Below are 55,732 nucleotides of genomic sequence, written 5' to 3'. Positions count from 1 at the left end.
AGTACACCGGCGTGCCCAGCGCCTTGTAGGCCGCCGCGTAGACCTCGGCCGTGGGCAGGCCGCCGAGGTAGGCGAAGCGGTCGCCCATGCGCAGGTAGATCGAGCTCATCAGCTCGATGTCGCCGATGCCGTCCTTGAAGCCCACCAGGTTGGGGCAGCGCTCGGCCAGTTTCGCCAGCGTGTCGGGGTAGAGCCGGCTCTGGCCGCGGTTGTAGACGATGACGCCGAACTTCACGCTCTTGCACACCGCCTCCACGTGCGCGGCCAGGCCTTCCTGGCCGGCCTCGGTCAGGTAGTGCGGCAGCAGCAGGATGCCGTGCGCGCCGGCCTTCTCGGCCGCCTGGGCGCACTGGATCGCGAAGCGCGTCGGGCCGCCTGCGCCGGCGATGATCGGCACCTTGCCGCGGCAGGTCTGCACCGCGGTCTCGATGATCTCCGGGTACTCGTCGGCGGTCAGCGAGAAGAACTCGCCGGTGCCGCCGGCCGCGAACAGCGCGCTCGCGCCGTAGGGTGCCAGCCATTCGAGGCGCCGGATATAGCCTTTCTTGTCGAAGTTGCCCTGCGCGTCGAAGTCGGTCAGCGGAAAGGACAACAGGCCGGCGCCCATGATGGATTTGAGTTCCTGGGGATTCATCGAGAAAAGATCCTGAAGAGAAGGGAAAAAGACGCAAGCGGGCTGCAGGCGGGCAGGCCGCGTTCAGTCCAGCTTGATTTGTGCCGCATCGACCACCTTGGCCCAGCGCGCGCGTTCCTTGTTGAAGAACTGCTCCTGCTCGGCCGGCGTCATGGTCACGACCTCGGCGCCCTGCCCGGCCAGGCGCGAACGGATGTCGGTCGAGCGGATGATGGAGACCAGCTCCTTGTTGAGGCGCTGGATCACCGCCTCGGGCGTGCCGCGCGGCGCCAGCATGCCCTGCCAGGTGCCGGATTCGAAGCCGGCCACGCCCTGCTCGGCGATGGTGGGCACGTCGCCGATCAGCGGCATGCGGGTGGACTTGGAGACGCCCAGCACCTTGAGCTTGCCGCTCTGCACATGCGGCAGCGTCGCGAGCATGCCGTTCATCAGGACCTGGGTCTGGCCGCCCACCGTGTCCTGGATGGCCTGCACGCCGCCCTTGTAGGGCACGTACTGCCAGCGCGCGCCGCTGGCACGCTCCAGTGCCACGCCGGCCAGGTGCGGCGCGCTGCCGGTGGCGGTGACGGCGAAGTTCAGGTCGGACTTCTTCGACAGCGCGATCAGTTCCTTCAGGTTGGCCGCCTGGACCGAGGGATGCACCACCAGCAGGTGCGGAGAGTAGGCCAGCATGGTCACGCCGCGCAGGTCCTTCGACGGATCGAAGGCGAGCTTGGTATAGACGGACGGGCTGATCGCCAGCGCGCCGACGTCGCACAAGAGCAGCGTGTAGCCGTCGCCCGACGCCTTGGCCACGAGGTCCGCGCCGAGATTGCCGTTGGCGCCCGCACGGTTCTCCACGATCACCGATTGCTTGAGCGCCTCGGACAGCGGCTGGCTGATGGCACGGGCAATGATGTCGGACGAGCCGCCCGGCGGGTAGGGCACCACGATGCGCAAGGGCTTCGAAGGCCAGGCGTCAGCGGCCGAGGCGTGGCCGGCCAGCAGGCTCGCGCCGACGGCGCCGAGCATGAGATCGCGTCGATTCAGGGTCATGTCATGGGTCTCCTGGAGATGAAGGAAAGGAGTGAGCCGTTGGGCCACTCGAAGATCGGGTCGAAATTCTCAGTTATCAGTCATCGTACAACTAGGACGACACGTTGTCCAGCCTTGCGCACCGAAGCGCTCAGGTCGGGGTGCCGCCGCCGGGCGCGGGTGCCTGCGCCTCGCGCTGGGCCGCTTCCTGCGCCAGGCGCAGGCGCTCGCGGCTGTTGGTCAGGTGGATGCGCATGGCCGCGCGGGCCGATTCCGGATCCTGCCGCGCGATGGCGGCGTAGATCTCCTCGTGCTCGCGGTTGACGCGGCTCAGGTACTCGCCGCGCCGGTCGTGGGTGCGGATGGCGCTGATGCGCGTGCGCGGGATGATGGTGGTGCCCAGGTGGCTCATGATGTCCGCGAAGTACGGATTGCCGGTGGCCTGGGCGATCTGCAGATGGAAGCGGAAATCGGGCGCCACCGTGTCCCCCGCCTCTTGCACGTTGCGCTGGAAATCGTCGAGCGCCTCGCGCATCGCGAGCAGCTGCTCCTCGTTGCGCCGGGTGGCGGCCAGGCCGGCGGACTCGGTCTCCAGGCTGATGCGAAGCTCGAGCACGGCCAGCACGTCGACCGTGGTCGCGATGTCGGAGCCCTCCAGCCGGAACATGCCCGCCGCGCGGGGCTGCAGCACGAAGGTGCCGATGCCGTGGTGCGTCTCCACCAGCCCGCCGGCCTGCAGCTTCGACAGCGCCTCGCGCACCACGGTGCGGCTGACGCCGTAGGCCTGCATGATGGCCGACTCGGTGGGCAGCTTGTCGCCCGGCCGCAGCTGCTGGCTGCGGATCTTCTCCCCCAGGTCGTCGACCAGGCCGTGCGCCAGGCCGCGGCCGCGACGCCGCGCGCCGCCGCCCAAGGCGGCGGGCTCGGCGGCTGAGGTTGACCCCGTTGACAGGTTCGACATGCGGTGATGATAATCACCCGAGCGTTGTACGACAACCGATAACTTACGACTTCCAGAGACAAGAGACGATGAGCGCCCCCTCCTCCACCCCGCCCCGCCTGAACCGCCTGCTGCTCACCGGAGCCGCCGGGGGCCTGGGCAAGGTGCTGCGCGAGCGGCTTCGCCCCTTTGCCGAGACGCTGCGCGTGTCCGACATCGCCGCGCTGCCGCCCGCCACGGGCCCGCACGAGGAAGTGATGCCCTGCGACCTGGCCGACAAGGCCGCGGTCGATGCGCTGGTCGCCGGCTGCGACGCGATCGTGCACTTGGGCGGCGTGTCGGTGGAGCGCCCGTTCGAGGAAATCCTCGAAGCCAACATCAAGGGCATCTTCCATCTGTACGAAGCTGCGCGCCGCCACGGCGTGAAGCGCGTGGTCTTCGCGAGCTCCAACCATGTGATCGGCTTCTACAAGCAGAGCGAGACGATCGACGCCCGCGCAGCGCGCCGGCCCGACGGCTACTACGGCCTTTCGAAGTCCTTCGGCGAGGACATGGCCCAGTTCTACTTCGACCGCTGGGGCATCGAGACGGTGAGCATCCGCATCGGCTCCTCCTTTCCCGAGCCGGCCAACCGCCGGATGATGAGCACCTGGCTGAGCTACCGCGACCTCACCTCGCTGGTCGAGAAGTCGCTCTTCACCGCCGACGTCAAGCACACGGTTGTCTACGGCGTGTCGGCCAATCGCGATGTCTGGTGGGACAACCACGCGGCCGCGCACTTGGGCTACCAGCCGCAGGACAGCTCGGAGATCTTCCGCGCCAAGGTGGAGGCCCAGCCGCCCGTGGCCGCCGACGATCCCAACGCCATCTACCAGGGCGGCGCCTTCACCGCCCAAGGCCCCTTCGGCGACTGAGATGTCCACGCAGGCCGAGCTCGTGGTCGATGCCCGCTGCGGCACCGGCGAAAGCCCTGTCTGGTCGGCGGCCGAGCAGGCGCTCTACTGGGTCGACATCCCGGGGCGCGCCCTGCACCGCTGGGACCAGGACGGGCACCGCCATTGGACCGGCGAGGAGATGCTCGCCTGCATCGCGCCGCGCGCCGATGCGCCGGGCCGGTGGATCGCCGGCATGGAAAGCGGCCTGTTCTCGATCGCGCCGCAGGACGACGGCACGCTCGCCGCCACGCCCCTTGCGCAGGTGACGCACGCCCGCCCCGGCATGCGCTTCAACGATGGCCGCTGCGACCGCCAGGGCCGCTTCTGGGCCGGCACCATGCTGATGGACATGGGGGCCGGCGCACGCGTGGGCCGGCTCTACCGGCATGACGGCAACGGTCGATCGCCCTCGCTGCAGCTCGAGGACCTGATCGTCCCCAATGGCCTGGCCTTCAGCCCCGACGGGCGCACGATGTACCTCTCGGATTCGCACCCGAGCGTGCAGGCGATCTGGGCCTTCGACTACGACACCGCCACCGGCACCCCGACGAATCGCCGCCTGTTCGCCGACATGAATCCCCTGCCCGGCCGCCCCGACGGCGCCGCGGTCGACGCCGACGGCTGCTACTGGATCTGCGGCAACGACGCCGGCCTGGTGCACCGCTTCACGCCCCAAGGCAAGCTCGACCGCTCGCTCGCAGTGCCGGTGAAGAAGCCCGCCATGTGCACCTTCGGCGGCCCGAAGCTCGACACCCTCTTCGTGACCTCGATCCGGCCCGGGGGCGATCTCTCCGACCAGCCGCTGGCCGGCGGCGTGTTCGCCCTGCGCCCGGGCACCCAGGGCATCGCGGAGCCCGCCTTCGGCAGCTGACGACGCCCGAGTTTTCATTTCTACAAACCACCACCGACAGAGGAAGACAAATGAAGTTCAACCGCACCCTGATCGCCCTGGCCGCCGGCGCCCTGGGGCTCGCCGCGCAGGCCGTCGAGTTCCGCTCGGCCGACGTGCACAACAGCGACGACTACCCGACCGTGGCCGCGGTCAAGCACATGAGCGAGCTGCTCGAAAAGCGCAGCAACGGCAAGTACAAGATCAAGGTCTTCAACAAGGGCGCCTTGGGCACCGAGAAGGAAACCATCGACCAGGTGAAGATCGGCGCGCTCGAGATGACCCGCGTCAACATCAGCCCGCTGAACTCGCTGTGCGCCAAGACGCTGGTGCCCACCATGCCCTTCCTGTTCGACTCGATCGCGCACATGCGCAAGTCGCTCGACGGCCCGGCCGGCGAGGAGATTCTCAAGAGCTGCGAGCCCGAGGGCCTGGTCGGCCTCGCCTTCTACGACAGCGGCGCGCGCTCTATCTACGCCAAGAAGCCGGTGAAGACCCTGGCCGACGCCAAGGGCATGAAGATCCGCGTGCAGCAGTCGGACCTGTGGGTGTCGCTGATCAACGCCATGGGCGCCAACGCCACGCCGGTGCCGATCGGCGAGGTCTACACCGGCTTGAAGACCGGGCTGATCGACGCCGCGGAAAACAACATCCCCTCCTATGACGGCTTCAAGCACTACGAGGCCGTGAAGTTCTACTCGCGCACCGAGCATTCGATGGCGCCCGAGATGCTGGTGATGTCCAAGGCCGTCTACGACAAGCTGCCCAAGGCCGACCAGGACATGTTCCGCGCCGCGGCCAAGGAGTCGGTCACCTTCCAGCGCAAGAAGTGGGACGAGCAGGAAGCCAAGTCGCTCGAGGTCGTCACCAAGGGCGGGGCCACCATCGTGAGCGACGTCGACAAGGCCTCGTTCCGCGCCGCGATGGCGCCGGTGTACGCCAAGTTCATCTCCACGCCGGACCTGCAGCGGCTGGTCAAGGCCATTCAGGACAACAAGTGAGCGCTGGGGTCATCGAAGCCGGGGCGCAGCGTCCGCCCTCCCGCCACCTGTACTCGCGGGTGTGCGCGGTGCTGTCCAAGGTCAGCCTGATGCTGGCGGTGGTGCTGCTGATCGCGATCATCGCCTGCGTGCAGTACCAGGTGGTCGGGCGCTATCTGCTCAACGACACGCCGGTCTGGGCCGAGGGGCTGGCGCTGCAGCTGGTGCTGTACGTCACCGCGCTGGGCGTGGCGGTGGGCGTGCGCGATGCGGGCCACATCGGCCTGGATTCTCTGGTCGCCCTGCTGCCGGAGTCGCTGCGCCTGAAGATCGAGATCCTCATCCATGCGCTGGTGGCGCTGTTCGGCGCCATCATGGTGTCCAGCGGCTGGCTCTGGACCCGGCTCAAGTGGAGCGACATGAAGCCCATGCTGGGCATCCCGGTGGGCGCGGACTACCTGGCGCTGGTGATCGCGGGCGCCTTGATCGTGCTGTTTTCGGTTGAGCACATCGTGGCATTGCTGCGTGACGAAGAGGTGGTGCCGGCATGGAATTGACGCAGAGTCGCCTCAAGGCAATTCGCGCCTCCTCGGGGGGCAGCGAGCAAAGCGAGCGTGGGGGCCTATGGAGCTGACTGTTCTGACGCTGAGTTTTCTCGCGTTGCTGGTGATCGGCGTGCCGGTCGCGTTCTCGATCGGCCTCGCCTCGGTCGCCACCGTGATGTACGCCGGCCTGCCGGTCGCGGTGGTGTTCCAGAAGATGGTCGGCGGAATGCAGATCTTCTCCTTCCTGGCCATCCCCTTCTTCGTCTTCGCCGGCGAGCTGATGCTGTACGGCGGCATCGCCCAGCGCATCGTGCGCTTCGCCAACAGCCTGATCGGCCATGTGCGCGGCGGTCTCGGCATGAGCAACGTGGTCGGCTGCACGCTGTTCGGCGGCGTGGCGGGCTCGCCGGTGGCCGACGTCTCGGCCATGGGCTCGGTGATGATCCCGCTGATGAAGCGCGAGGGCTACGACGCGGACTACGCGGTCAACGTCACCACCCACGCGGCGCTGGTCGGCGCGCTGATGCCGACCTCGCACAACCTCATCATCTTCACGCTGGCCACCACCGGCATCGCCTCGGTCAGCGTGCTGAGCCTGATCCTGGCGGGCCTGGTGCCGGCGCTGCTCCTGACGCTGTGCAACCTGGCGGCGGCCTATTACGTGGCCATCAAGCGCGGCTACCCGATCCGCGGCGCCTTCCCCGGCTGGGGCGAGGTGCTCGCGGCCTTCGTCGGGGCGCTGCCGGGGCTGCTGATCGTGGCGATCATCCTGGTCGGCATCCTGTCGGGGGTGTTCACCGCCACCGAGTCCGCGGCCACCGCCGTGCTGTGGGCGCTCGGCGTCACGGTGCTGGTGTACCGCTCGCTGAGCTGGAAGGACTTCCTGAAGGCCTGCGCCAAGGCCTGCAAGACCACCGGCGTGGTGCTGCTGCTGATCGGCATCTCCTCGGCCTTCGGCTACTTCATGGCGCTGTACGAGGTGCCGCAGAAGACCGGCGAGCTGATGACCTCGTTCTCGAGCAGCCCCTGGGTCATCTTCCTGATGATCAACGTGCTGCTGTTCGTGCTGGGCACCTTCCTGGACATGGCCGCCACGATCCTGATCTGCACGCCGATCTTCCTGCCCATCGCGATGCAGTTCGGCATGAGCCCGGTGCAGTTCGGCATCGTGATGCTGATCAACTGCGCGCTGGGCCTGAACACGCCGCCGGTGGGCACCACGCAGTTCATCGGCTGCGCGATCGGAGGGGTTTCGGTCGGGCAGGTGATGCGATCGATCTGGCCTTTCTACGGGGCGCTGCTGGTGTGCCTGATGCTCGTGACCTACGTGCCGGGCTTCTCGCTGTGGCTGCCCGACCTCTTCTCCGCACCCAAATGAGCGCACCCCTCTTCATCACCATGCACGCGCGCGACAACGTCGCGATCGTGGCCAACGAGGGCGGCCTGCCCGCGGGCACCGTCTTCCCCTCCGGCCTGGTCCTGGTCGAAAAGGTGCCGCAGGCGCACAAGGTCGCGCTGGCCGACATCCCGCAGGGCGGCGAAGTGCTGCGCTACGGGGTGGTGATCGGCCGGGCCGCGAAGCCCATCGCGGCCGGCAGCTGGGTGCACGAGCGGCTGCTGGAAATGCCCGCCGCGCGCTCGCTCGAAGGGCTGCCCATCGCCACCGCGAAGCCCGCGGCGCCGCAGCCGCTGGAGGGCTACACCTTCGAGGGCTACCGCAATGCCGACGGCTCGGTGGGCACGCGCAACATCCTGGCCATCACCCAGACGGTGCAGTGCGTGGCCGGCGTCACCGATTTCGCGGTCCAGCGCATCAAGGCGGAGCTGCTGCCCAAGTACCCGAACGTGGACGACGTGGTGGCGCTGGAGCACGGCTACGGCTGTGGGGTGGCCATCGATGCACCCGATGCGATCATCCCCATCCGCACCCTGCGCAACATCAGCCTCAATCCCAACTTCGGCGGCGAAGTGATGGTGGTGAGCCTGGGCTGCGAGAAGCTGCAGCCCGAGCGGCTGATGCCGCCCGGCACCATCCCGCTGGTCGACGAGCGCAACGTGGCCGACATCGGCGAGAGCGCCGATGCCAGGCTCGACGTGGTCTGCCTGCAGGACGAGGCCCACGTCGGCTTCATGTCGATGGTCGATTCGATCCTGCGCCAGGCCGAGGAGCACCTGGAGCGCCTGAACGCCCGCCGGCGCGAGACCGTGCCCGCCAGCGAGCTGGTGGTCGGCGTGCAGTGCGGCGGCAGCGATGCGTTTTCCGGCGTCACCGCCAACCCCGCCGTGGGCTTTTGCACCGACCTGCTGGTGCGCGCCGGCGCCACCGTGATGTTCTCCGAGGTGACCGAGGTGCGCGACGGCATCGACCAGCTCACCGCACGCGCCGCCACGCCCGAGGTGGCCGAGGCCATGATCCGCGAGATGGCCTGGTACGACGCCTACCTGGACAAGGGCCGCGTCGACCGCAGCGCCAACACCACGCCCGGCAACAAGAAGGGCGGGCTGTCCAACATCGTCGAGAAGGCGATGGGCTCGATCGTGAAGTCGGGCTCGGCGCCGATCTCCGGCGTGGTCCCGCCCGGCGAGAAGGCGCGGCAGCGCGGCCTGCTCTACGCGGCGACGCCCGCTTCCGACTTCATCTGCGGCACCCTGCAGCTGGCCGCCGGCATCAACCTGCATGTCTTCACCACCGGCCGCGGCACGCCCTACGGCCTGGCCGAGGTGCCGGTGATCAAGGTGGCCACGCGCAGCGAGCTGGCGCGCCGCTGGCACGACCTGATGGACATCAACGCCGGGCGCATCGCCGACGGCGAGGCCAGCATCGAGGACATCGGCTGGGAGATGTTCCGGCTGATGCTCGACGTGGCCAGCGGCCGCAAGAAGACCTGGTCCGAGCACTGGAAGCTGCACAACGCGCTGGTGCTCTTCAACCCCGCACCCGTTACCTGACAAGGAGATCGCATGGAAGACCTCAAAGGCAAGACCGCCCTCGTCACCGGCGCCAGCACCGGAATCGGTGCCGCCGTCGCGCGGGCCTACGCAGCGCGCGGCGTGCGCGTGGCCGTTCACTACAACCGCTCGGCGGGGCCGGCGAACGAGGTGGTCGCAGCCATCGCCGCCGCCGGCGGCGAGGCCTTTGCGCTGCAGGGCGATGTGCGCGACGCCGAAGCCATCCGGCGCGTGGTGCGCGAGACCATCGCACGCTGGGGCGCCATCGACATCCTCGTCAACAACGCAGGCAGCCTGGTCAAGCGCGTGCCGATCGCCGAATTCGACGATGCGCTGTTCGACGACGTGCTGCACATCAATGCGCGCTCGGTGCTCGCCTTCTGCCGCGAAGTGGTGCCGCTCATGCGCACGCAGGGGCGCGGCGGCAGCATCATCAACGTCTCGTCGGTCGCGGCGCGCCACGGCGGCGGGCCCGGTGCCTATCTCTATGCCGGCGCCAAAGGCTTCGTCAGCACCGCGACGCGCGGCCTCGCCAAGGAGCTCGCGCCCGACCGCATCCGCGTCAACGCGGTGGCGCCGGGCGTGATCCAGACGCCCTTTCACGACCAGTTCTCGACGCCGCAGATGCTCGAGTCGTTCCGGGCCACGATCCCCATGGCCCGCATCGGCGAGCCCGACGACTGCGTGGGCGCCTTCCTCTATCTCGCATCGGAACAGCTGTCGAGCTACGTGACGGGCCAGATCCTCGAGGTGAACGGCGGCCAGTACATGCCTTGACGCCACCGACCCCCAAGAAAGAAAAGAACATGCATCCGACCTCCGCCTTGCGCGTGCTGCGCCGCCTCGCGCTCCTTGCCGTTCCGGGATTCGCCATGATGGGCGGCAGCGTCTCGGCCGCCACCTGGGTGTACGTGTCCAACGCGGACAGCCAGGAGATCTCCGTGCTCGAGCTGGACCGCAGCCAGGGCACGCTGAAGCCCGTGGAATCGGTGAACGTCGGCGGCCAGGTGATGCCGATGGCGGTGAGCCCCGACAAGCGCTTCCTGTACGCCGCGCTTCGCTCGCAGCCCTTCCGCGTCGCGAGCTTCGCGATCGACGGCGCCAGCGGCAGGCTGAAGAAGCTGGGGGAGGCGCCGCTGGCCGACAGCATGGCCAACATCGATACCGACGCCACCGGGCGCTGGCTGTTCGCGGCTTCCTACCCGGGGCACAAGATCACGGTCAACAGCATCGACCCGAAGACCGGCAGCGTCGGCCCGATCCAGCAGTTGCTCCCCACCGCACCCAACGCGCACGCGATCCATGCCGATGCCGCCAATCGCTTCGTGCTGGCGACCAGCCTGGGCGGCGACAACGTCTCGAGCTGGCGCTTCGATGCCCAGACCGGGCTCTTGTCGCCCAACGACCCGGCGCTGACCACCGGCGCCGCAAAGTCGGGCCCGCGCCACTTCGTCTGGGACAAGGCGCAGCGCAACGTGTACCTGCTGGACGAGCTCGACGCCGCGCTGCACGTGTATGCCTGGGACGCCGCCCGCGGCACGCTGCAGCTTCAGCAGAGCACCACCGTCCTGCCCGCGGGCTTTGCCGGCAAGCCCTGGGCCGCCGATCTTCACCTCACGCCCGATGGGCGCTACCTCTATGCCTCGGAGCGCACGTCCAGCACCCTGTCGGGCTTCAAGGTGGATGCCGCCACCGGCCGCCTGCAGCCGCTGGGCCAGACGCCGACCGAGAAGACGCCGCGCGGTTTCGCCATCGACCCGAGCGGCCGCTTCCTGGTTGCCGTCGGCCAGGAGTCCCACAGCGCCTCGGTGCACCCGATCGACGCCGCAACCGGTGCGCTGGGCGCTCCCCAGCGGACGCCGCTCGGCAAGAACCCGAACTGGGTCGAGATCGTCGACCTGCCGTGAACGCGCAGGCACCCCGCTGCAGCTCGCTCTTCGCTCTTATTAATTAGATGACCTCAAGGAGACCCTCATGCAACGCCGCACCCTGATCCGCACCGCGCTCGCCTCGCTTGCCGCCGGCCTGCCCACCCTGCCCGCCTTCGCCCAAGGCAACTGGCCGACCGGCAAGGCCATCACCTACCTCGTGCCCTTTCCGGCCGGCGGCACCACCGACGTGCTGGCCCGCCTGATCGGCCAGAAGCTCGGGCCGGCGCTGGGCACCAGCGTGATCATCGACAACAAGGGCGGCGCCGGCGGCAGCGTGGGCTCGGAGATCGCGTCCCGCGCCGCGCCGGACGGCTACACGATGCTGGGCGGCACCATCAGCTCGCACGCCATCAACGTCAGCCTCTACCCGAAGATCGGCTACGACCCGCAGAAGTCCTTCGCCCCGGTGACGCTGATCGGCACCAACCCGGTGGTGCTGGTGGTGAACCAGGCCAGCCCCTACAAGACGCTGAAGGACGTGCTGGAGGCGAGCAAGGCCAAGGCGGGCGGGCTCTCCTCCGCCTCGGCCGGCACCGGCACCTCGCAGCACCTGACGCTGGAACTGCTGGCCTACAAGTCGGGCGTGAAATTCACCCACGTGCCCTACAAGGGCAGCGGCCCGGCGATCCAGGACGTGATCGGCGGCCAGGTCGACATGATGTTCGACACCACCGTGGTCGCCGGCCCGCATATCCAGAGCGGCAAGCTGCGCGCCATCGCCGTGAGCTCGGCCAAGCGCCTGCCCTCCATGCCCGACGTGCCGACGGTGGCCGAATCGGGCCTGCCGGCCCTGAAGGACTTCGAAGTCCTGTCCTGGCAGGCGATCTTCGTGCCGGCCGGCACCCCGGCGCCGATCATCGACCGGCTGCACACCGAGATCGGCAAGATCCTGGCCCAGCCGGAGATGCAGGAAAAGCTCAAGGGCTTCGGCATGCAGCCGGCCGACATGACCACCGCACAGGTCGCGGCCTTCCAGAAGGCCGAGGTCGAGAAATGGGCGCAGGTGATCAAGGCGGCGAACATCAAGCCGGAGTAGGCGTCGTCCCGCAGGCGACAGGCGGGGCGGTCGATAGAATCGCCTTCCTTTTCCGGGAGCTCCCTCCTTGTCCGACCGTTTCGCCGTCCTGCCGCAGTACCTGTTTCCCAAGCAGGCGCTGACCAATTTCGCCGGCTGGGTCGCGGGCAAGGAGCGCGGCGCGCTCACCACCTGGATCATCCGGCGCTTCGTCGCCAAGTACGGCGTCGACATGGGCGAGGCGCTGGACAGCGACATCGCGAGCTACCCCAGCTTCAACGAGTTCTTCACCCGCGCGCTGAAGCCCGGCGCGCGGCCGATCGCACAGGCCGACCTGGTCTGCCCGGTGGACGGCGCGATCAGCCAGTTCGGTGCCATCGAGGGCGACCAGCTCATCCAGGCCAAGGGCCACCGCTACAGCACCGCCGCGCTGGTGGGCGGCGACGCGGCGCTGGCCGCGCAGTTCCAGCACGGCAGCTTCGCCACGCTGTACCTGAGCCCCAAGGACTACCACCGCATCCACATGCCCTGCGACGGCCGCCTGCTGCGCATGATCCATGTGCCGGGCGAGCTGTTCTCGGTGAACCCGGTCACGGCGCGCGGCGTGCCCGGCCTGTTCGCCCGCAACGAGCGCGTGGTCTGCGTCTTCGAATCGGCGCGCGGGCCCTTCGTGCTGGCGCTGGTCGGCGCCACGATCGTGGGCAGCATGGCCACGGTGTGGCACGGCGTGGTCAACCCGCCGCGCAGCGGGGAGCTGCGCGAATGGCACTACGCCGACCAGCAGGTCGTGCTCCGCCAAGGCGAGGAAATGGGCCGCTTCCTGCTGGGCTCCACGGTGGTGATGCTGTTTCCCAAGCCGCCGCTGGAATTCAACCCGGCCTGGACGCCCGGTGGTGCGGTCCGGCTCGGCGAAGCGATGGCGCGCTACCCGGGCGCCTGAAGGTCCCGCTTTCGCAGCCCGCAGCCGGCCTGATCGGCCAGCTATGAAACTTGTAGCACCTCGTCATCTGGGCTATAGTCCCCGGCCCGGTCCGGTGGACGGGGTTTCAACAAGAACATGCAGCGGCGCCTCGCCGCAGCCGCCGTCGTCCAGAGGAGATGTCCCTCATGAGCCACCGGGCCCTTCCCAAGGCGAATACCGCAGCGCGCAGCGCGCAGCGCGGAGGTTACTGAATGAGCAGCAAGGAAAACGCGGCCGTCAGCCAACTGCTCGCGTTGCTCGAAGCCCGCTATGCGCTGCGCGTTCTCTGGGCGCTGCGCGACGGCCACGCCCAGACCTTCCGCCTCCTGCAGGACAGCGTCGGCAACATCACGCCCAACACCCTCAACACCCGCATCAAGGAACTGCGCGAGGCCGGCATCGTGAGCCACGGCAGCGAAGGCTACAGCCTGACGCCCAGCGGCCAAGACCTGCTCAAGCGCCTCTCCGACCTGCAGGCTTTCGCGGTCAAGTGGCAGCTGAACCAGGTCAGGAAGAACACGCCGGTGCCGGTCAAGCCCGTCGCGCCGCCGCCGCCGGAGCCACCCCTGGCGCCTCGTTAAACTGCAAGGCTTTCCTTCCACTTCCCCAAGGACCGCCATGCCCACCACTCCCTCCGGCCTCCAGTTCGAAGACAGCGTCGTCGGCGACGGCGCCGAAGCCAAAGCAGGCCAGCACGTGCACGTGCACTACACCGGCTGGCTCTACAACGACGGCGTGCAAGGCGCCAAGTTCGATTCCAGCCGCGACCGCAACGACCCGTTCGCCTTCTCGCTGGGCGCCGGCCAGGTGATCAAGGGCTGGGACGAAGGCGTCGCCGGCATGAAGATCGGCGGCAAGCGCACCCTGATCATTCCGCCCGCCCTGGGCTACGGCGCGCGCGGCGCCGGCGGGGTGATCCCGCCGAACGCCACCCTGAAGTTCGACGTCGAGCTGCTCGACGCCCACTGAGCGGTCCGCGCGGCCCGTGCCGCCCCCCAAAATGCGCCTCCCGAGGCGCATTTTTTTCTTGAAATCTGCGCCGCTGGCCCCAGTTGGCCCCCGTTCGTTCCTTTTTCTTGAGTTCCCGGCGAGGCCGCCGGCTTTTTGAGCATGACAGACCCGCAAAACCATCAACCGAATCCCGAAACCCTGCAAGGCGAAGCGAGCCCGGAGGAGTTGGAGGCCGCGCAAGCCGCCAACGAGGCGGACGCGCTGGCGGCCACCGGCGCCGAGATCGCCGAGCTCAAGGCCAGGAACGCCGAATTGGCCGACCAGTTCCTGCGGGCGCAGGCCGACGTGCAGAACGCGCGCCGCCGCGCCGACGAGGAAATCACCAAGGGCCGCAAGTTCGCCATCGAATCCTTTGCCGAGAGCCTGGTGCCGGTGCTCGACAGCCTCGAGGCCGGCCTGGCCCACAAGGACGCGACCCCCGAGCAGATCCGCGAAGGCGCCGAAGCCACGCTGCGCCAGCTCAAGAGCGCGCTGGAGCGCAACAAGGTGATCGAGATCGCGCCGGCCGCCGGCAGCAAGTTCGATCCGCACCAGCACCAGGCGATCTCCGTGGTGCCGGCCGAGGGCCAGGAGCCCAACACCATCGTCGGCGTGCTGCAGAAGGGCTACACCATTGCCGAGCGCGTGCTGCGCCCCGCGCTGGTGACCGTCACGCCGGCCAACTGAGCCACCCACACGAAACCCACAGGAAATCCCCGCTCCTTCCCTTGAATCGAGACGGGTTATCCACAAGTTCACAACAACATCTTTTTCGCGTTCAGGAGTAAACAACATGGGCAAAATCATCGGCATCGACCTCGGCACCACGAACTCGTGCGTGTCGATCATGGAAGGCAACACCACCCGGGTGATCGAGAACTCGGAAGGCGCGCGCACCACGCCCTCGATCGTTGCTTACCAGGAAGACGGCGAAGTTCTCGTCGGCGCCTCGGCCAAGCGCCAGGCGGTCACCAACCCCAAGAACACCATCTACGCGGTCAAGCGCCTGATCGGCCGCAAGTTCGAGGAGAAGGAAGTCCAGAAGGACATCGACCTGATGCCCTACAGCATCACCAAGGCCGACAACGGCGACGCCTGGGTCGAAGTGCGCGGCAAGAAGCTGGCGCCCCCGCAGGTCAGCGCCGAAATCCTGCGCAAGATGAAGAAGACCGCCGAAGACTATCTCGGCGAAGCCGTGACCGAGGCCGTGATCACCGTGCCGGCCTACTTCAACGACAGCCAGCGCCAGGCCACCAAGGACGCCGGCCGCATCGCCGGCCTGGACGTCAAGCGCATCATCAACGAGCCGACCGCGGCCGCACTGGCCTTCGGCCTGGACAAGCAGGATCGCGCCGATCGCAAGATCGCGGTCTATGACCTCGGCGGCGGCACCTTCGACATCTCGATCATCGAGATCGCCGACGTCGACGGCGAGAAGCAGTTCGAGGTGCTTTCGACCAACGGCGACACCTTCCTCGGCGGCGAGGACTTCGACCAGCGCGTGATCGACTACATCATTGCCGAGTTCAAGAAGGACCAGGGCGTGGACCTGAGCAAGGACGTGCTCGCCCTGCAGCGCCTGAAGGAAGCGGCCGAGAAAGCCAAGATCGAGCTGTCGAACAGCGCGCAGACCGACGTCAACCTGCCCTACATCACGGCCGACGCCTCGGGCCCCAAGCACCTGAACATCAAGCTCACCCGCGCCAAGCTGGAATCGCTGGTCGACGAGCTGATCGAGCGCACCATTGCGCCCTGCCGCACCGCCATCAAGGACGCCGGCGTGTCGGTCAACGACATCCATGACGTGATCCTGGTCGGCGGCATGACCCGCATGCCCAAGGTGCAGGAAAAGGTGAAGGAGTTCTTCGGCCGCGAACCGCGCAAGGACGTCAACCCCGACGAGGCCGTGGCCGTGGGCGCCGCGATCCAGGGCCAGGTGCTCTCGGGCGACCGCAAGGACGTGCTGCTGCTCGACGTGACCCCGCTGTCTCTCGGCATCGAGACGATGGGCGGCGTGATGACCAAGATGATCACGAAGAACACGACGATCCCGACCAAGTTCGCGCAGACCTTCTCGACTGCCGAAGACAACCAGCCGGCCGTGACCATCAAGGTGTTCCAGGGCGAGCGCGAAGTGGCCGCGGGCAACAAGCTGCTTGGCGAGTTCAACCTCGAGGGCATCCCGCCGGCCGCGCGCGGCACGCCGCAGATCGAGGTGAGCTTCGACATCGACGCCAACGGCATCCTGCACGTCGGTGCCAAGGACAAGGGCACCGGCAAGGAAAACAAGATCACCATCAAGGCGAACTCGGGCCTGTCGGAGGACGAGATCCAGAAGATGGTGAAGGACGCCGAGCTCAACGCGGCCGAGGACAAGAAGAAGGTCGAGCTGGCCCAGGCCCGCAACCAGGGCGAGGCGATGGCGCACAGCGTGAAGAAGTCGCTGGCCGAGCACGGCGCGAGCCTGGAAGCCGGCGAGAAGGAAAAGATCGAGGCCGCCATCAAGGAGCTGGAAGAGGTCCTGAAGGGCGAGGACAAGGCGGCGATCGAGGGCAAGACCAACACGCTGATGACGGCCAGCCAGAAGCTCGGCGAGAAGATGTACGCCGACGCCCAGGCCGCGGCCGGCTCCGCCGGAGCGGCAGGCGGCGGGGCGGCGGCGGGTGCCGGCCCGGAAGCTGCCGGCAGCGGGCAGGCCGACGACAACGTGGTCGACGCCGAGGTCAAGGAAGTGAAGAAGGGTTGATCTCCAAACCCTGATGCAAGGCTGGATCTCCTGACGAGGCGGTCCGGCCTTTTTCCGTTCTCGACCACCCGCTACCTTGACCATGGCCACCAAACGCGACTACTACGAAACCCTCGGCGTTCCCAAGAACGCGAGCGAGGACGAAATCAAGAAGGCTTATCGCAAGCTGGCGATGAAGCACCACCCCGACCGCAACCATGGCGACAGCAAGGATGCCGAGACCAAGTTCAAGGAGGTCAAGGAAGCCTACGAGATGCTGTCGGACCCGCAGAAGCGGGCCGCCTACGACCAGTACGGCCACGCGGGGGTGGACCCGAACATGCGCGGCGGCCCCGGACCCGAGGGCTTCGGCGGCTTCGCGGAGGCCTTCGGCGACATCTTCGGCGACGTGTTCGGCGCCCGCACCGGCCGCGGCGGCGGCCGCCAGGTGTTCCGCGGCAGCGACCTGAGCTACGCGATGGAAGTCACGCTCGAGGAGGCGGCCGACGGCAAGGAAGCGCAAATCCGCATTCCCAGCTGGGACGACTGCGGCAGCTGCAAGGGCACGGGCGCCAAGCCGGGCACCAAGCCGATCACCTGCACCACCTGCCATGGCAATGGCGTCGTGCAGATGCGACAGGGCTTCTTCAGCGTGCAGCAGACCTGCCCGACCTGCCACGGCACCGGCAAGATCATTCCGGAGCCCTGCACCACCTGCCATGGCCAGGGCAAGATCAAGAACCACAAGACGCTGGAGGTCAAGATCCCGGCCGGCATCGACGACGGCATGCGCATCCGCAGCACCGGCAACGGCGAGCCCGGCACCAACGGCGGGCCGCCCGGCGACCTCTACATCGAGATCCGGCTCAAGAAGCACGAGTTGTTCGAGCGCGACGGCGACGACCTGCACTGCGTGGTGCCGGTCAGCATCACCACGGCCGCGCTGGGCGGCGAGATCAGCGTGCCGACGCTCAAGGGCCCGGCCGCCATCGACATTCCGGACGGCACCCAGAGCGGCAAGCAGTTCCGGCTGCGCGGCAAGGGCATCAAGGGCGTGCGCTCGACCTACCCAGGCGACCTGTACTGCCACATCCGCGTGGAGACGCCGGTCAAGCTGACCGAGCACCAGCGCAAGCTGATGAAGGAACTGGACGAGTCGCTCAGGAAGGGCGGCAACAAGCACAGCCCCACGGACAAGGGCTGGTTCGACAAGGCCAAAGAGTTCTTCAGCTGAGCTGGCTCGCCGACGGCCGGGGGAGGCTGTCGCGACCACGCGACGCCCTGCTTGTTGTCGGACAGGCAGCCGATGGGTATCAATGGGTCTCCCCGGCCGTGGCCCGCGGCTGCTTGCTGCATTGCCGCAAAAGCCGCCTGCGCAACGAGGACGGAAGCTCCGGCTCCGTCTTTTTTTTTGCGCACCGCCCGCAGGTCCCGCATTTACGTCATGCGCGGAATAGTCTTTGCATATTGCCTGCTGACGCGCGGACGCGAATCGATGATGATGTCCTACATCGCATTCCTGGTGACCAGTGATGGGCGTGCTGATCCCCTTGGCAGGCTTGGCTCGATTTACACGCGTTTGTGCCGATGGCTCCCGCGCTCGCGTCGGAACTTTTAGACAGACGGTTCGTTCTTATTTGAAAACCAATTTGCTCGACGCGTTGTTTGTTCTATGCTTTGAGCCAAGTTACTGCTCGAGGAGTTTTTCCTAAGCGTGCTCAACTCACCTGGCACCATTCCTGCGAACGATGCGACGTGTGCAGCACGGAAACTCCGGGCAGCGCCCCGCTGACTCGATGGAGGTGTTTATGGATGTCATCAGTAACTTCGCCGCCCGTTACGAGCGGACTCGCGAAGAGGTCCTCTCCCTGCAGGAGTACCTCGAGATCTGCAAACGGGAGCCCGCGGCCTACGCGACCGCGGCTGAGCGAATGCTCAAGGCCATCGGGGAGCCGGAGCTCGTCGACACGCGCAACGACCCGCGCCTGTCGCGCATCTTCGCCAACAAGGTCATCAAGATCTACCCGGCCTTCCGCGAGTTCTACGGCATGGAGGACTCCATCGAGCAGGTGGTCTCCTACTTCCGGCACGCGGCCCAAGGCCTGGAAGAGCGCAAGCAGATCCTCTACCTGCTCGGCCCCGTCGGCGGCGGCAAGAGCTCGATCGCCGAGCGGCTGAAGCAGCTGATGGAGCAGGTGCCCTTCTATTCCATCAAGGGATCGCCGGTCAACGAGTCGCCGCTCGGCCTCTTCAACGCGACCGAAGACGGCGAGATCCTCGAGAAGGAGTACGGCATCCCGCTGCGCTACCTGAACCGCATCCTGTCGCCCTGGGCCGTCAAGCGGCTCGAAGAGTACGGCGGCGACATCCGCCAGTTCCAGGTCGTCAAGCGCTACCCCTCGGTGCTGCGCCAGATCGCGGTGGCCAAGACCGAGCCCGGCGACGAGAACAACCAGGACATTTCCTCGCTGGTCGGCAAGATCGACATCCGCAAGCTCGAGACCTATGCCCAGGACGACCCGGACGCCTACGCCTACTCCGGCGGCCTGTGCCTGGCCAACCAGGGCCTGCTGGAGTTCGTCGAGATGTTCAAGGCGCCGATCAAGGTGCTGCATCCGCTGCTGACGGCCACGCAGGAAGGCAACTTCAAGGGGACCGAAGGCTTCGGCGCCATCCCCTTCGACGGCATCGTGCTTGCGCACAGCAACGAGAGCGAGTGGAAGGCCTTCCGCAACAACAAGAACAACGAGGCCTTCCTCGACCGGATCTACATCGTCAAGGTGCCCTACTGCCTGCGCGTCTCGGAAGAGATCAAGATCTACGAGAAGCTGGTGCGCAACTCCTCGCTCTCGCTGGCGCCCTGTGCGCCGGGCACGCTGCGCATGATGGCCCAGTTCTCGGTGCTGACCCGGCTGAAGGAGCCGGAGAACTCCAGCATCTTCAGCAAGATGCAGGTCTACGACGGCGACAACCTCAAGGACACCGACCCCAAGGCCAAGTCGATCCAGGAGTACCGCGACTACGCGGGCGTCGACGAGGGCATGAGCGGCGTGTCCACGCGCTTCGCCTTCAAGATCATCTCCAAGGTCTTCAACTTCGACAGCGGCGAGGTCGCCGCCAACCCGGTACACCTGATGTACGTGCTCGAGCAGCAGATCGAGCGCGAGCAGTTCGCGCCCGAGACGGAGCAGAAGTACCTGTCCTACATCAAGGAGCTGATGGCGCCGCGCTACGCGGAGTTCATCGGCAAGGAGATCCAGACCGCCTACCTCGAGAGCTACTCCGAGTACGGCCAGAACATCTTCGACCGCTACGTGACCTATGCCGACTACTGGATCCAGGACCAGGAGTACCGCGACCAGGACACCGGCGAGGTGTTCGACCGCGGCTCGCTGAACGCCGAGCTCGAGAAGATCGAGAAGCCCGCGGGCATCAGCAACCCCAAGGACTTCCGCAACGAGATCGTGAACTTCGTGCTGCGTGCGCGTGCCGGCAATGCGGGCAAGAATCCGCTGTGGACCAGTTACGAGAAGCTGCGCACGGTGATCGAGAAGAAGATGTTCTCGAACACCGAGGAGCTGCTGCCCGTCATCAGCTTCAACGCCAAGAGCAGCGCAGACGAGATGAAGAAGCACGAGGATTTCGTCAACCGCATGGTGCAGAAGGGCTACACGGCCAAGCAGGTTCGCCTGCTGTGCGAGTGGTACCTGCGCGTGCGCAAGAGCTCATGACGAGCTGACAAGGGAGTTCGGCCGTGGCCATGCTGCAGCAGATCATCGACCGCCGTCTGTCGGGGAAGAACAAGTCCATCGGCAACCGCGAGCGTTTCCTGCGGCGCTACCGCGAGCAGATCGGGGAAGCCGTGCGTCGCGCCGTCAGCGGCCGCAACATCCGCGACCTCGAGCAGGGCGAGGACATCACGCTGCCCAGGCGCGACGTGTCCGAGCCGGTGTTCGGGCACGGCCCCGGCGGCGACCGCGAGTACGTGCATCCGGGCAACCGCGAATACGTCAAGGGCGACCGCATCGAGCGGCCCCAGGGCGGCGGTGGCGGCAAGGGAAGCGGCTCGCAGGCCGGCGACGGCGAGGGCGGCGAGGACGACTTCGTCTTCCGCCTGACCAAGGAAGAGTTCATGCGGGTCTTCTTCGAGGACCTCGCCCTCCCCCACCTGATCCGCACCCAGCTGGCCGAAGTGCCGGAATGGAAGAGCCACCGCGCCGGCTTCACCCAGGACGGCATGCCCACCAACCTGCACGTCGTGCGTTCCATGCGCGGCGCGCTGGCCCGGCGCATCGCGCTGGGCGGGGACTCCCGGCGCGAGATCCGCGAGCTCGAGGCCCACCTGCTGCACCTGAAGCGCAGCCCCCGCGTCGCCGATGCGCTGGTGCAGCGGGAAATCCGCGACACCGAGGCCAGGATCGAGGAGCTCAAGGCCAAGGCCAAGCACATCCCGTATCTCGACCCCATCGACCTGCGCTACCGCAACCGCGTCAAGGTGCCGATCCCCTCGGCCAAAGCCGTGATGTTCTGCCTGATGGACGTCTCGGGCTCGATGGACGAGGCGCGCAAGGACATGTCCAAGCGCTTCTTCATGCTGCTGTACCTGTTCCTGACGCGGCACTACGAGAAGATCGAGCTGGTCTTCATCCGCCACCACACCCAGGCCAGCGAGGTCAGCGAGGAAGAATTCTTCCACGCCACCGAAACCGGCGGCACCGTGGTCTCCAGCGCGCTCACGCTGATGCACGAGATCGTCCGCGCGCGCTTCCCCAGCAACGAGTGGAACATCTACGGCGCCCAGGCCAGCGACGGCGACAACTGGCACCAGGACAGCGGCCGCTGCCGCGAGCTGCTGGCCGACCACCTGCTGCCGCTGGTGCGCTACTACGCCTACGTGCAGGTGGCGGACGCCGAGCAGAACATGTGGGAGGAGTACAGCCAGCTGGTCGACTCCCACAAGAATTTCGCAATGCGCAAGGTTGCCGACGCGGCGGACATCTACCCGGTGTTCCGCGACCTGTTCAAAAAGGAGAGGGGAACCGCGTGAACGCCAGGAAACGAGAACCGCTGCCCAGCCCGTCGGACTGGACCTTCGACCTGATCGAGCGCTACCACAGCGAGATCGCCCGCGTGGCGCGCGGCTACAAGCTCGACACCTACGCCAACCAGCTCGAGATCATCACGGCCGAACAGATGATGGATGCCTACGCCTCGGTCGGCATGCCCGTCATCTACCGCCACTGGTCCTACGGCAAGCAGTTCATCTCGACCGAGAAGAACTACCGCCGAGGCCACATGGGGCTGGCCTACGAGATCGTCATCAATTCCGACCCCTGCATCGCCTACCTCATGGAAGAGAACACCATGGCCATGCAGGCCCTGGTGATCGCCCATGCCGCCTACGGCCACAACAGCTTCTTCAAGGGCAACTACCTCTTCAAGATGTGGACGGATGCGTCGTCCATCATCGACTATCTCGTCTACGCGCGGAACTACATCAGCGAGTGCGAGGAGCGGCACGGCGTCTCGGCCGTCGAGGACCTGCTGGACTCCTGCCACGCCCTGATGAACCACGGCGTGGACCGTTATCGCCGCCCGCAGCGCCTGTCGCTGAGCCAGGAGCAGGCGCGCCGCGAAGACCGCGAGCACCACCTGCAGCAGCAGGTCAACGATCTTTGGCGCACCCTGCCCCGGCGCGCCGGCCGCAGCGCGGAGGAAGAAGAGGCGTCCAAGCGCTTCCCGTCCGAGCCGCAGGAGAACCTGCTTTACTTCATCGAGAAAAATGCACCATTGTTGGAGCTCTGGCAACGCGAAGTGGTGCGTATCGTGCGCAAAATCGGGCAGTACTTCTATCCGCAGCGCCAGACCCAGGTCATGAACGAGGGATGGGCCACCTTCTGGCACTACACCCTGCTCAACACTTTGTACGACGAGGGCCTGCTGGCCGACGGCTTCATGATGGAGTGGCTGCAGTCGCACACCAACGTCGTGTACCAGCCGCCCGTCGGCCACCGCGCCTACAGCGGGATCAACCCCTATGCGCTGGGCTTCGCGATGTACACCGACCTGCGGCGCATCTGCGAGGACCCGACCGAGGAAGACCGGCGCTGGTTCCCGGACCTGGCCGGCTCGCCCTGGCAGCAGACGCTGGACTACGCGATGCGCAATTTCAAGGACGAGAGCTTCGTCGGCCAGTTCCTCTCCCCGAAGCTGATGCGCGACTTCCGCTTCTTCGCGATCCGCGACAAGGAAAGCGAGCCGGAGCTCGAGGTCTCGGCCATCCACGACGACAGCGGCTACAGGCAATTGCGCGAGTCGCTGTCGCGCCAGTACGACCTGAACCACCGCGAGCCGAACATCCAGGTCTGGAGCGTCAACCTGCGCGGCGACCGCTCCCTCACCTTGCGGCACACCCAGCACAACGACCGCCCGCTGCACGACGATGCGCAGGAAGTGCTCAAGCACGTCGCCCGCCTCTGGGGCTTCGACGTGCACCTCGAGAGCGTCGACAGCCAGGGCCGCGTGAACCACCGCAAGGTGGCCGGCCCGCAGACCCACTAGCCAGGCGGCTTCAGCCCGGCGCGCGCCGCCAGCGCGAGTTCGCGCGCGTGGCACTGCTCGACGTGGTCGTTGACCAGGCCCATGGCCTGCATGAAGGCATAGACCGTGGTCGGCCCGACGAAGCTCCAGCCCCGCTTCTTCAGATCCTTGGACATCGCCACCGACTCCGGCGAGGTGGTCATGGCCCGGAGCGCCTCGTGGGTGAGGCGGCGCGGCCGCGAGGCCGCCTCGGGCTCGAAGCGCCAGGCATAGGCGGCCAGCGAGCCGAACTGCTCGCGCAGTTCCAGCACCCGCTGCGCGTTGTTGATGGTCGATTCGATCTTGCCGCGGTGCCGCACGATGCCCGCATCGCCGAGCAGGCGTTCCACGTCCTTCGGCCCGAAGCGCGCGACGCGCTCGGCGTCGAACTGCGCGAAGGCACGGCGGAAGGCCTCGCGCTTGTTGAGGATGGTGAGCCAGCTCAGCCCGGCCTGGAAGCCCTCGAGGCACAGCTTCTCGAACAGGCGCCGGTCGTCGGTGACCGGGAAGCCCCACTCGTGGTCGTGGTAGTGCTGATAGGCCGTGGTCGACTCGCACCAGCGGCAGCGCAGCGCGCCGTCTTCGCCGGTGAACAGGCCCGGTCGCTCCGCGCTCACGCGCCCTCGCTCACACGCACCAGCGCCTCGATCGCCAGCGCGTAGCCCTTGACGCCGAAGCCGACGATGATGCCGCGGGCCGCCGGCGAGATGTAGGAATGGTGGCGGAACTCCTCGCGCGCATGCACGTTCGAGATGTGCAGCTCGACCAGCGGCACGCTCGCGCCCTTGATCGCATCGTGCAGCGCGATCGAGGTGTGGGTGTACGCGCCCGGATTCATCACCACCCCCAGCATGCGACCGGCCGCCACCTCGCGGCCGGCCTCGTGGATCCAGTCGATGAGCTGGCCTTCGTGGTTCGATTGGCGGCATTCGATGCCGACCCCCAGCTTCGTGCCCGCCTCCGCGCACAGACGCTCGACGTCGGCCAGCGTTTCGTAGCCGTACTGCGCAGGCTCGCGGGTGCCGAGCAGGTTGAGATTGGGGCCGTTGAGGACGAGGATCTTTTTCATGTGGCGTTTGTAGCAGGTGTTTGCGGCCTCGGATGGCACTCCTCGTGGCAATCTGCTGCTTCGGGGCATGGTCCGCCCGAAGGAATAGCATCCATGAACACCAAGAGCATGCCGCTGCTGGAGCGGCTCGCCGGCCCGTTGAAACTCGGCCTGGGCGGCGCGCCGCTGGGCAATCTCTATGAACCGCTGTCCGACGCCGAGGCCGAGCGCACGCTCGAGGAGGCCTGGCGCCTGGGCCTGCGCTACTTCGACACCGCGCCGCTCTATGGCCATGGCCTCAGCGAGCTGCGGCTGGGCCGCATGCTGCGAAGCCGGCCGCGCGCGGACTTCGTGCTCTCGACCAAGGTCGGCCGCCTGCTGCGACCCGACCCGGCCGCGCCGCCCGAGCGCGACGGCTATGTGCACGGGCTGCCGCTGGCGCCGCATTTCGACTACAGCTTCGACGGCGCCCTGCGCTCGATCGAGGACAGCCTGGAACGGCTGGGCCTCTCACGCATCGACATCGCCCTGATCCACGACATCGACCGCCACACGCACGGGCAGCCCGCGCGCTTTCGCGAAGCGATGGAAGGCGCCTACCGCGCGCTCGACCGGCTGCGCGGCGAAGGCGTGCTGGGCGCCATCGGCATCGGCGTGAACGAGTGGGAGGTGTGCCGCGACGCCCTGGCCGCCGGCGACTTCGACTGCATGATGCTGGCCGGCCGCTACACCCTGCTCGACGACTCGGCCGCCCGCGAGCTGGTGCCGCTGTGCGTGGCCCGGGGCGTGAAGCTGATCCTGGCCGGTGTCTTCAACTCCGGCATCCTGGCGAGCGGCGCCACGCCGGGTGCGCACTTCCACTACCGGCCGGCGCCCGAGGCGGTGCGTTCGCGTGTCGCCCGCCTCGCTTCGACCTGCGCCGCCTTCGGTGTCGCGCTGCCGGCCGCTGCGCTGCAGTTCGCGCTGGCCTGCCCCGCCGCGGCCGCGGTGGTGGTGGGCGCGCGCAGCGCCGAGGAGCTCGCGCAAAGCGTCGCGCATGCGCAGGCGCCTGTTCCGGCGGCGCTGTGGGAAGCGCTGGCGCGCGAGGGCTGAAGCCGATGGGCACGCTGCGCATCGACGCGCACCAGCACTACTGGGCGCTCGCGCACCGCGATTACGGATGGCTGGCGGACACCCCGGCGCTGCACCCGATCTACCGCGACTTCGGCCCCGAGGACCTGGCTCCGCTGCTCGACCGAGCCGGCATCGACGGCACCGTGCTCGTCCAGGCGGCACCCAGCGAGGCCGAGACCTGGCGCCTGCTGGCCCTGGCCGGGCAGCCCGCCAGCCGGGTGCGCGCGGTGGTGGGCTGGACCGACCTCGCCGCGCCCGATGCACCGGCCCGGATTCGCCGGCTCGCGCAAGAGCCCTTGCTCAAGGGCCTGCGGCCGATGCTGCAGGACATTCCGGACCCGGCCTGGATCCTGGACGCGCGGCTTCGACCCGCCATCCAGACCATGACCGCCCTGGGCCTGTGCCTGGATCTCTTGATCAAGCCGCACCAGCTCGATGCCGCGCTGGCCTTCGCACGCGCGCATCCCTCGCTGCGCATGGTGATCGACCATGCCGCCAAGCCGGCCATCGCGCACCGCGCCTTCGAGCCCTGGGCCACGCAGATGGCCCGCTTCGCCGCGGAGACTCCGGTGCGCTGCAAGCTCTCGGGGCTGGTCACCGAAGCCGGCCCTGGATGGGACGCGGCCGCGCTGCGTCCCTATGTCGATCACCTGCTGCAGCACTTCGGCCCCGGGCGCCTGATGTGGGGCAGCGACTGGCCGGTGCTGAACCTGGCCGGTGGCTATCTGCAATGGCACGCGGTGTCGGACCAGCTGCTCGCTGCGCTGTCCGCGGCCGATCGGGCATGCATCCAGGGTGCGAACGCGGCGGAGTTCTATGGCATAAAGTAACGCGCCCCCGCACCTCTTCACTTTTGCGCCTGCCCATGAAAACCAAAGCCGCCGTCGCCTGGAAATCAGCCCAACCGCTCAGCATCGAAACCGTGGACCTCGAAGGTCCGAAGTTCGGCGAGGTGCTGGTCGAGATCAAGGCCACCGGCATCTGCCACACCGACTACTACACCCTCTCGGGCGCCGACCCGGAAGGCATCTTCCCCGCCATCCTCGGCCACGAAGGCGCGGGCATCGTGGTCGACGTCGGCCCCGGCGTCACCTCGCTCAAGAAGGGCGACCACGTCATCCCGCTCTACACGCCCGAGTGCCGCCAGTGCAAGTTCTGCCTCTCGCGCAAGACCAACCTGTGCCAGCTGATCCGCGGCACGCAGGGCAAGGGCCTGATGCCCGACGCCACCAGCCGCTTCAGCCTGGACGGCAAGCCCATCTTCCACTACATGGGCACGAGCACCTTCAGCAACTACACCGTGGCGCCCGAGATCTCGATGGCCAGGATCCGCGAGGACGCGCCCTTCGACAAGGTCTGCTACATCGGCTGCGGCGTGACCACCGGCATCGGCGCGGTGATCTTCACCGCCAAGGTGGAGGCCGGCGCCAACGTGGTGGTGTTCGGCCTGGGCGGCATCGGCCTGAACGTGATCCAGGGCGCGAAGATGGTGGGCGCCGACAAGATCATCGGCGTCGATTTGAACCCGGCGCGCGAGGCGATGGCGCGCAAGTTCGGCATGACGCACTTTCTCAACCCCAAGGAGCACGCCAACATCGTCGACGCCATCGTGCAGCTGACCGACGGCGGCGCCGACTACAGCTTCGAGTGCATCGGCAACACGCAGGTGATGCGCCAGGCGCTCGAGTGCACGCACAAGGGCTGGGGCCGCAGCATCATCATCGGCGTGGCCGAGGCCGGCGCCGAGATCAGCACCCGGCCCTTCCAGCTGGTGACCGGCCGCAAGTGGGAAGGCTCGGCTTTCGGCGGCGCGCGCGGGCGCACCGACGTGCCGAAGATCGTCGACTGGTACATGGAAAACAAGATCAACATCGACGACCTGATCACCCACACCATGCCGCTCGAAGACATCAACAAGGGCTTCGACCTGATGAAGCGCGGCGAGTCGATCCGCGGCGTGGTGCTGTACTGAAGCGCGCCGGGCCATGGCGACGATGAAAAAACCGCAGGCCTTCGCCGGCGCGGTGCTCGAACCGGTGATGCGCCTTTCCCATCCATGAACAACGGCATCCGCACGCTTTCCGAACACCGCTGCTTCGGCGGGACCCAAGGCTTCCACGAACACGACGCACGCGAGATCGGCCTCGCGATGCGCTTCTCGGTGTTCCTGCCTCCGCAGGCACGGCAGGGCCCGGTGCCGGCGCTGATGTACCTCGCGGGCCTGACCTGCAACGAGGAGACCTTCATGGTCAAGGCCGGTGCCCAGCGCCTGGCGGCCGAGTTGGGCCTGGCGCTGATCGCGCCCGACACCAGCCCGCGCGGCGCGCAAGTCCCCGGCGAAAGCGACAACTGGGACTTCGGCGTCGGCGCCGGCTTCTACCTCGATGCCACGCAGGCGCCCTGGGCCACGCACTGGCGCATGGAAAGCTGGATCGTCCACGAGCTGCTTCCGCTGGTGGGTGGGCATTTCCCGATCGATGTCCACCGCGTGGGCATCTTCGGCCACTCGATGGGCGGCCACGGGGCGCTGACGCTGGCGCTGCGCCATCCGGGCCGCTTCGCCTCGCTCTCGGCATTCGCCCCGATCTGCGCGCCCACCGAGTGCCCTTGGGGCGAGAAGGCGTTCGGGGGCTACCTGGGCGCCGATCGCGAGCAGTGGCTCGCGCACGATGCGAGCGCGCTGATGCAGTCGCAGACCGCCGCGCCCTACCCGGAAGGCATCCTCGTCGACCAGGGCCTGGCCGACAAATTCCTGGCCGACCAGCTGCATCCGCACCGGCTCGAGGCGGCCTGCCGCGCCGTGGGCCAGCCGCTCACGCTGCGCCGGCACGAGGGCTACGACCACGGCTACTTCTTCGTGCAGAGCTTCGTGGCCGAGCACCTTATGCATCACGCCCGGAGCCTCGAGGCCTGAGGCGGGCCCGGGCCCGCACACGCGATGAGCCAGTTCGTCCAGAGCCTGCACGAGGTGTTCGAGCGCATGGGCCGCATCCAGGCGCGCCGCATGTTCGGCGGCCACGGCATCTACCACGATGGACGCATGTTCGCGCTGGTGGCCGGCGACACGCTCTACCTCAAGGCCGATGCCCTGACGCTGGCCGAATTCGAGAAGCGAGGGCTGCCCGCCTTCGGCTACGAACGCGAGGGCCGGCGCACGGAGATGTCTTACCGCCAGGCACCGGAGGAGATCTTCGAGGACCGGGAGGAGGCGGGCCGTTGGGGGCGGATGGCGTGGGAGGCGGCCTTGCGCTCGGGAACACCCAAGCGCGCGCGGCCGCCCGCCGCAAAGAAGACGCCCAGAGGCAAGGCGCGTTGAGAGGAGCAGGCCTGAAGGTGCGAGGCGCGCTGCGCGTGCCTGTCCGTCACCCCCAGCCTACGACGCCCCCGCCTCGATTTCCGCGACCACCCGCTGCGCCGCCACCTGCTCGCCGACGGCGACATGCAGCGCACCCACCCTGCCCGCCGCAGGCGCCGCATGGATGTGCTCCATCTTCATCGCCTCCAGCGTGACCATCGCCTGCCCGGCTTCCACACGGTCGCCCACCGCGACCAGCACCGCGACCACGCGCCCGTTCATCGAGGCGCGCAGCTTGCCGTCGCCGCCGCCTTCGCCCGGACGCACGCCCGCGGAGCGCGCCTGCTCGTCGATCACGAAAGGCCGGCCGCGATAGTGCAGCAGCAGGCGCGTGCCTTCGCGGTGGAACACCGCGCTCTCCATGACGCCCTCGCAGACCAGACGCGCCCGATCGCCGTCGAGCCGGACCATCGCCAACTCGACGGCATTCCCGTCGATGTCGACCTCGAAGCGCTGTTGCCCGCGCTGCTGCAGCCGGCCTGCATGACGCCGGCCGTCCACATCGAAGCGCAGCGGGACCGCGAGCGAGTGCGTCAGCGCGCGGCCGCCCGGTTGCCGGCTGCGCTCGCCCGCCGTCTCGTGCAGCAGCACAGCCGCCACCGCCGCCGCACGCAGGTGCGCCGCGTCGTCTGCCGCGAGCAAGGCCTCGGCATGCCGCGCGATGAAATCGGTGGTGGCCTCGCCCGCAGCGAAGGCAGGATGGGCCAGGCAGCGGCCCAGGAAGAGCTGGTTGGTCGTGACGCCGAGCGCCACCAGCGCCTCCAGCCCGTGCAACAGGCGGCGGCGCGCCTCTTCGCGCGTGCGGCCATGGGCGATCAGCTTGCCGATCATCGAGTCGTACCAGGGCGGAATCTCCGCGCCGGAGCGCAGCGCATGCTCGACGCGCAAGCCCTCGGGCGGCTGCCACAGCGCCAGCGTGCCGCTCTGCGGCATGAAGCCCTGCCCCACATCCTCGGCGCACAGCCGCAGCTCGATGGCGTGGCCTTCGAAGCGCACCTGCGCCTGCGTGAGCGCAAGCGCCTCGCCCGCGGCGATGCGCAATTGCAGCTCGACCAGGTCGAGACCGGTGATCGCCTCCGTCACCGGATGCTCGACCTGCAGCCGCGTGTTCATCTCCATGAAGTAGAACCGGCCCTGCGGATCGAGCAGGAACTCCAGCGTGCCCGCGCCCTCGTAGCCGATCGCCTTCACGGCTGCGAGCGCGGCGGCGCCCATGCACTCGCGCAACTCGGGCGTGACCGCCGGCGAGGGCGCCTCCTCGATCAGCTTCTGGTGGCGGCGCTGCACCGAGCAGTCGCGCTCGCCCAGGTGGATGGCGTTGCCGTGCCGGTCGGCGAAGACCTGGATCTCGATGTGGCGCGGTGCCGCGATGGCACGCTCCAGGATCACGGTGTCGTCGCCGAAGGCGCCGCGCGCCTCGGACTTCGCGCTCCTGAGCAGCTCGGCGAATTCATCGTCGGACGACGCGAGCCGCATGCCGCGGCCGCCGCCGCCGGCGCTGGCGCTGGCCTTGATCATGACCGGATAGCCGATGCGCCCGGCCTCGGTGCGCAGCCGCTCCTCGCCCTGGTCCTCGCCCTGGTAGCCGGGGATGCAGGGCACGCCGGCCTCGCTCATCCGGCGCTTGGCGCCGGCCTTGTCGCCCATCGCTGCGATGGCCTCCGGCGAGGGGCCGATGAACACCAGCCCGGCCTCGCGGCAGGCGCGCGCGAACGCCTCGTTCTCGGCCAGGAAGCCATAGCCCGGATGCACGGCATCGGCACCGGTACGCCGGGCCGCCTCCACGATCGCCGGGATGCACAGGTACGACTGCGACGGGAGCGGCTCGCCGATGCAAACCGCCTGGTCGGCCTGCGCGACGTGCAGCGCGCCGGCATCGGCCGTGGAGTACACCGCCACGGTGCCATAGCCGAGCGCGCGCGCCGTGCGCATCACCCGCAGCGCGATCTCGCCCCGATTGGCGACGAGGATCTTGTGGAACGGCGTCGCAGGCCTCATGGGCGCGCCACCGAAAACTGCATGGGTTGCGGAAGCTTCGCCTGCGCATCGCGGCAGATCGACATCAGCTGCGCCAGCACGGCGCGGGTGTCGCGCGGGTCGATCACACCATCGTCGAGCAGCAGCGCGCTGGTGCTGAACACGCTCATCTGGCGCTCGAAGCGCTCGATGATCTGCCGCTGCAGCGCCTCGAGCTTGGCGTGGTCCACCTCGCCCTTGCGCCGCATCGCGGCCTCGGTGACCATGGCCATGGTGCGCGCCGCCTGCTCGCCGCCCATCACCGCCGTCTTCGCGTTGGGCCAGGAGAAGCAAAAGCGCGGGTGAAAGCCGCGCCCGCACATGCCGTAGTTGCCGGCGCCGAAGGAGGCGCCGCAATGAATCGTGAACTGCGGCACGGTGGCATGGGTCACGGCCTGGATCATCTTGGAGCCGTGCTTGATCATCCCGGCCTCTTCGTACGCGCGCCCCACCATGTACCCGGTCGTGTTCTGCAGGTAGAGGATGGGCGTGCGCGCCTGGCAGCAGGCCTGGATGAAATGCGTGGCCTTGTTGGCACCGGCCACGTCGATCGGGCCATTGTTGGTGACGATGCCCAGCGGCCAGCCCTCGATCTTCGCGGTGCCGCAGACGGTGGCCGGGCCGTAGTCCCGGCCGAAGGCAAGGAACCCGGAGCCGTCGGCGATGCGCGCGATCACCTGCCGCATGTCGACCGGATGCTTCGGGTCCATCGGCATGATCCCCAGCAGTTCCTCGGCGTCGTGGCGCGGAGGCTCGAAGCTGCGCAATTCCCGAGGCACGCCGCGGTTCCAGTCGATGCAGTCCAGGATCTCGCGCGCGATGCGCAGCGCATCGCGGTCGTCCTCGGCCAGGTAGTCGCCCAGGCCCGAGACCGAGGTGTGCATCACGGCCCCGCCCAGTTCCTCCTCGCTCGCGATCTCGCCCGTGGCCGCCTTCAGCAGCGGCGGCCCTGCAAGGAAGGCGCGGGTGCGGTCGCGCACCATCACGATGTGGTCCGAGAGCCCGGTCTGGTAGGCCCCGCCCGCGGTGGAGGAGCCGTGCGTCACCGTCAGCACCGGCAGCCCCGCGGCCGACATCCGCGCGAGGTTGCGGAAGATGTTGCCGCCGCGCACGAAGTCCTCCACGCGGTAGGCCATCAGGTTGGCGCCGGCGCTCTCGACCAGTTGCACGAAGGGCAGGCGGTTCTCCAGCGCCAGCTCCTGGATGCGCAGTTGCTTGTCCAGGCCCATGGGCTGCAGCGCGCCCGCGTCGATGCCGGCATCGGACACGCTGACCATGCAACGGATGCCCGACACCTGGCCGATGCCCGAGATCACGCCACCGCCCGGCACGCTCTTCTCCGGGTCGGGGTTGTCCATGCCGAAGCCGGCCAGCGTGGACAGCTCGAGAAAGGGCGCGCCGGCGTCGAGCAGCAGCGCCAGCCGCTCGCGCGGCAACAGCTGCCCGCGCTTTTCGAAGCGCTCGCGCGAGGCCGCGGAGGCCTGCACGGTGCGCGCCTCGATGCCGCGGAGGCGCTCGATCAGCGCGAGCATGCCGGCGCGGTTGGCCTGGAAGGCTTCGCCGTGCGGCGAAAGGGTCGACTCGATCACCGCCATGCCGGGTTCCCCCGCGCATGGCCGAGCGGCGTGATGTCGTGCGCGACAAGTTCGCGCAAGGCGGCGCGGAACTGCCGGCGCTCGGTGCGGAAGCAATGGCCGGACGGTGGAGCATCGAGCATGAGCGGGCGTGGGCAAGGTCGGGGCCACCACCTTAGCCCGCCGCCGCACCTGAGGGCTTGCGCGAACTGGCTACGGCGCCGGACCGGCCGCCGCTTCCTGCTCCAGCCAGGCCCGGGCCCGGCTCACCTGTTCGGCAGGCGGCGCGGTCGCATCCACCGCCAGCACCCCCGCCTCTCCGACCGGCGACTCGAGGGTGGCGAACTGGTCGGCGACCAAAGTGGCCGAGAAGAAGTGGCCACCGCGCCCGGCGACCCGGCGCTCGGCCTCCTCGCGCGACAGCGCCATGAAGACGAAACGCAGTGCCGGCACCGCGGCTCGCAGCCGCTCGCGATAGTTGCGCTTGAGCGCCGAGCAGGTCAGCACCGCTCCCTGCGGATGCGCCGCGAGCGTGGACGCCAGGGTGTCCAGCCAGCCGGCCCGATCGGCGTCGGTGAGCGCGATGCCGGCGCGCATCTTGCTCACGTTCTCGGGCGGGTGGAAGTCGTCGCCTTCGATCAGCGGCAGGCCGAGCTCGCGGGCCAGCGCGGCCCCCAGGCTGGACTTGCCGCAGCCCGAGACGCCCATCACGACGAGCCAGCGGGGGGAGTTCTGCAATGAAGAAAGGTAAAGCTCGGTCATTGGGACTATTGTCTTGCCATCTCTACTTATGATGCGCCCTTCTCGCGGGAAGTAACAAGCCGTGTCCATGGTTTCGCTGGCGCTGCGCCGCCCCTACACCTTCATCGTGATGGCGATGCTCATCGTGCTGGCCACGCCCTTCGTGCTGGCGCGCATGGCCACCGACATCTTCCCGGACATCGACATCCCGGTGCTGAGCATCATCTGGAACTACGGCGGCCTGCCGGCCCAGGAGATGGGGCAGCGCATCGCCGGCCAGACAGAGCGCGGCCTCACCACCACGGTGAGCGACATCGAGCACATCGAATCGCAGTCGCTGGCCGGCGTGAGCGTGATCAAGATCTTCTTCCAGCCCACGGCCAACATCGAGACCGCGATCGCCCAGACCGTCGCCTCGGTGCAGACCCAGGTTCGCCAGCTGCCGCCGGGCATCACGCCGCCGCTGGTGATCAAGTACTCGGCCTCCAGCATCCCGGTGATCCAGCTCGCGCTGTCGAGCAGCGAGCGGCCGGAGAACGCGCTATTCGACTCGGCCATCAACCAGTTGCGGCCGCAGCTCATCACCATCCCCGGCGTGGCCATCCCCTTTCCCTATGGCGGCAAGAACCGGGTGATCTCGGTGGACCTCGACACCCAGGCGCTGCAGGCGCGCGGGCTCTCGCCGGCCGACGTGGTGAACGCGGTCAACGCACAGAACCTGATCCTGCCCTCCGGCACCGCCAAGTTCGGCGCCACCGAGTACGGCGTGCGCATGAACGGCTCGCCCGAGGTGCTGGCCGGCCTCAACGACCTGCCGGTGCGCACCGCGGGAGGCGCCACCACCTACGTGCGCGACGTGGCCCATGTGCGCGACGGCTTCCAGCCGCAGACCAACATCGTGCGGCAGGACGGCGTGCGCGGCGTGCTGCTGTCGGTCATCAAGAACGGCGCCGCCTCCACGCTGGACATCGTCTCCAACCTGCGTGCCATGCTGCCGGTGGCGCAGCAGAGCATGCCGGCGGACATCAAGGTCACGCCGCTGTTCGACCAGTCGCTCTTCGTCAAGGCCGCGGTGCAAGGCGTGGTGCTCGAGGCCATCATCGCCGCCCTGCTCACGGCCGCGATGGTGCTGATCTTCCTGGGCAACTGGCGCAGCACGCTGATCATCGCGGCAACCATCCCGCTGTCGATCCTGGCCTCGATCCTGGCGCTCCATGCGCTGGGCGAGACGCTCAACCTGATGACGCTGGGCGGGCTCGCGCTGTCGGTCGGCATCCTGGTCGACCAGGCGATCGTCACCATCGAGAACATCGAGCGCCACCTGCACATGGGCACGCCGCTCAACGAGGCGATCATGGTGGGCGCCGGCGAGATCGGGACGGCCGCCTTCGTCTCCACGCTGTGCATCTGCATCGTGTTCGTGCCGATGTTCTTCCTCTCGGGCGTGGCGCGCTTCCTGTTCGTGCCGCTGGCCGAGGCGGTGGTGTTCGCGATGCTGGCCTCCTACATCCTGTCGCGCACGCTGGTGCCGACGCTCGTCATGCTGCTGATGGGCCGCGCACAGGCCCACGGCGCCACCGCCGGCGACGCGAAGCCCGGCCTGCTGCAGCGGGTCTACCGCAGCTTCGACCGGCGCTTCGAGCGCGTGCGGCGCGCCTACACGCTGGTGCTGTCGGCACTGCTGTCCAGGCGCGGGGGCTTCATCGCGCTCTTCCTCGGCTTCTGTCTCTCGTCCTGCCTGCTGTACCCGGTGCTGGGCCGCGACTTCTTTCCCAGCGTGGACGCCGGCCAGATCCGCCTGCACATGCGCGCACCCACCGGCACCCGCATCGAGGAGACGGCGCGGCTGGCCGACGAGGTGGAGGCGGCGATCCGCGAACTGGTGCCGAAGGACCAGCTCGAGACCATCCTCGACAACCTCGGCGTGCCCAACAGCGGCATCAACCTCTCCTACAGCAACGCCGGCACCATCGGCACGCTGGACGGCGAAATCCTGCTCTCGCTGCGCGACGGGCACCGGCCCACGGAGGAATTCGTCTCGCTGCTGCGCGCGGAGCTGCCGAAGCGCTTTCCCGGCGTCGAGTTCTTCTTCCAGCCGGCGGACATCGTCACGCAGATCCTCAACTTCGGCTTGCCCGCGGCCATCGACGTGCAGTTCAGCGGCAACGACCTGGCGGGCAATTCGCAGCGCGCCGCGGAACTGGTCAAGGCCATCCGCAAGATCCCCGGGGCGGTCGATGCCCATGTGCACCAGCGCCTGGACGCGCCCAGCCTCAGCCTGCAGATGGACCGCACGCGGCTGCAGCAGGTCGGGCTCACGGCGCAGAACGTGGGCCAGAACGTGCTGATCGCGCTGTCGGGCAGCTCGCAGACCGCGCCGGCCTTCTGGCTCAATCCGCAGAACGGCGTGGTCTACAACGTCGCGGTGCAGACGCCGCAGTACAAGGTCGACTCGCTCGATGCGCTGCTCAACATCCCGGTGGGCGCCTCGGGCGCCGGCGCCGGGCCGCCGCAGCTGCTGGGCAACCTGGTGGAGGCGCAGGCCGCACGCATGCCTTCGGTGGTGTCGCGCTACAACATCGCGCCGGTGGTCGACGTGTATGTCGGCGTGCAGGGCACCGACCTCGCCAGCGTCGCGAACGAGGTCAAGAAGCTCGTCGACGAGATCCGGCCCAAGCTCTCGCGCGGCAGCCAGGTCACGATCCGCGGCCAGGTGGAGACCATGCAATCTTCCTTCCTCGGGCTGGGCATCGGGCTGGCGATGGCGGTGGTGCTGGTGTACCTGCTGATCGTGGTCACCTTCCAGTCCTGGCTGGACGCCGCGATCATCATCACCGCCCTGCCCGCGGCGCTGGCCGGCATCGCCTGGATGCTGTTCCTCACCGGCACCACGCTGAGCGTGCCGGCGCTGACCGGCGCGATCATGACCATGGGCGTGGCCACGGCCAACAGCATCCTGCTGATCGCTTTCGCGCGCGAGCGGCTGGCGGCCGGCGTGCCGCCGCTGTCGGCCGCGCTGGAAGCCGGCGCCACCCGCATCCGGCCGGTGCTGATGACGGCGCTGGCCATGATCATCGGCATGATCCCGATGGCGCTGGGCCTGGGCGAAGGCGCCGAGCAGAACGCGCCGCTGGGCCGCGCCGTGATCGGCGGCCTGCTGTTCGCGACCGTGTCCACCCTGTTCTTCGTGCCGGCCGTGTATGCCGGCATCCACAGCCGCCTCGCCCATCGCAAGGCGGCGCGCGAAGCCGAAGCCAACGCGCCGCCGTTGCAGGGCGCCGCGCCCCAGGAGAGTTGAGACCATGACGGAGCAACGCCACGCGGCATTGGCCATCCACCCGATCGCCGCCGACGAGCAGGGCGAGCATCATGCGCTGCTGCGGCGGCGCCAGATCGTGCGGCGCACGCGCATCGCGGTGCTGATCGTGCTGGCGTTGCTGGCCGTCGGCGCGGCACGCACGGTCTTCGTCCGCATGGCGAACGCGCGCGCGCTGGAGGCCTCTTCCACCGAACTCGCCAAGCAATACGTGAAGACCGCGCTGCCGCAGACCGCCGCCGCCGGGCAGACGCTGGCGCTGCCGGGCACGCTGCAGGGCTTCGTGCAGTCGCCGATCTCGGCACGCGCGAGCGGCTACCTCAAGCGCTGGACCAAGGACATCGGCAGCCAGGTCCAGAAGGGCGAGCTGCTGGCCGAGATCGAGACGCCGGAGATCGACCAGCAGCTCTCGCAGGCCATCGCCGCGCGCCAGCAGGCCGCCTCCAGCCTCGATCTGGCGAAGAGCACCGTGGCGCGCTGGGAGAACCTGCGCAAGAAGGACGTGGTCTCGCAGCAGGACCTGGACGAGCGGCGCAGCGGCCTCGCGCAGGCCACGGCCAACGTGGCTGCTGCCGATGCCAACGTGCAGCGGCTGCGCCAGACCGAAGGCTTCAAGCGCATCGTCGCGCCCTTCGCCGGCGTGATCACGCGGCGCAACGTCGATGTCGGCGACCTGATCGATGCGGGCGGCACACGGCCGCTGTTCCTGCTTGCGCAGACCGATCCGCTGCGCGTCTACATCAACGTGCCGCAGGCCTACGCGCAACTGGTCAAGGCCGGGCAGCCGGTGGTGGTGACGCAGGCGGAGCTGCGCGGCCAGAGCTTCAAGGGCGAAGTGGCGCGCACCTCGGGCGCCATCGACACGGCCACGCGCATGATGCAGGTCGAGGTGTCGCTGCCCAACCGAGAGGGCCTGCTGCTCCCGGGCGCCTACGTGCAGGTCTCGCTGCCGCTGGCGGCCAGCCGCGCGCTCAGCGTCCCGGCCAATGCGCTGCTGTTCCGCGCCGAAGGCACGCGCGTCGCCACGGTCGATGCCGAAGGGCGCGTGCGCCTGCGCACCATCCAGGTCGGGCGCAATTACGGCGAGACGGTGGAGGTGCTGGACGGCATCACGGCCGGCGACCGGCTGATTCTCAACCCCTCGGACTCGCTGGCCGAGGGCGACGTGGTGACGGTGGCCAAGGAACCGGCGTGAGCGTGCGTGTCGCAGCGATTGCAGCCGCTGCCTTGCTGCTCGCGGCCTGCGCCGCCGGCCCGGACTATCGCGCCCCGCAGGTCGAGGTGCCGGTGAGCTGGCAGCTGGAGGAGCCCTGGCGCCGGGCCGCGCCCGGCGACGCGCTCGACAAGGGCCCGTGGTGGCAGCGCTTCGGCGACGCCGAGCTCGATCGCCTGCAGCAACAGGCGCTGCGCAACAGCCCCACGCTGATGCTGGCCGGCGCGCGGCTCACCCAGGCGCGCGCCACGCTGTCGGCGGCCGATGCCGCGCGCTATCCGCAGCTGGGCCTGGGCGCGCGTGCCTCGCGGCTCAAGATCTCCGCCAACCGCCCGCTCACCAACTACGCGACGCAGAACTTCTCCACGGTGCAGAACGACTTCGCGCTCTCGCTCAACGCCAGCTACGAGTTCGACCTGGCGGGCCGCGTGCAGCGCTCGGTCGAGGGCGCGACCGCTTCCGCGGCGCAGTCGGCTGCCGACGTGGAGAACACGCGCCTCCTGCTCACCACCGACCTCGCCTCGGCCTATTTCAACCTGCGCGCCACCGACATCGAGCTCGACGTGCTGTCGCGCTCGATCGCGCTGCAGCGCCGCGCGCTCGAGCTCGTCACGGCACGCCACGACCTCGGCGCCGTCTCCGGGGTCGATGTGGCGCAGCAGCAGGCTCTGCTCGACAGCACGCTCGCGCAAGTCGATGTGCTGAAAAAGCAGCGCTCGCAGTACGAGCATGCGCTCGCCACCCTGAGCGGCACGCCGGCGCCCGGCTTTGCGCTGGCGGCCGACCTGCGCCCCATCGTGCCGCCGGCCATTCCGCTCGGCGTGCCCTCGGAAGCGCTGGAGCGGCGGCCCGACGTCGCCTCGGCCGAGCGCGCGATGGCCGCGGCCAATGCGCAGATCGGCGTCGCGACCGCGGCCTTTTATCCCAGCGTGATGCTGACGCCGACGGTGGGCGTCGACAGCCGCATGATCGAGACCTTGTTCGATGCGCCCAGCCTGCTGTGGTCGGTGGGCGTGTCGGCGACGCAGGTGCTGTTCGACGGCGGGCGCATCCGCGCCAACGTGGACTTCGCGCAGGCCGGCTACGAAGGCACGGTGGCCAACTACCGGCGCGTGGTGCTGACGGCGATGCAGGAGGCGGAGGACGGCATCACCGGCCTGGCCGCGCTCGACCGCGCGGTTGCGCAATCGCTCGCCGCCGTCGAGTCGGCGCGCCGCGTGCTCGATATGGCGACCAGCCGCTACGAGGGCGGCGCCTCGACCTACCTCGACGTGATCAGCGCCCAGCAGTCCTTGCTGGTTGCCGAGCGCCAGGCCGCGCAGCTGCAGGGCCAGCGCCTGCTGACCTCGGTCTTTCTCGTGAAGGCACTGGGCGGCGACTGGTGCGGTGTGCAATCGCGCGGAGCGAGCGGGAGCGCGAGCGCGAGTGCCGACGCTAGAACAGACTGCCCTGCCCCGCTGCGCCGGGTGGCCGGAACGCGCTGAGGTCGAGCGCGACGCGCTCGCGGTTGAAGCCCAGGCGATGCGTCGCCTTCTCGAAGCGCTGGCGGATCAGCTCGGCCCACAGGCCGCTGCCGACCATGCGGGTGCCGAAGGCGGCGTCATAGTCTTTGCCGCCGCGCATCTCGCGGATGCGCGCCATGATGCGGCCCGCGCGCTGCGGGTAATGCAGCTCCAGCCACTGCTTGAAGAGCGGCGCCACCTCCCAGGGCAGGCGGATCACCGTGTAGAAGGCGCTGCGCGCGCCGGCCTCCCAGGCGGCCTCGAGCACCTTCTCCATGTCCTCGGTGACGAAGGGGATCTGCGGCGCCACGCTCACCCCCACCGGCACGCCCGCTTCGGCCAGCGTGCGCACCGTGCGCAGCCGGCGGTGCGGCGCGGCGGCACGCGGCTCCAGCTTGCGCGCGAGCTCGCCGTCGAGCGTGGTGATGGTGACGTAGACCGCCGCCAGGTGCTGCGCCGCCATCGGCGCGATCACGTCCAGGTCGCGCTCGACGGCGCTGGACTTGGTGACCAGGCCGAAGGGATGGCGCACCTCCTGGAGCAACTCGATCACCGAGCGCGTCAGGCGCAGCTCGCGCTCGATCGGCTGGTAGCAGTCGGTTGCAGTACCGATCGCCAGGTTTTGCGGCCTGTAGCTGCGCCGGCCCAGTTCGGCACGCAGCACCTCCACGATGTTGCGCTTGGCGATCAGCTTGGTCTCGAAGTCCAGGCCGGGCGAGAGATTCAGGTAGCTGTGGGTCGGCCGCGCGAAGCAGTAGATGCACCCGTGCTCGCAGCCTCGGTAGGGGTTGATCGAGCGATCGAAGGGGATGTCCGGCGAGTCGTTTTCGCTCAGCACCGACTTGACGTCCTCGAAGCGCACCTCGGTCTGCAGGGGCGGCAGCGGCTCGCCGGAGCCCTCTTCGAGCGTGCCCCAGCCGTCGTCGAAGGCATCGCGCTCGTCGCGCTCGAAACGGTGGGGCAGGCGGGTCGCGGCGCCGCGGCCCTTGATGGCGTGGAGGGGAATGAAAGCATCGGGCATGGTCTTTCAACCTCGAATGACTGGATGGATATACAGTATTCCACCAATCGACTTGACGTGCACGCGGGTTCGCACTCGCGCCACCACCCACTTGCGTATAGAGAGAGAGAGGGTCAGCCATGGGCACCTCGCTACAAGCAATTCCCTGGGTTAGTTTACTTGTTACTACAATAAATTAAAAAATGCTGACCGTTATCGAGACGCCCGAATTCATCGCTTGGTCTGCCAAGGTCTGGTCTGATGCCGAGCGCATGGAATTCATCGACTGGATCTCGGAAAACCCGGAGGCTGGCGACGTGATTCCCGGCTCCGGCAGCCTGCGCAAGGTGCGCTGGGTGCGCGCCGGCATGGGCAAGCGCGGCGGCGCTCGGGTGATCTACTTCATCCGTACAGCACGCAACGAAGTGGTCTTGGTCCTGGTCTACGCCAAGGCCAAGTTCGACAACATCAGCACCCATGTGCTGAAGGCGATCAAGGAGAAACTCGATGCCCAAGACTAAGGATCCGGAAATGGCCGAGTTCGAGGCCGCTCTGCTGCGCAGCATTGATCAAGCACAGCGCGGCGAACATGCGGCGGCCCACACCCCCGCGCAGATTGCAGCGCGCAAGCGCGGGCGGCCTGTGGGCAGCGTCAAGGAAGATGCGAAGGTGTCGACGACGATTCGCTTCGACGCCGACGTGCTGGCAGGCCTCAAGGCGACCGGGCCGGGATGGCAGACACGCGCGAATGACGCATTACGCGCAGCCCTGAAGGCAGGACGATTGAAGGCGGAACCGACGCACTGACGGACCTGTCCGCGCGTGCGCGACACGATCCGGGTGGCGGCCGGGTTGCAACAGCGGCTCCGTCCAGGGGTGCCCAGGCGCCGGCATTTTGCTTGTGGCGGGTGCGCTCACTAAACTGCCCCGGATGACGCCCGCGCCCGCTCCCCTCGACGCCTTCCTGCACGCGATCCCGAAGGTCGAGCTGCACTGCCATCTGTTCGGCACCGTTCGCCACGCCACCTTCGCGGCGCTCAACCGCCGAGCCGGTGCGCCGCTCGCCGAGCAGGAGGTGCAGGACTTCTACACGCGCGGCGAGAAGCCCGTCGGCGTGCTGCGCGTGCTGCGCGCGCTCGATGCCCACCTGGTGCGCACGGCCGACGACCTGCACCTTCTGGCCTTCGAGTACCTGGAGGACGCCGCGGCCCATCACGTTCGCTACAGCGAGTTTTTCTGGAACCCGACCGGCACCGTGCACGCCTCCGGCATCGACTACCGCGCGGCGCAGGAGGCGATCGTGCGCGCCATCCACGACGCGCAGCGCGACTTCGGCATCACGGGCAGGCTGATCGCGGCGATCGACCGCGAGGCGAGCCCCGAGGCTGCGGTCGAGATGGTCGGATGGGTCACCTCGAACCGCTGCGACGAAGTGATCGGCATCGGCATCGACTACCGCGAGGTCGACCGGCCGCCCGAGCTGTTTCTGCAGGCGTACCGCGACGCGCGGCGCGCCGGCCTCAAGACCACGGCGCACGCGGGCGAATTCGGCATGCCCTGGACCCACGTGCGCACGGCGCTCGATCTGCTGCAGGTGGACCGCATCGACCACGGCTACACGGTGGTGGACCACCCCGCATTCGCGCGCGAGTGCGCCGAGCGCGGCGTGCTCTTCACCGTGGTGCCCACCAACTCCTATTACCTGCGCACGCTGCCGCCGGAGCGCTGGGCGCTGGACCACCCGATCCGCCGCATGCCGGGCCTGGGTCTGCGCATCCATCCCAACACCGACGATCCGACACTGCACAAGGTCACGCCCACGCAAGCCTGGGCCACGATGGTCCGCGACTTCGGCTTCGGGCTGGATGCGCTGCGCGGCTTCATGCACAACGGCCTCGATGGCGCCTGGATCGACGATGGCACGCGCCGAGACTGGCGCGCGCAGTGGAGCGCCGAGTTCGACGCGCTGCGCGCCCGGCTCGCACCCGACATCCCCACCTCCGGAACCTGACCATGCCTTCTTTCAAGCCCCTGCTTCTCGCCTCGCTGCTCGCCGCCGCGCTTCCCGTCACCGCCTTCGCCCAGGCCGCCTGGCCGGCCGCCAAGCCCATCACGCTGATCGTCCCCTACTCGGCCGGGGGCAGCGTGGACTTCAACGCGCGCCTGGTCGCCAACAAGCTGGGCGAGCGGCTCAAGCAGTCGGTGGTGATCGAGAACGTGACCGGCGCCGGCGGTGCCATCGGCGTGGCCAAGGCGGCGAACGCAGCCCCCGACGGCTACACGCTGGTGGCCGGGCCGGACAGTGCGATCGCCATCGGCAAGCTGATCAACCCCGCGGCCTTCAAGTTCGATCCGCTCAAGGACCTGGCGCCGGTGGGCATGCTCAACACCGCGCCCATGGTGCTGGTGGCGCGGCCGGGCCTCGAGGTGCGGAGCTACGCGGATTTCGTCAAGCTCGCCAAGGCCGCGCCGGGGAAGTACAACTACGCGACCTCGGGCGTGGGCACGGTGCTGCAGCTCGCGATGGAGTTGCTCAAGGAGCGAAGCGGCATCTTCGTGACCCACGTGCCCTACCGCGGCGGCGCTCAGATCGCCACCGACGTGATCGGCAACCAGGTCGACCTGGCGATGCTGGTCAGCACCAGCGCCATTGCGCATGTGAACGGCGGTCGTCTGAAGGCACTGGGCGTGACCGGGAGCAAGCGGCTGGATGCGCTGCCGAACGTGCCGGCCTTCGACGAGATGCCGGGGCTGAAGGGCTATTCGATGGTGAGCTGGACCGGGATCTTCGCGCCGGCGGGCACGCCCGATGCGACGGTCAAGCGGCTCAATGAAGAGCTCAATGCGGTGCTCAAGGACCCGGAGGTGCGGACCAAGCTGCAGGAGCAAGGCGCGCTGCCGGGCAGCGGCTCGGCCGAGGACTTGGCCAAGTTCGTGCAGGCGGAGTACGCGCGCAATCAGAAGATCGTGCAGGCGGCGAACATCAAGGAGTGATCGGCAGCGCCGTTGTCCCGCCCCTTCGATCGATCACGAAGACTCATCCTCGGCCGGCCAGTCGCGGATGTAGGCCTTGAGCATCTTGTTCTCGAAGTTCTGGCTGTCCACCACCGCCTTGGCCACGTCGTAGAAGCTGATCACGCCCATCAGCATGCGCTTGTCCATCACCGGCATGTAGCGGGCATGGCGTTCGAGCATGATGCGGCGGATCTCGTCGAGGTCGGTTTCCAGCGTGCAGGTGACGGGATGATCGTCCATCGCCTTGCGCACCAGCGTGCCGCCGACCTGCCCGCCGTTGCCCACGATGGCGACGATCACTTCGCGGAAGGTGAGCATGCCCACGAGGTCGCCATGCTCCATGACCACCAGCGACCCGATGTCCTTGTCCGCCATGGTGTTGACGGCGTCGGCCAGGGGTTCGTCGGGCGTGATGGTGTAGAGCGTGTTGCCCTTCACGCGCAGGATGTCGCTGACTTTCATCGTGTTGCTCCTCGCTTGCTCGGCGTGCTGCCGAAATTGAATATAGCCCACAATGGCCGCCCATCCACAGGCCACGTCGTCGGCGCAGGCATTGCGCGCAACGGGGCATTGCAGAAACGATCACGCTTCGAAAGGCTTCCATGCCCGGCTATTCCGACCCCGGCTTCGACACGCTGGCACTGCACGCCGGCGCCGCACCCGACCCGGCCACGGGCGCGCGCGCCGTGCCGATTCATCTGAGCACTTCCTTCGTCTTCGAATCGAGCGACCACGCGGCCGCGCTGTTCAACCTCGAGCGCGCGGGCCACGTGTACTCGCGCATCAGCAACCCGACCAACGCAGTGCTCGAACAGCGCGTGGCGGCGCTCGAAGGCGGCATCGGCGCGATCGCCACCGCCAGCGGGCAGGCCGCGCTGCACCTGTCGATCGCGACGCTGATGGGCGCGGGCGCGCACATCGTCGCCAGCACCGCCCTCTACGGCGGCTCGCAGAATCTCCTGCACTACACGATGCGGCGCTTCGGCATCCAGACCACCTTCGTCAAGCCGGGCGACCTCGACGGCTGGCGCGCCGCGATCCGGCCCGAGACGCGGCTGCTCTTCGGCGAGACGGTGGGCAATCCCGGTCTGGACGTGCTCGACATCCCGGCCGTCAGCGAGATCGCGCATGCGGCCGGCGTGCCGCTGCTGGTGGACTCCACGCTGACCTCGCCCTACCTCGTCAAGCCCTTCGACTGGGGCGCCGACCTGGTCTATCACTCGGCCACCAAGTTCCTCTCCGGCCATGGCACGGTGATCGGCGGCGTGGTGGTCGACGGCGGCAGCTTCGACTGGGAACGCTCGGGCCGCTTCGCGGAGCTGACCCAGGCCTACGAGGGCTTCCACAACATGGTGTTCAGCGAGGAGAGCACGGTGGGCGCCTTCCTGCTGCGCGCGCGCCGCGAGGGGCTGCGCGACTTCGGCGCCTCGATGAGCCCGCACACGGCCTGGCTCATCCTCCAGGGCATCGAGACGCTGCCGCTGCGCATGGAGCGCCACATCGACAACACGCAGAAGGTGGTGGAGTTCCTGGCTTCGCATCCCTTCGTTGCGCACGTGGGTCATCCGCTGCTGGAGTCGCATCCCAGCCATGCGCTGGCGGGCAAGCTGCTGCGCCACGGCGCCAAGGGCGCGGGCGCGGTCTTCAGCTTCGACCTCAAGGGCAATCGGGAGCAGGGCAAGGTCTTCATCGAAGCGCTCAAGCTCTTCAGCCACCTGGCCAACGTCGGGGACTGCCGCAGCCTGGTGATCCATCCTGCGAGCACCACGCACTTCCGCATGACGGACGATGCATTGGCTGCGGCGGGCATCTCGCAGGGCACCATCCGGCTGTCGATCGGGCTGGAAGACCCGGCCGACCTGATCGACGACCTCAAGCGCGCATTGAAGGCCGCGGAAAAGGGGGCATGATGGATCTCGTCGTCAACGGCCACAAGACCTACTGCTACACCGGCGGCAAGCCCTTCGATGCCGCGAAGCCGACCGTGGTGTTCATCCACGGCGTGCTCAACGACCACAGCGTGTGGATTCTGCAAAGCCGCTGGTTCGCGCACCACGGCTGGAACGTGCTGGCGCTCGACCTGCCGGGCCACTGCAGGAGCGAGGGCCCGCCGCCCGCCAGCGTGGAGGAGGCTGCGCAGTTCGTGATCGCGCTGCTGGACGCCGCCGGTGTCGAGAAGGCGGCCCTGGCCGGCCACAGCTTCGGCTCGCTGATCGCGCTGGAGGCCGCGGCGCGTGCGCCGCAGCGCGTGACACACCTGGCGCTGGTCGGCACCGCCTATCCGATGAAGGTGTCGCCGGCGCTGCTCGAGGGCGCGCTGCACGACCCGCAGCGCGCCATCGACATGGTCAACAGCTTCTCGCATTCGATGCTGGCGCCGCCGCCCTCCACGCTGGGCCCGGGCACCTGGCTCTACGGCGGGTCGCGGGCGCTGATGCGCCGCGTGCTGGCGAGCAACCGCGAAGCGAACGTGTTCCACATCGGCTTCAAGGCTTGCAACGAATACGTTGGCGGCGAGGCCGCGATGGCGGCGGTGCAGTGTCCGGTTCTTTTCCTGCTCGGCAAGTCCGACCAGATGACGCCGCTGCGCGCCACGCAGGCACTGCTCGCCAAGGCGCGCGGCGCGCGCGTGGTGCACGTCGCGGCCGGCCATGCGCTGATGAGCGAGGCACCCGACCAGGTGCTGTTCGCGCTGCGGGACTTCCTCGGGGGCTGAGTCGCGGGCGGGCCCCGGCGCAGCGATGCCGAGGGGCGCGTCAACGTCTACGTGACTTGGAAGGTGCCGGGCTCGCGCGCCAGGGCGCCGAGCAGCGTACGGACCTCGGGGCTCGAGGCCTGCGCCGGCTGCAAGGCACCGAGCAAGCGCGCCAGCGTCTCGGCGTGCGGCAGCAACGGCCCGAGGAATCGGGTGCCGGACTCGCCCGCCACCAGCAGGGTGGGGAAGGTCTCGACATCGAAGTCGTCGGCCAGCTCGGCATGGTCCTCGATGTCGACCCAGGCGAAGCGCAAGCTCGGATGCGCGCGCGCGACCTGCTCGAACAGCGGCCGGTACTCGCGGCAGGCGCCGCACCATTCGGCGCAGAGGCAGACGACCCACAGGGTGTCGCCGGCGGCGTGCAGGGTCGCGGGGTTGACGGAATCGTTCAAGGCTGAATGGGTGAGGTTGGAAGGGTGCGCCGCCATTATCGATAGGCCAGCACATCTTGCAGGAGCAGCGTGCGCAAGGGTCCGCGCTGCCACAGGTTATCGAGCGGCGGGGTCCGGGGCAGCAGCAGCTCCTCGAGCAGCGGCTCGAGCGAGGTGCGGCCCGGGTCGGCCAGCAGCACGTAGCGCGGGTCCTCGTTGTCGGGCTCCTCGGCCAAGGGTCCGATCCAATCGAGCGCGACCAGTGTCGCCAGCACCGGCGCCAGCTGCAGCGCATCGACGCGCATGCGCGCCACCAGCTCGGCCGTGCCCAGTCCCTTGGCGGCGGTGGCCTTCGCCTGCGCCAGCTGCTGCAGCGCCTCCACCGCCAGTTGCAGCGGCCAGCCCGGGAAGCCCCCGCGCCGCGCCACGCCGCTCAGCAGGCTGGGCAGGTAGGCGGCGATGACCGCGCCCAGCAGCACGATGACCCACGCAACGTAGATCCAGATCAGCAGGATCGGCACGGTGGCGAAGGCGCCGTAGAGGACCGAGTAGGTCGGCACCAGGCTCAGGTAGTAGGCCAGCACCCGCTTCGCGATCTCGATCGTGGCGGCCACGAAGAAGCCGCCGGCCCAGGCATGGCCCCATTTCACCCGGGTGTTGGGCACGTAGTGGTAGAGCGAGGCCATGCCACCCGCCAGCAGCACGAATTCGAAGGTGTCGAACACCAGCTTGAGCATGCCTCGGCCGACCCACTCGCGCGAGATCGAGAAGACGTAGGCCGTGGTGCTCAGGCTCAGCGCCAGCACCAGGGGGCCGAGCGTGATGGCGGCCCAGTAGATCAGCACCCGCTGCGCGAAGGGCCGCGGCCTGCGCACGCGCCAGATGTTGTTGAGCGTCTTGTCGATGGTGAGGATCAGCGCGAAGGCCGTGGCCAGCAGCACCAGCAGACCCGCGACGCCCAGCCCGCTGGCCTTGCTCGCGAACGTGTTGAGGTAACCCAGCACCTGGCGCGCGATGTTGTCGGGGATCAGGCTCTCGATCAGCCAGCGCTGCACCCGCCCCTGCATGGTCGCGAACATGGGGAACACCGTGAACAGCGCGAGCGCCACGGTGAAGAAGGGCACCATCGCGATGGTGGTGGTGAAGGTCAGGCTGCTGGCCGTGAGGCCCAGGCGATCTTCACGGAAGCGCTCGCCCAGCACCGCGGCCGTGTTGCCCCAGGGAAAATTCGAAAGATCCCTCCAGAGTTGCTGGCGATTCATGGCGGCTATCATGCCATCGGGTCCCGCGCCAGCCGGGCGCCTGCCATCCCGATCCAGCCCTTCCGTGACCGCTCCCGCCATTCCCTCCTCCGTTTCCGCCACGCGCTGGCTCGCCGTCGGCAGCCTGCTCGGGCTGATCGTGCTCGGGCTGGCCTGGGAACTGTGGCTCGCGCCGCTGCGCCCGGGCGGCTCGTGGCTCGCGCTCAAGGTGCTGCCGCTGGCGATCCCGTTGGCCGGGCTGCTGAAGAACCGGATGTACACCTACCGCTGGGTCAGCTTGCTGGTCTGGCTTTATTTCACCGAGGGCGTGGTGCGCGCGTGGAGCGACATCGGCGGCACGGGCCGCCTGCTGGCGCTGCTCGAGGTCGTGCTGTGCCTCGCGCTTTTCGCGGCCTGCGCCTGGCATGTGCGCCTGCGTCTGCGTCATGCGCGGGCTGCCCGCGAATTGGAAGGAGTTGCGCCATGAGACGCTGCGTCGTCCCCAAGTCGAATTGCACCGCAGCGCGTAGCGCGGAGATGACCGAATGAGCACCCTGTTGATCGACAAGCTGCGCGCCGTCGTCGGCGCCGCCAACGTGCTGACCGAGGGCGACCTCGGCGCGTGGGAAGAGGACTGGCGCAAGCGCTCCCGCGGCAAGGCGCTGGCCGTGGTGCGGCCCGGCAGCACGCAGCAGGTGGCCGAGGTGGTGAAGGCCTGCGCCGCGGCCGGCCGCGCGATCGTGCCGCAGGGCGGCAACACCGGCCTCGCGGTCGGGTCGATCCCCGACGAGAGCGGCACCCAAATCGTGCTGAGCCTGCAGCGCATGAACGCCATCCGCGGCATCGATGCCGCCAACCTCACCATGACGGTGGAGGCCGGCTGCGTGCTGCAGACGCTGCAGGAGACGGCCGAGAAGGCCGGCTTCCTGTTCCCGCTGAGCCTCGCGGCCGAGGGCAGCTGCACCATCGGCGGCAATCTCGCGACCAATGCCGGCGGCACGCAGGTGCTGCGCTACGGCAACGCGCGCGACCTGTGCCTGGGGCTGGAGGTGGTGACGCCGCAGGGCGGCATCTGGCAGGGCACCAGCGGGCTGCGCAAGGACAACACGGGCTACGACCTGCGCGACCTGATGATCGGCAGCGAGGGCACGCTGGGCATCATCACCGCGGCCACCCTCAAGCTCTACCCGCTGCCGGCCGCGCAGCTCACCGCCTGGGCGGCCGTGCCCACGCTGGAGCAGGCGGTCGAGCTGCTGGGCCTGGCCCACAAGCGCCTGGGCGCCGGGCTCACGGGTTTCGAGGTGATGGGCCGCTTTGCGCTGAGTCTGGTGGCCAAGCATTTCCCCACCCTGCGCGTACCCTTCATCGAGGACGACGGCGTGCCCTACTGCGTGCTGCTGGAGAACTCCGACAACGAATCGGAAGACCATGCACGCGCCCGCTTCGAAGCCCTGCTCGAGACCGCCTTCGAAGCCGGCTGCGTCAGCGATGCGGTGGTGGCCGAGAACCTGACGCAGGCGCACCAGCTCTGGCATGTGCGCGAGAGCATTCCGCTGGCCCAGGCCGAGGAAGGGCTCAACATCAAGCACGACATCTCGATCCCGGTCTCGCGCATTCCGGACTTCGTGCAGCAGACCGATGCGCTGCTCGAATACGAGCTGCCGGGCGTGCGGCTGGTGAACTTCGGACACCTGGGCGACGGCAACCTGCACTACAACGTGCAGGCGCCGGCCGGTGCCCGCAACGGGGACTTCCTGCGCGACCACGAGGCGCGTATCAATACGCTGGTCTACGAGGCGGTCCGCCAGTTCGAAGGCTCCTTCTCCGCCGAGCACGGCGTGGGCTCGCTCAAGGTCGAGACGCTGGAGAAGCACAAGTCGCCGGTCGCGCTGGAGATGATGCGCGCCATCAAGCGGGCGCTTGATCCGCAGAACCTGCTGAATCCGGGTCGGGTGATTCGACTGCCATGAAGCATGCGCGTAAACTGTGCGCATCACTGATGAGCAAGGAGTCGCTGCATGCTTCGATTCGACAACGCCCCCAAGAAGGCCACCAACCTGACGCTCAACAGCAAAGTACTCGAGGTCGCGCGCGAACTGGGCATGAACGTTTCGCAGACGGTTGATGCATTGCTTGCCAAGGAAGTGGAACGCGTCTACTGGGAACAGTGGAAAGAGCGGAACAAGGATGCCATCGAGGACTACAACGCGCGCATCCGACGCGAAGGCATCTGGGGCGCGAAGTACCGCACCTTTGCGCGCAGTCCGGGAGATGGTCGCGTCGCCGACGAGGACCACGGCAAGAAGAAGGCCGCTTGAAATCATGGGACGCTATGACGTCTACCAGAATCCCGATAAGTCCGAGCACCGGCATACGCCCTTCGTGCTGGACATCCAGAACGACCATCTCGATGCCGTGGAAACACGCATCGTCATTCCAATGCGCGACGCACGTTCGCACGGGATGCGCCTGGAGCGTGTTCACCCTTCGTTTCGCATCCAGGAACGCGAGGTCGTCCTCGACACGCCCACCATGGCAACCTTTCCGCGCAGCTGGCTGCGCTCGCCCGTTGCCAGCCTGCGCGGCGAACAGCGTCAAATCCAGGAAGCTCTGGATGCCCTGTTCGGCTCTTACTGACAAGCTCTGACCCCATGCCCTCCCACCCCACCCGCTCCCAATACGAAGACTTCATGCGCCACGTCGACACCCACGGCGTGCACAAGAGCGACCGCACCGGCACCGGCACCAAGAGCGTGTTCGGCCACCAGATGCGCTTCGACCTGGCCGAAGGCTTTCCGCTGGTCACCACCAAGAAGGTGCACCTCAAGTCCATCATCCAGGAGCTGCTGTGGTTCCTGACCGGCTCCAGCAACAACAACTGGCTGAAGGAGCGCGGCGTCACCATCTGGGACGAATGGGCGCGCGAAGACGGCGACCTGGGCCCGGTCTACGGGGTGCAGTGGCGCAGCTGGCCGACGCCGGACGGCGGCCACATCGACCAGATCCAGCAAGTCATCGACACGCTGAAGACCAACCCCGACTCGCGCCGCATCATCGTCAGCGCCTGGAACGTGGCCGAGCTGTCGAAGATGGCGCTGATGCCCTGCCATGCCTTCTTCCAGTTCTACGTGGCCCCGCCCCAAACCGAAGGTGAGCGCGGCAAGCTGAGCTGCCAGCTCTACCAGCGCAGCGCCGACATCTTCCTGGGCGTGCCCTTCAACATCGCGAGCTACGCGCTGCTCACGCACATGGTCGCGCAGCAGTGCGAGCTGGACGTCGGCGATTTCATCTGGACCGGCGGCGACTGCCACATCTACAGCAACCACGCCGAGCAGGTGGCGCTGCAGCTGAGCCGCACGCCCTACCCCTACCCCACGCTCGTCATCAAGCGCAAGCCGGCGTCGATTTTCGACTACGCGTACGAGGACTTCGAAGTGGTGGACTACCGGCATCACGACGCCATCAAGGCGCCCGTTGCCGTCTAGGAAGCAAAGAGCAGCATGGCCACCCGCATCAACCTCATCCTCGCCCGCGCCGCCAACGGCGTGATCGGCCACGAGGGCTCCATGCCCTGGCACCTGCCCGAGGACTTGGCGCACTTCAAGCGGCAGACCGCCGGCGCGCCGGTGATCATGGGCCGCCGGACCTGGGACTCGCTGCCCCCGCGCTTCCGCCCGCTCTCGGGCCGCCGCAACATCGTGATCACCCGCCAGGCCGACTGGCAGGCCGAAGGCGCCGAGCGCGCTGCCGACCTGCACGAGGCCTTGGCGCGCTGCGAGGAAGCGCAGGAGCCCGAGGTGTGGGTGATCGGCGGCGCGCAGATCTATGCCGAGGCCGAGCCGCTCGCGCACCGCGCGCTGGTGACCGAGATCGGGCGCGACTTCGAAGGCGACGCCTGGGCGCCACGCTTCGACGTCTCCTGGCGCGAGACGGCGCGCGAGTCGCATGTCTCGGCCAATGGCCTGCCCTACAGCTTCATCACGCTCGAACGCCCAGAGTGACGTTCCGGACCCACCACGCAAGCCGTTCATGAAAATCGCCACCTGGAACGTCAACTCCCTCACGGCCCGGCTCCAGCACGTGCTGGACTGGCTGATCGCCAATCCCATCGATGTGCTGTGCCTGCAGGAGCTCAAGATGAGCGACGACAAGTTCCCGCTGGATGTGCTGCAGTCCGCCGGCTACAACGCGGCGGTGTTCGGCCAGCGGACCTACAACGGCGTCGCCATCCTGAGCCTCGCGCCTTTGCGCGATGTCGCGAAGAACATCGGCGGCTTCGCGGACGACCATTCGCGCGTCATCAGCGCGACGGTCGACACGCCCGCCGGTCCGCTGCGCGTCGTCAACGGCTACTTCGTCAACGGACAGGCGCCCGGCACCGAGAAGTTCGCCTACAAGATGAGCTGGCTGCGCGCGCTGCGCGACTGGCTGGGCGAGGAGCTGGCGGCGCATCCGCAGCTCGCACTGCTGGGCGACTTCAATATCGCGCCCGAAGACCGCGACAGCTTCGACCCCGTGGGCCTGGCGGAGACCATCCATCACACGACCGAAGAGCGCGAGCATTTCAAGGCTCTGCTGCAGCTCGGGCTGGTCGACAGCTTCCGCCTGTTCGAGCAGCCGGAGAAGAGCTACTCGTGGTGGGACTACCGCATGCTGGGCTACCAGAAGAACCGCGGGCTGCGCATCGACCACATCCTGGTGAGCGAAGCGCTGGTGCCGCGGGCGAAGGGCTGCGTCATCGACCGCGTACCGCGCAAATGGGAGAAGCCCAGCGACCATGCACCCGTCATCCTGGAGCTCGAAGCATGAAAACCACCTTGTTCAAGGCTGCGCTGCTCGCGGCCGCACTGAGCCTTTCCGCCTGTTCGATTTTCAAGCCGGAGGCCGCAGCGCCCACGGCTTCGCGCGACACCGACAAGCCGGCGGACGAAGTGTCCAGGCCCTCGGCCGAGGCGCCGAGCGTGCGCCTCATCACCATGCAGACGCCGGCCGTGCGAGCCTACCGGAAAGTCGGTGCCCGGCACATCTACAACGCCTACCCCAAGCGCATCTACAAGGGGAAGATTCCGCCGCTCGTGTATGCGGTGGTGGTGACCGAAACCGACATCGACGCCACGGGCCGCGTGACGGGCGTGCACTTCAGCCGCACGCCGAGCCACGCGCCGGAGGTCAGCGGCAAGATTGCCGAATTGATCAAGGATGCCTCGCCGCTGCCGAACCCGGGCAAGGTCGGCGCGCACACCTATGTCGACACCTGGCTGTGGGACAAGAGCGGCCAGTTCCAGCTCGACACGCTGACGCTGGGCCAGCGCAGCCGCTGAGCACGGGCCGCGTGCCGGCTCTGCTTCGGGCCCTGCGCCAGCCCTACTCCAGGCCCAGCTCCTGGATCTTGCGGGTGATGGTGTTGCGGCCGATGCCGAGCTTTTGCGCCGCCTCGATGCGGCGGCCGCGCGTGTTGGCCAGGGCCGTGAGGATCAGGCGCGATTCGAAGCGGCGCGACAGCGTGTCCCACACATCGTGGCGGCCGGCTGCCAGCAGGCTCTGGGCCTCCTGTTCGAGCCCGCTTTCCCAGCCGACCTGAGCGCCGGCGGCCGCCGCCACGGGCGGCACCGCGGCAGCGGAGGCGACCGACGGAGCGGCCGGCTCGCGGTCGGCGACTTCCGCCGCCGCCACCGGCGCCGTGCTCGACGCGGCGAGCGGCCCCTCGACCGCTGCGCCCGCCATCACCTCGGGCGGCAGGTCCTTGGCCTCGATCAGCTGCGCCGGCGCCATCACGGTGAGCCAGTGGCAGATGTTCTCGAGCTGCCGGACGTTGCCGGGGAAGGAGAAGGTCGACAGGCGCGCCAGCGCCGCATCCGAAATGCGCTTGGGCTCGACGCCGAGTTGCTTGGCGCTCTGCTGCAGGAAGTGGCGGGTGAGCGCGGGCACGTCCTCGCCGCGTTCGCGCAACGCCGGCAGGCGCAGCCGGATCACGTTGAGGCGGTGGAACAGGTCCTCGCGGAAGCCCCCCAGCTTCACGCGCTGCTCCAGGTCCTGGTGCGTGGCCGCGATCACGCGCACGTTGGCCTTGACCGAGTTGTGGCCGCCCACCCGATAGAAATGCCCGTCGCTCAGCACGCGCAAGAGGCGCGTCTGCAGGTCGAAGGGCATGTCGCCGATCTCGTCGAGAAACAGCGTGCCGCCCTCGGCCTGTTCGAAGCGGCCGCGCCGCATGGTCTGCGCGCCGGTGAAGGCGCCGCGCTCGTGGCCGAAGAGCTCGCTCTCGAGCAGGTCCTTCGGGATCGCGGCGGTGTTGATCGCCACGAAGGGCCCGTTGGCCCGCGGCGAATGCTTGTGCAGCGCGCGCGCAACCAGTTCCTTGCCGCTGCCGGACTCGCCGGTGATGAGCACCGTGACGTTGCTCTGCGACAGGCGCCCGATGGCGCGGAACACGTCCTGCATGGCCGGCGCCTGGCCCAGCATCTCGGGGGCGGCGGCCATGCGCTCCTCGGCCACTTCCTCGCGCTGGCTTTCGTCGACGGCGCGGCGGATCAGCTCCACCGCGCGCGGCAGGTCGAAGGGCTTGGGCAGGTATTCGAAGGCGCCGCCCTGGAAGGCCGAGACGGCGCTGTCGAGGTCGGAGAAGGCGGTCATGATGATGACCGGCAGGCCGGGATGCTTGGCCTTGATCTTGTCGAGCAGGTCCAGGCCCGAGCCGCCCGGCATGCGGATGTCGCTCACCAGGACCTGGGGGCCCTGCGTCTCGTCGTCGGCCGCGGCCTCGAGTGCCGCGAGCACTTCGCGGGTGTTGGTGAAGCTGCGGGTGGGCAGGTCTTCGCGCAGCAGCGCTTTTTCGAGCACGAAGCGTATCGATTGGTCGTCATCCACTATCCAGATCGGCTTCATGCAGTTCCTTCTTCCCTGTCCTAAGGCAACGGTATCAATATCTTGAAATCAGTCCGGCCCGGAACACTGTCGCACTCGATCACGCCGTGGTGCTGTTGCACGAAAGTTTGTGCCAGCGTCAATCCAAGGCCAGTACCGCCTTCCCTGCCCGACACCAGCGGGTAGAAGATGCGGTCCTTGATCGCGTCCGGCACACCCGGTCCATTGTCGATGACATGCAATTCCAGTGCCAGTCGATACCACTGCTTGTTGAATATCACCTGACGCGCGACGCGGGTCTTGAAGGTGATGCGCGCATCGCCCGCCGCGCGCCGCTCGGCGAGCGCCTGCGCTGCGTTGTGAACGATGTTGAGCGTGGCCTGGATCAGTTGCTCGCGATCGCCGCGGAACTCCGGGATCGACACGTCGAAGTCGCGCTCGATGTGCAGGTCGCGCGGGAACTCCGCGAGGATGACCGAGCGCACGCGTTCGCAGACCTCGTGGATGTTGACGTCGCCCACCACGTGCGGCCGCCGGTGCGGCGCCAGCAGGCGATCGACCAGCGTCTGCAGGCGATCGGCCTCGTGGATGATGACCTGCGTGTATTCCACCTGGTCGCGCGATTCCACTTCCATCTGCAGCAGCTGCGCCGCGCCGCGGATGCCGCCGAGCGGGTTCTTGATCTCGTGCGCGAGGTTGCGGATCAGCTCCTTGTTGGCCTGCGCCTGGTCCAGCAGGCGCTCCTCGCGGTCCTGCCGCACCTGCTGCTCGAGCGGCGACATCTCGATGATCAGCTCGCCCGCACGGTCGCCCTGCGCAAGCGTGACCTGCACCGGCATCAGCTCGTGATTGACGCGGCGCAGGAAGGCCTCGTAGCGCAGCGTGGCGAAGTCGTTGCTGCGCGCGCCTTCGATGGCAGTGCGCAGTACCTGGGGCTCGTGAAAGCAGGCGCCGAACTGCGAGCCTTCGAGCGTGCGGCGCGAAGTGCCCAGTGCGTCCTCGAGGCCGGCATTGGCGAAAAGCACCGAGCCGTCGGTGCGCACCACCGCGATCAGCGTGGAGAGGAGATCGAAGGCCTGGAAGCGCTTGGCGGCAGCAGCAGACTTGCCAAAGGCCATCAACGCTGGGCCGGCAGGCGACCGATCTCGCGGCGGATGCCGGCAATGTCGCTCTCGTTGCGGGAGATCTCGGCCTTCATCTCGGCCACCCGGTCGAGGTACTTCTGATAGTTGCGGGCTTCGCCGCCCTGCTTTTCGGGCTCGCCGTTGTTGTATTCCTTGAGCAGCTGGGCCTGGCGCTCCTCGGCCTTCTTGAGCTCGGACTCCAGCACCGAGCGGGCTTCGCCGTCCCGGGCACGCTGGTCGACACCCTCGACACGCGGGCTGCCGGCCGGCGCGCGCACGGCGGAGGTGCTGCTGCTGGCGGCCGCGGCGGCGACCGGGCGGCTGCCCTGGACGATGGTAACGTTGCCGCCTTCCATGACCTTGCAGCCGCGCTGCTGGGCCATGGTGGCGTTGTTGG

At 68.2% G+C, this 55,732-nt stretch carries 55 protein-coding genes (2 of these 55 cut by a window edge); 40 read left to right on the top strand and 15 right to left on the bottom strand.

Going from position 1 to position 55,732, the window contains the following annotated elements; genetic code table 11:
- The 3 genes from kdgD to AC3A6Y_RS25860 form a co-directional block, all read right to left on the bottom strand.
- A protein-coding gene (gene kdgD, locus AC3A6Y_RS25870) for a 5-dehydro-4-deoxyglucarate dehydratase (RefSeq protein ID WP_487871094.1) crosses the window boundary here: on the bottom strand, nt 1-634 show its 5' portion. 278 nt of this gene lie to the left of the window's left edge; 634 of the gene's 912 nt are visible here — the first part of the coding sequence; the start codon lies at nt 632-634; its stop codon lies off the left edge, out of view.
- Between the two features lie 63 nt (nt 635-697).
- Nucleotides 698-1,669: a Bug family tripartite tricarboxylate transporter substrate binding protein gene (locus tag AC3A6Y_RS25865; protein WP_487871093.1), complete on the bottom strand. Its 972-nt coding sequence runs from the start codon at nt 1,667-1,669 to the stop codon at nt 698-700.
- A gap of 130 nt (nt 1,670-1,799) precedes the next feature.
- Nucleotides 1,800-2,609, bottom strand: a complete 810-nt coding sequence (locus tag AC3A6Y_RS25860; protein WP_487871092.1) for a FadR/GntR family transcriptional regulator — start codon at nt 2,607-2,609, stop codon at nt 1,800-1,802.
- A gap of 68 nt (nt 2,610-2,677) precedes the next feature.
- Between AC3A6Y_RS25860 and AC3A6Y_RS25855 the strand changes: the two genes are divergently transcribed.
- The 18 genes from AC3A6Y_RS25855 to AC3A6Y_RS25770 all read left to right on the top strand — a co-directional run bounded on the left by AC3A6Y_RS25855 (nt 2,678) and on the right by AC3A6Y_RS25770 (nt 23,069).
- Nucleotides 2,678-3,502 carry an NAD-dependent epimerase/dehydratase family protein gene (locus AC3A6Y_RS25855; protein WP_487871091.1) on the top strand — a complete coding sequence of 275 codons (825 nt, stop codon included), beginning with the start codon at nt 2,678-2,680 and terminating at the stop codon, nt 3,500-3,502.
- A 1-nt stretch (nt 3,503) separates the two neighbouring features.
- The gene (locus tag AC3A6Y_RS25850) at nt 3,504-4,394 is read left to right on the top strand and encodes a glucurono-1,5-lactonase (protein ID WP_487871090.1); all 891 of its coding nucleotides are present in this window, start codon (nt 3,504-3,506) and stop codon (nt 4,392-4,394) included.
- Between the two features lie 50 nt (nt 4,395-4,444).
- Nucleotides 4,445-5,413, top strand: coding sequence for a TRAP transporter substrate-binding protein (locus AC3A6Y_RS25845; RefSeq protein WP_487871089.1), 969 nt, complete (start codon nt 4,445-4,447; stop codon nt 5,411-5,413).
- Between the two features lie 47 nt (nt 5,414-5,460).
- Nucleotides 5,461-5,949 carry a TRAP transporter small permease gene (locus tag AC3A6Y_RS25840; RefSeq protein ID WP_487871191.1) on the top strand — a complete coding sequence of 163 codons (489 nt, stop codon included), beginning with the start codon at nt 5,461-5,463 and terminating at the stop codon, nt 5,947-5,949.
- Between the two features lie 67 nt (nt 5,950-6,016).
- On the top strand, nt 6,017-7,315 hold the full coding sequence (locus AC3A6Y_RS25835; protein ID WP_487871088.1) for a TRAP transporter large permease: 1,299 nt from the start codon (nt 6,017-6,019) through the stop codon (nt 7,313-7,315).
- Entirely contained in the window at nt 7,312-8,886 is a 1,575-nt protein-coding gene (gene garD / locus AC3A6Y_RS25830) for a galactarate dehydratase (RefSeq protein WP_487871087.1), read from the top strand. Before AC3A6Y_RS25835 ends, garD begins: the two co-directional genes overlap by 4 nt.
- A 12-nt stretch (nt 8,887-8,898) precedes the next feature.
- Nucleotides 8,899-9,663, top strand: coding sequence for an SDR family NAD(P)-dependent oxidoreductase (locus AC3A6Y_RS25825; protein ID WP_487871086.1), 765 nt, complete (start codon nt 8,899-8,901; stop codon nt 9,661-9,663).
- A 29-nt stretch (nt 9,664-9,692) separates the two neighbouring features.
- Complete coding sequence (locus AC3A6Y_RS25820) at nt 9,693-10,793, top strand: lactonase family protein (RefSeq protein WP_487871085.1); 1,101 nt, start codon at nt 9,693-9,695, stop codon at nt 10,791-10,793.
- Between the two features lie 67 nt (nt 10,794-10,860).
- A complete protein-coding gene (locus AC3A6Y_RS25815; RefSeq protein ID WP_487871084.1) occupies nt 10,861-11,853 on the top strand; it encodes a Bug family tripartite tricarboxylate transporter substrate binding protein in 993 nt (330 codons plus the stop codon).
- A gap of 67 nt (nt 11,854-11,920) precedes the next feature.
- A complete protein-coding gene (asd, locus tag AC3A6Y_RS25810) occupies nt 11,921-12,772 on the top strand; it encodes an archaetidylserine decarboxylase (RefSeq protein ID WP_487871083.1) in 852 nt (283 codons plus the stop codon).
- 233 nt (nt 12,773-13,005) lie between these two features.
- Nucleotides 13,006-13,374, top strand: a complete 369-nt coding sequence (locus AC3A6Y_RS25805; protein ID WP_487871082.1) for a winged helix-turn-helix transcriptional regulator — start codon at nt 13,006-13,008, stop codon at nt 13,372-13,374.
- A 37-nt stretch (nt 13,375-13,411) separates the two neighbouring features.
- Nucleotides 13,412-13,762, top strand: a complete 351-nt coding sequence (locus tag AC3A6Y_RS25800; RefSeq protein ID WP_487871081.1) for an FKBP-type peptidyl-prolyl cis-trans isomerase — start codon at nt 13,412-13,414, stop codon at nt 13,760-13,762.
- 141 nt (nt 13,763-13,903) lie between these two features.
- Nucleotides 13,904-14,470 carry a nucleotide exchange factor GrpE gene (gene grpE, locus AC3A6Y_RS25795; RefSeq protein WP_487871080.1) on the top strand — a complete coding sequence of 189 codons (567 nt, stop codon included), beginning with the start codon at nt 13,904-13,906 and terminating at the stop codon, nt 14,468-14,470.
- Between the two features lie 106 nt (nt 14,471-14,576).
- Nucleotides 14,577-16,529: a molecular chaperone DnaK gene (gene dnaK / locus AC3A6Y_RS25790; RefSeq protein ID WP_487871079.1), complete on the top strand. Its 1,953-nt coding sequence runs from the start codon at nt 14,577-14,579 to the stop codon at nt 16,527-16,529.
- 82 nt (nt 16,530-16,611) lie between these two features.
- Nucleotides 16,612-17,742 (top strand): molecular chaperone DnaJ, encoded by a 1,131-nt coding sequence (gene dnaJ, locus AC3A6Y_RS25785; protein WP_487871078.1) that lies wholly within the window; start codon nt 16,612-16,614, stop codon nt 17,740-17,742.
- A gap of 574 nt (nt 17,743-18,316) precedes the next feature.
- Nucleotides 18,317-20,239, top strand: coding sequence for a PrkA family serine protein kinase (locus tag AC3A6Y_RS25780; protein WP_487871077.1), 1,923 nt, complete (start codon nt 18,317-18,319; stop codon nt 20,237-20,239).
- 29 nt (nt 20,240-20,268) lie between these two features.
- Entirely contained in the window at nt 20,269-21,555 is a 1,287-nt protein-coding gene (locus AC3A6Y_RS25775) for a YeaH/YhbH family protein (RefSeq protein ID WP_487871190.1), read from the top strand.
- Nucleotides 21,552-23,069, top strand: coding sequence for a SpoVR family protein (locus tag AC3A6Y_RS25770; protein WP_487871076.1), 1,518 nt, complete (start codon nt 21,552-21,554; stop codon nt 23,067-23,069). Before AC3A6Y_RS25775 ends, AC3A6Y_RS25770 begins: the two co-directional genes overlap by 4 nt.
- Here the strand turns inward: AC3A6Y_RS25770 and AC3A6Y_RS25765 are convergent.
- Nucleotides 23,066-23,704, bottom strand: coding sequence for a DNA-3-methyladenine glycosylase I (locus tag AC3A6Y_RS25765; RefSeq protein ID WP_487871075.1), 639 nt, complete (start codon nt 23,702-23,704; stop codon nt 23,066-23,068). The two genes, AC3A6Y_RS25770 and AC3A6Y_RS25765, sit on opposite strands and share 4 nt — an antisense overlap.
- A complete protein-coding gene (gene aroQ, locus AC3A6Y_RS25760) occupies nt 23,701-24,156 on the bottom strand; it encodes a type II 3-dehydroquinate dehydratase (RefSeq protein WP_487871074.1) in 456 nt (151 codons plus the stop codon). Before aroQ ends, AC3A6Y_RS25765 begins: the two co-directional genes overlap by 4 nt.
- A 93-nt stretch (nt 24,157-24,249) precedes the next feature.
- Between aroQ and AC3A6Y_RS25755 the strand changes: the two genes are divergently transcribed.
- From AC3A6Y_RS25755 to AC3A6Y_RS25735, 5 genes are all read left to right on the top strand, one after another.
- A complete protein-coding gene (locus AC3A6Y_RS25755; RefSeq protein ID WP_487871073.1) occupies nt 24,250-25,227 on the top strand; it encodes an aldo/keto reductase in 978 nt (325 codons plus the stop codon).
- Between the two features lie 14 nt (nt 25,228-25,241).
- Nucleotides 25,242-26,078 (top strand): amidohydrolase family protein, encoded by an 837-nt coding sequence (locus AC3A6Y_RS25750; protein ID WP_487871189.1) that lies wholly within the window; start codon nt 25,242-25,244, stop codon nt 26,076-26,078.
- Nucleotides 26,079-26,113: 35 nt separating this feature from the next.
- Complete coding sequence (locus tag AC3A6Y_RS25745) at nt 26,114-27,220, top strand: S-(hydroxymethyl)glutathione dehydrogenase/class III alcohol dehydrogenase (protein WP_487871072.1); 1,107 nt, start codon at nt 26,114-26,116, stop codon at nt 27,218-27,220.
- An 84-nt stretch (nt 27,221-27,304) separates the two neighbouring features.
- Nucleotides 27,305-28,162 (top strand): S-formylglutathione hydrolase, encoded by an 858-nt coding sequence (gene fghA, locus AC3A6Y_RS25740; RefSeq protein ID WP_487871071.1) that lies wholly within the window; start codon nt 27,305-27,307, stop codon nt 28,160-28,162.
- Nucleotides 28,163-28,186: 24 nt separating this feature from the next.
- A complete protein-coding gene (locus AC3A6Y_RS25735) occupies nt 28,187-28,564 on the top strand; it encodes a TfoX/Sxy family protein (protein ID WP_487871070.1) in 378 nt (125 codons plus the stop codon).
- A 57-nt stretch (nt 28,565-28,621) separates the two neighbouring features.
- Here AC3A6Y_RS25735 and AC3A6Y_RS25730 read toward each other — a convergent pair whose 3' ends face one another.
- From AC3A6Y_RS25730 to AC3A6Y_RS25720, 3 genes are all read right to left on the bottom strand, one after another.
- Complete coding sequence (locus AC3A6Y_RS25730) at nt 28,622-30,601, bottom strand: acetyl/propionyl/methylcrotonyl-CoA carboxylase subunit alpha (RefSeq protein ID WP_487871069.1); 1,980 nt, start codon at nt 30,599-30,601, stop codon at nt 28,622-28,624.
- The gene (locus tag AC3A6Y_RS25725; protein WP_487871068.1) at nt 30,598-32,214 is read right to left on the bottom strand and encodes an acyl-CoA carboxylase subunit beta; all 1,617 of its coding nucleotides are present in this window, start codon (nt 32,212-32,214) and stop codon (nt 30,598-30,600) included. Before AC3A6Y_RS25725 ends, AC3A6Y_RS25730 begins: the two co-directional genes overlap by 4 nt.
- Nucleotides 32,215-32,406: 192 nt before the next feature.
- Entirely contained in the window at nt 32,407-32,955 is a 549-nt protein-coding gene (locus AC3A6Y_RS25720; RefSeq protein WP_487871067.1) for a gluconokinase, read from the bottom strand.
- 61 nt (nt 32,956-33,016) lie between these two features.
- On the opposite strand from AC3A6Y_RS25720, the gene AC3A6Y_RS25715 reads away from it, so the two are divergent.
- Genes AC3A6Y_RS25715 through AC3A6Y_RS25705 form a run of 3 tightly spaced genes read left to right on the top strand, consistent with a single transcriptional unit; the run spans nt 33,017 to nt 38,947 of the window.
- Nucleotides 33,017-36,232, top strand: coding sequence for an efflux RND transporter permease subunit (locus AC3A6Y_RS25715; RefSeq protein ID WP_487871066.1), 3,216 nt, complete (start codon nt 33,017-33,019; stop codon nt 36,230-36,232).
- A gap of 4 nt (nt 36,233-36,236) precedes the next feature.
- The gene (locus AC3A6Y_RS25710; protein WP_487871065.1) at nt 36,237-37,445 is read left to right on the top strand and encodes an efflux RND transporter periplasmic adaptor subunit; all 1,209 of its coding nucleotides are present in this window, start codon (nt 36,237-36,239) and stop codon (nt 37,443-37,445) included.
- A gap of 2 nt (nt 37,446-37,447) precedes the next feature.
- Complete coding sequence (locus AC3A6Y_RS25705) at nt 37,448-38,947, top strand: efflux transporter outer membrane subunit (RefSeq protein ID WP_487871188.1); 1,500 nt, start codon at nt 37,448-37,450, stop codon at nt 38,945-38,947.
- Here the strand turns inward: AC3A6Y_RS25705 and AC3A6Y_RS25700 are convergent.
- On the bottom strand, nt 38,898-39,986 hold the full coding sequence (locus AC3A6Y_RS25700; RefSeq protein ID WP_487871064.1) for a PA0069 family radical SAM protein: 1,089 nt from the start codon (nt 39,984-39,986) through the stop codon (nt 38,898-38,900). The two genes, AC3A6Y_RS25705 and AC3A6Y_RS25700, sit on opposite strands and share 50 nt — an antisense overlap.
- A 182-nt stretch (nt 39,987-40,168) precedes the next feature.
- Here AC3A6Y_RS25700 and AC3A6Y_RS25695 point away from each other — a divergent pair, with 182 nt between their 5' ends.
- From AC3A6Y_RS25695 to AC3A6Y_RS25680, 4 genes are all read left to right on the top strand, one after another.
- Nucleotides 40,169-40,486, top strand: coding sequence for a transcriptional regulator (locus tag AC3A6Y_RS25695; RefSeq protein WP_487871063.1), 318 nt, complete (start codon nt 40,169-40,171; stop codon nt 40,484-40,486).
- A complete protein-coding gene (locus tag AC3A6Y_RS25690; protein ID WP_487871062.1) occupies nt 40,473-40,772 on the top strand; it encodes a BrnA antitoxin family protein in 300 nt (99 codons plus the stop codon). Before AC3A6Y_RS25695 ends, AC3A6Y_RS25690 begins: the two co-directional genes overlap by 14 nt.
- A gap of 124 nt (nt 40,773-40,896) precedes the next feature.
- Nucleotides 40,897-41,976 (top strand): adenosine deaminase, encoded by a 1,080-nt coding sequence (add, locus tag AC3A6Y_RS25685; RefSeq protein WP_487871061.1) that lies wholly within the window; start codon nt 40,897-40,899, stop codon nt 41,974-41,976.
- Nucleotides 41,977-41,978: 2 nt separating this feature from the next.
- Nucleotides 41,979-42,959, top strand: coding sequence for a Bug family tripartite tricarboxylate transporter substrate binding protein (locus tag AC3A6Y_RS25680; protein ID WP_487871060.1), 981 nt, complete (start codon nt 41,979-41,981; stop codon nt 42,957-42,959).
- 33 nt (nt 42,960-42,992) lie between these two features.
- On the opposite strand, the gene AC3A6Y_RS25675 is transcribed toward AC3A6Y_RS25680, so the two are convergent.
- Nucleotides 42,993-43,442: a CBS domain-containing protein gene (locus AC3A6Y_RS25675; protein WP_487871059.1), complete on the bottom strand. Its 450-nt coding sequence runs from the start codon at nt 43,440-43,442 to the stop codon at nt 42,993-42,995.
- 140 nt (nt 43,443-43,582) lie between these two features.
- Here AC3A6Y_RS25675 and AC3A6Y_RS25670 point away from each other — a divergent pair, with 140 nt between their 5' ends.
- Both AC3A6Y_RS25670 and AC3A6Y_RS25665 read left to right on the top strand, forming a co-directional pair.
- A complete protein-coding gene (locus AC3A6Y_RS25670; protein WP_487871058.1) occupies nt 43,583-44,890 on the top strand; it encodes an O-acetylhomoserine aminocarboxypropyltransferase in 1,308 nt (435 codons plus the stop codon).
- Nucleotides 44,890-45,696, top strand: coding sequence for an alpha/beta fold hydrolase (locus tag AC3A6Y_RS25665; protein WP_487871187.1), 807 nt, complete (start codon nt 44,890-44,892; stop codon nt 45,694-45,696). Before AC3A6Y_RS25670 ends, AC3A6Y_RS25665 begins: the two co-directional genes overlap by 1 nt.
- Nucleotides 45,697-45,743: 47 nt before the next feature.
- Here AC3A6Y_RS25665 and AC3A6Y_RS25660 read toward each other — a convergent pair whose 3' ends face one another.
- Nucleotides 45,744-46,127 carry a thioredoxin family protein gene (locus AC3A6Y_RS25660; RefSeq protein WP_487871057.1) on the bottom strand — a complete coding sequence of 128 codons (384 nt, stop codon included), beginning with the start codon at nt 46,125-46,127 and terminating at the stop codon, nt 45,744-45,746.
- A gap of 35 nt (nt 46,128-46,162) precedes the next feature.
- A complete protein-coding gene (locus tag AC3A6Y_RS25655; RefSeq protein WP_487871056.1) occupies nt 46,163-47,380 on the bottom strand; it encodes a YihY family inner membrane protein in 1,218 nt (405 codons plus the stop codon).
- Nucleotides 47,381-47,408: 28 nt separating this feature from the next.
- Between AC3A6Y_RS25655 and AC3A6Y_RS25650 the strand changes: the two genes are divergently transcribed.
- The 8 genes from AC3A6Y_RS25650 to AC3A6Y_RS25615 are packed head-to-tail and all read left to right on the top strand — an operon-like array spanning nt 47,409 to nt 52,668.
- Entirely contained in the window at nt 47,409-47,834 is a 426-nt protein-coding gene (locus AC3A6Y_RS25650) for a DUF2069 domain-containing protein (RefSeq protein WP_487871186.1), read from the top strand.
- Nucleotides 47,835-47,892: 58 nt separating this feature from the next.
- A complete protein-coding gene (locus AC3A6Y_RS25645; protein WP_487871055.1) occupies nt 47,893-49,317 on the top strand; it encodes an FAD-binding oxidoreductase in 1,425 nt (474 codons plus the stop codon).
- 48 nt (nt 49,318-49,365) lie between these two features.
- Entirely contained in the window at nt 49,366-49,665 is a 300-nt protein-coding gene (locus AC3A6Y_RS25640; RefSeq protein ID WP_487871054.1) for a type II toxin-antitoxin system CcdA family antitoxin, read from the top strand.
- Between the two features lie 4 nt (nt 49,666-49,669).
- Nucleotides 49,670-49,984 carry a CcdB family protein gene (locus AC3A6Y_RS25635; RefSeq protein WP_487871053.1) on the top strand — a complete coding sequence of 105 codons (315 nt, stop codon included), beginning with the start codon at nt 49,670-49,672 and terminating at the stop codon, nt 49,982-49,984.
- Nucleotides 49,985-49,998: 14 nt separating this feature from the next.
- Complete coding sequence (locus AC3A6Y_RS25630) at nt 49,999-50,832, top strand: thymidylate synthase (protein WP_487871052.1); 834 nt, start codon at nt 49,999-50,001, stop codon at nt 50,830-50,832.
- 15 nt (nt 50,833-50,847) lie between these two features.
- Entirely contained in the window at nt 50,848-51,348 is a 501-nt protein-coding gene (locus AC3A6Y_RS25625; RefSeq protein WP_487871051.1) for a dihydrofolate reductase, read from the top strand.
- A gap of 28 nt (nt 51,349-51,376) precedes the next feature.
- A complete protein-coding gene (gene xth / locus AC3A6Y_RS25620) occupies nt 51,377-52,156 on the top strand; it encodes an exodeoxyribonuclease III (RefSeq protein WP_487871050.1) in 780 nt (259 codons plus the stop codon).
- Complete coding sequence (locus AC3A6Y_RS25615; protein WP_487871049.1) at nt 52,153-52,668, top strand: hypothetical protein; 516 nt, start codon at nt 52,153-52,155, stop codon at nt 52,666-52,668. Before xth ends, AC3A6Y_RS25615 begins: the two co-directional genes overlap by 4 nt.
- A 43-nt stretch (nt 52,669-52,711) precedes the next feature.
- Here AC3A6Y_RS25615 and ntrC read toward each other — a convergent pair whose 3' ends face one another.
- The 3 genes in view from ntrC to AC3A6Y_RS25600 are tightly spaced (at most 20 nt apart) and all read right to left on the bottom strand, a layout consistent with a single transcriptional unit that may run on beyond the window.
- Nucleotides 52,712-54,232: a nitrogen regulation protein NR(I) gene (ntrC, locus tag AC3A6Y_RS25610; RefSeq protein ID WP_487871048.1), complete on the bottom strand. Its 1,521-nt coding sequence runs from the start codon at nt 54,230-54,232 to the stop codon at nt 52,712-52,714.
- 20 nt (nt 54,233-54,252) lie between these two features.
- Complete coding sequence (gene glnL, locus AC3A6Y_RS25605; RefSeq protein WP_309970158.1) at nt 54,253-55,329, bottom strand: nitrogen regulation protein NR(II); 1,077 nt, start codon at nt 55,327-55,329, stop codon at nt 54,253-54,255.
- Nucleotides 55,329-55,732 carry the 3' portion of a hypothetical protein gene (locus AC3A6Y_RS25600; RefSeq protein ID WP_487871047.1) on the bottom strand. Its footprint extends 106 nt past the window's final position, so 404 of the gene's 510 nt are visible here — the last part of the coding sequence; its start codon lies off the right edge, out of view; its stop codon occupies nt 55,329-55,331. The genes glnL and AC3A6Y_RS25600 overlap by 1 nt, the downstream gene beginning before the upstream one ends.

The organism is Variovorax sp. Soil_C_17 (assembly GCF_057657265.1).
The sequence above is the reverse complement of the archived record's forward strand: the minus strand, read 5'-3'. Positions and strand labels throughout refer to the sequence as shown.

Coding starts and splice junctions, on each gene's coding strand:
- AC3A6Y_RS25865 (WP_487871093.1), bottom strand. CDS start 1,669: ATGACCCTGAATCGACGCGATCTCATGCTCGGCGCCGTCGGCGCGAGC.
- AC3A6Y_RS25860 (WP_487871092.1), bottom strand. CDS start 2,609: ATGTCGAACCTGTCAACGGGGTCAACCTCAGCCGCCGAGCCCGCCGCC.
- AC3A6Y_RS25855 (WP_487871091.1), top strand. CDS start 2,678: ATGAGCGCCCCCTCCTCCACCCCGCCCCGCCTGAACCGCCTGCTGCTC.
- AC3A6Y_RS25850 (WP_487871090.1), top strand. CDS start 3,504: ATGTCCACGCAGGCCGAGCTCGTGGTCGATGCCCGCTGCGGCACCGGC.
- AC3A6Y_RS25845 (WP_487871089.1), top strand. CDS start 4,445: ATGAAGTTCAACCGCACCCTGATCGCCCTGGCCGCCGGCGCCCTGGGG.
- AC3A6Y_RS25835 (WP_487871088.1), top strand. CDS start 6,017: ATGGAGCTGACTGTTCTGACGCTGAGTTTTCTCGCGTTGCTGGTGATC.
- garD (WP_487871087.1), top strand. CDS start 7,312: ATGAGCGCACCCCTCTTCATCACCATGCACGCGCGCGACAACGTCGCG.
- AC3A6Y_RS25825 (WP_487871086.1), top strand. CDS start 8,899: ATGGAAGACCTCAAAGGCAAGACCGCCCTCGTCACCGGCGCCAGCACC.
- AC3A6Y_RS25820 (WP_487871085.1), top strand. CDS start 9,693: ATGCATCCGACCTCCGCCTTGCGCGTGCTGCGCCGCCTCGCGCTCCTT.
- AC3A6Y_RS25815 (WP_487871084.1), top strand. CDS start 10,861: ATGCAACGCCGCACCCTGATCCGCACCGCGCTCGCCTCGCTTGCCGCC.
- AC3A6Y_RS25805 (WP_487871082.1), top strand. CDS start 13,006: ATGAGCAGCAAGGAAAACGCGGCCGTCAGCCAACTGCTCGCGTTGCTC.
- AC3A6Y_RS25800 (WP_487871081.1), top strand. CDS start 13,412: ATGCCCACCACTCCCTCCGGCCTCCAGTTCGAAGACAGCGTCGTCGGC.
- grpE (WP_487871080.1), top strand. CDS start 13,904: ATGACAGACCCGCAAAACCATCAACCGAATCCCGAAACCCTGCAAGGC.
- dnaK (WP_487871079.1), top strand. CDS start 14,577: ATGGGCAAAATCATCGGCATCGACCTCGGCACCACGAACTCGTGCGTG.
- dnaJ (WP_487871078.1), top strand. CDS start 16,612: ATGGCCACCAAACGCGACTACTACGAAACCCTCGGCGTTCCCAAGAAC.
- AC3A6Y_RS25780 (WP_487871077.1), top strand. CDS start 18,317: ATGGATGTCATCAGTAACTTCGCCGCCCGTTACGAGCGGACTCGCGAA.
- AC3A6Y_RS25775 (WP_487871190.1), top strand. CDS start 20,269: ATGCTGCAGCAGATCATCGACCGCCGTCTGTCGGGGAAGAACAAGTCC.
- aroQ (WP_487871074.1), bottom strand. CDS start 24,156: ATGAAAAAGATCCTCGTCCTCAACGGCCCCAATCTCAACCTGCTCGGC.
- AC3A6Y_RS25755 (WP_487871073.1), top strand. CDS start 24,250: ATGAACACCAAGAGCATGCCGCTGCTGGAGCGGCTCGCCGGCCCGTTG.
- AC3A6Y_RS25745 (WP_487871072.1), top strand. CDS start 26,114: ATGAAAACCAAAGCCGCCGTCGCCTGGAAATCAGCCCAACCGCTCAGC.
- fghA (WP_487871071.1), top strand. CDS start 27,305: ATGAACAACGGCATCCGCACGCTTTCCGAACACCGCTGCTTCGGCGGG.
- AC3A6Y_RS25735 (WP_487871070.1), top strand. CDS start 28,187: ATGAGCCAGTTCGTCCAGAGCCTGCACGAGGTGTTCGAGCGCATGGGC.
- AC3A6Y_RS25730 (WP_487871069.1), bottom strand. CDS start 30,601: ATGAGGCCTGCGACGCCGTTCCACAAGATCCTCGTCGCCAATCGGGGC.
- AC3A6Y_RS25725 (WP_487871068.1), bottom strand. CDS start 32,214: ATGGCGGTGATCGAGTCGACCCTTTCGCCGCACGGCGAAGCCTTCCAG.
- AC3A6Y_RS25720 (WP_487871067.1), bottom strand. CDS start 32,955: ATGACCGAGCTTTACCTTTCTTCATTGCAGAACTCCCCCCGCTGGCTC.
- AC3A6Y_RS25710 (WP_487871065.1), top strand. CDS start 36,237: ATGACGGAGCAACGCCACGCGGCATTGGCCATCCACCCGATCGCCGCC.
- AC3A6Y_RS25700 (WP_487871064.1), bottom strand. CDS start 39,986: ATGCCCGATGCTTTCATTCCCCTCCACGCCATCAAGGGCCGCGGCGCC.
- AC3A6Y_RS25695 (WP_487871063.1), top strand. CDS start 40,169: ATGCTGACCGTTATCGAGACGCCCGAATTCATCGCTTGGTCTGCCAAG.
- AC3A6Y_RS25690 (WP_487871062.1), top strand. CDS start 40,473: ATGCCCAAGACTAAGGATCCGGAAATGGCCGAGTTCGAGGCCGCTCTG.
- add (WP_487871061.1), top strand. CDS start 40,897: ATGACGCCCGCGCCCGCTCCCCTCGACGCCTTCCTGCACGCGATCCCG.
- AC3A6Y_RS25680 (WP_487871060.1), top strand. CDS start 41,979: ATGCCTTCTTTCAAGCCCCTGCTTCTCGCCTCGCTGCTCGCCGCCGCG.
- AC3A6Y_RS25675 (WP_487871059.1), bottom strand. CDS start 43,442: ATGAAAGTCAGCGACATCCTGCGCGTGAAGGGCAACACGCTCTACACC.
- AC3A6Y_RS25670 (WP_487871058.1), top strand. CDS start 43,583: ATGCCCGGCTATTCCGACCCCGGCTTCGACACGCTGGCACTGCACGCC.
- AC3A6Y_RS25665 (WP_487871187.1), top strand. CDS start 44,890: ATGGATCTCGTCGTCAACGGCCACAAGACCTACTGCTACACCGGCGGC.
- AC3A6Y_RS25655 (WP_487871056.1), bottom strand. CDS start 47,380: ATGATAGCCGCCATGAATCGCCAGCAACTCTGGAGGGATCTTTCGAAT.
- AC3A6Y_RS25645 (WP_487871055.1), top strand. CDS start 47,893: ATGAGCACCCTGTTGATCGACAAGCTGCGCGCCGTCGTCGGCGCCGCC.
- AC3A6Y_RS25640 (WP_487871054.1), top strand. CDS start 49,366: ATGCTTCGATTCGACAACGCCCCCAAGAAGGCCACCAACCTGACGCTC.
- AC3A6Y_RS25635 (WP_487871053.1), top strand. CDS start 49,670: ATGGGACGCTATGACGTCTACCAGAATCCCGATAAGTCCGAGCACCGG.
- AC3A6Y_RS25630 (WP_487871052.1), top strand. CDS start 49,999: ATGCCCTCCCACCCCACCCGCTCCCAATACGAAGACTTCATGCGCCAC.
- AC3A6Y_RS25625 (WP_487871051.1), top strand. CDS start 50,848: ATGGCCACCCGCATCAACCTCATCCTCGCCCGCGCCGCCAACGGCGTG.
- xth (WP_487871050.1), top strand. CDS start 51,377: ATGAAAATCGCCACCTGGAACGTCAACTCCCTCACGGCCCGGCTCCAG.
- AC3A6Y_RS25615 (WP_487871049.1), top strand. CDS start 52,153: ATGAAAACCACCTTGTTCAAGGCTGCGCTGCTCGCGGCCGCACTGAGC.
- ntrC (WP_487871048.1), bottom strand. CDS start 54,232: ATGAAGCCGATCTGGATAGTGGATGACGACCAATCGATACGCTTCGTG.
- glnL (WP_309970158.1), bottom strand. CDS start 55,329: ATGGCCTTTGGCAAGTCTGCTGCTGCCGCCAAGCGCTTCCAGGCCTTC.